Source organism: Methylosinus sp. PW1 (assembly GCF_000745215.1).
GTDB lineage: Bacteria > Pseudomonadota > Alphaproteobacteria > Rhizobiales > Beijerinckiaceae > Methylosinus.
This window is the reverse complement of record NZ_JQNK01000007.1, coordinates 1-57,671: the sequence shown is the minus strand read 5'-3', so window position 1 is coordinate 57,671 and position 57,671 is coordinate 1. Positions and strand designations below refer to the sequence as shown.

Sequence of the window (57,671 nt, the reverse complement as noted above, 5' to 3'; positions counted from 1 at the left end):
TGCCGACGGGCTATATCGTCGACAATGTATTCTGGAAAAATCCCGGCTTCCAATGGATGGACCTGTTCGATGTGGCGTCCTTCGAGGTCGCCTATGGCCCACAGGGCACAGCCGGCGGTAAGAATGCGCCTGTCGGCGCCGTCGTCATCCGCAACCAATTGCCGTCCTTCACCCGGCAAGCGACGGTCGAGACCAGTTTCGCCAATAACAGCCGCGTCATCGAGAAAGCCGCCGTCACCGGCCCGGTCATCGACGACGTGCTCGCCTATCGCGTGAGCTTCTTCATGGACAAGGGCGGCGGCTGGATTCACGATCAGGTGAGTGGCGCCGGCTACGACAACACCGACCGCTGGGGCGTTCGCGGCCAGCTTCTCTATGTCGGCGACGAGATTACCGACCGCCTCATTTTCAACTACAGCACTTCTCACGAGTACAACGGCTACACCAACGCGCCATTCTCCGACTCCTTCTTGACCTACGCCAATGGGAAACGTCCGAGTTCGACCTACGTGCAGAACGTCAGGAGGATCGGCAAACCGATCATATCTTTTGACCCGTACCATCCCGCATTCGCGCGCATGGGTGTCGAACCCGTGAGAATCATAAGCGCCTCCAACGAGCTCAACGTCGGTGTCGGCGAGAACATCTTGACCTCGATTTCCGCCTATGGCTTCTACCGCGACGAGGCAAGGCACTTTACCGACGGCGGTCAGCTACTCGAACTGTGGCGCGGCGGCATGAACACTTATGTCGGTCAAGCTTCGCAGGAATTCCGGCTGACATCGCCCAAGGAGCAGGAGTTCGAATGGACGACCGGCGCCTATTTCTTCTATGATGATTTGTCCTACCAGATGCACCACATTCAATTCGGCGTCGACGCAGCGAAATGGCTGAATCTGCCAGCCGCACTGCCAGGAGACACCGATTGGTGGACCACCAAGTCACGGGAGATTCAATTTGCGGCCTATGGGCAGGCGACTTGGCATTACGACGAGCAGCTGGCGATCACTCTCGGCTTGCGCAACAGCTACGAGATTCGCGGTGGCTCGGTACGACACATCAACAGCTACTACCCCAGTGCGTCGATCGCCGCTCAGGATCAAGCGATCATCGCTGCGGGCGGCTATGGTCTCCAAGACAGGGGAGACGAAACGCAACATCACAACCATCTGACGGCGATACTCAATCCGCAATATCAATCAAACGAGAATCTCCTTCTTTACGGACTACTGGGCCGCGCCGAAAAGGCGAGCCCGGCCAACTACTCCAGCGCGCTCTATCAGACCAATGCAGCTACGGGGCAGCGAGAATTTTTGCGGTTTCCACCGCTCTTCGTGAAGCCAGAGGTTTCGTGGGACTATGAGATCGGCTTCAAGTCGAATTGGCTCGACAATCGTCTATTTTTCAATGCCAATCTGTATTGGAACGATTTTTACAATTTCCAGACAACAATTGTCGACTCTTCTGGTGTCGACGCGCTCGGCGCGCCCGTCGCCGTGTCCTTGATCGGCAACGCCCAACACGCCCGTTTGCGGGGAGCCGAACTCAGCGGACGTTGGAGCCCGATCGACAGACTATGGATCAATTTCAACGCCGCCCTATCGGACGCCCGCTGGGTTTCCTTCTCTAACGCAGCTGCGCCCGCGGATTGGAGTTGGTCCGGGGGCAACATTGCTGCGCCCAAACAACTGTCGCTGTCCAATACGCGCTGGACAGGCGTTCCACTCTGGACATTCAATATCGGGGCGAATTACGAGCAGCCGCTCGGGGCAGTTCTCGCCGATCTCAGTAACTTCTCTAGTCACGGAATTTTTGGCGACTGGGCGTCGAAACCGCTAACCGCCTTCGGCTATTTCAACGTCAACTGGCAAGACAAGTCGCAGCTGACCAATCGCTGGTCTATCTTGCAATATTGGCAAGGTAGTTATGCGATCGTGAATGCGGGCGTCGGCATCCGCACCGACGACAATAGATACAGCCTCACCTTCTGGGCCAAGAATATCGGGGACGAGCGACCCTTTTCCACATGGGATCCGGGAAGCGCCAGCACTCCGGCGACAGTCGGCTTGGCGCGCTGGCCAGCGACCTTCGGCGGCTCGTTACGCGTGAAGCTCTTGTGAGACGCGGTCGCATGCCCGTTCCCGCTCAGCGATCGACGCTTCACGCGCTCCTTCTACGATACGGCCAATCATCTGGCGTAGCCGCTGGTATTCTCCAGGATCCGCTGCTCGCTCGTGGAGACATAAAGAGAAAATCCGCCAAGTCGAGTCAAGCCCGGAAGCGGTCGAGCCAGCGGCTCGCGCCCCGATGGTCTTTGGGCGTCTAAGCCGAACGTGAAACTCTGACCCTGAGCGGCCGCGTCCCGACCGTGGGGCCGACGACCGGTTACGACGAAAGGAGACATTCCGTATCTGGCATCATTCGACGTCTGCCAGTTCCTCGGCGGACGATACGCTTGGCCGAGCTACCCGACCACGATCAAAACGTTTAAGTTCGCCTATCGCGCCGCCACGCATATTCGGGGCCAAAGACAGGCTTTCGGCGACAAACGAAAAGGCTTTTCGCTAGGCCTTCTTTTCCGAAAAAGCAGTTGGCCGAGGTTTCTGCGGGCGCGCTCGAATATGTGCGCTCGGGAAAGAGAAGCCCTACCATCGTTCTCGGAAATCGTTAACGTTCGTCGCAGCCCGGTTAATTTATCGGTTCCCCATTGTCCGCTTGCGTCAGAATTTCACTGTCATCGCGCCTTTGACCCCGCGGCTGTTGGTGCGATTTCCGAATTGTCCGACATAATGCACGCCGAGGCTGGCGTTCGGCATGACCGCGAGATCGACGCCCGGCTCGACGAGGAAGGCGTCTCGGTCGATCGGCGCGCCCGCTACGGAAAAATCTCCTCCTCCGGCGAGCGATGCGAAAGAGAGCGGCGTGACCGCGCCCATGGCGTGGCGCCAAGCCGCAGACCCGCCGATCGCCAGCGGAGCCTCGAACAGCGATAGGCTCTTCGAAAATCTCAGGCCCAGGGTCGTGAAGGCGATGTCCGTGTCGCCCCCCCGCGTCGCGAGCGCTGCGACGCCGCCGAATTCTCTGAAGCCATTCGTGTGAAGCCGCGTCAGCGCCAGACCCGCGAACGGCTCGAGAGCGAGGAAGCCCGCATCGACGCCGTATGCGGCTTCGCCGAAGAGCTGGTACAGGCCGGCTCCAAAGCGGCGCCACGGCTGATCGGACAGGCCCGCGAAACTGATCGAGCGGCGAATGTCGATGTCATGGCCGGAATAGGAGGCGCCGAGCCTCAGGCCGAACGCCCCCCATTGCCCTCCGGCGAAGAGACCGGCGTGGAAAGCGTCGCTCTTGCCGCTCGACGATCGCGCGCTCACGCTCAAATTCGCGTGGTCGTAGCCGCCATAAGCACCGATGCGCCAGTTGTGGAAGGCCGGCGCGTCGAAGCCGAGGAAAAAGCCGGTCGCGGAATGAGAGACCCCTGCGGCGCCGGCGCGCGACCCATTCGACGAGCCGTGCGCGTCGAAACCCTGCCCCCAGAACACGAGCTTGTCGAGATCGATGGGGAGCGCTTCCGTCGCGAGCGCCGCCGTCTTTTCCGGAGAGCGCGCGAGCAACGGCATGTTCGGAGCGGCGACGCCGCCGAAAGCGCCACGAAGCCGGTCGAGCGCCGCAGCGCGCGCGTATCGAGAGTCGTCGAGCAGCACGCCTTTCACCGAGGCGTAGGCCTCGCCAGAGAGCTGATCGAAGGAACGAGCGATCTGATCCTGGCTCGCGTAAGTCAGGGAGTTGGCGAGCAGAGCGGCGGCCCCGGTCGGCGCGCCCTGCGCGAGCGCGTCGAGCGCGCGCGCCACAGATTGCTGATTTCGCGTGATCGCAGAGCCGAGGAAGTAGTTCGGCGCGTGCAGGAGCTGCGCCGTGAGTCCGTCGGCGCCGAAAGTCGGCGAAAACACGACGCCCTGAAACGGCGAAACGATGCTGTCGACCTGGCCGGTCACGCCGCCCGTGGCCTGAATGAAGGAGTAGCGCGTTCCGAGCGTCGGCCGGGCGCCCTGATAGCTCTCGAGCACGATGGAGCCGCCTTGGAAATTGGCCGCGCCCGACACGACGAGACGACTGTAATCATTGGGGCCGACGCTCAGGACGAGCACGCCGCCCGCGAGCTGATTGTAATTGCCGTCGATGGTGATCACGCCCGGCGAATGTCCCGGGTGAAAGAAGCCGAGATCGAGAACGTCGCCGACGACATGGCCGACGCCGTCGAAAAAGCCGTCGTAGCCAATGGCGAGAAAGCCATCGGTCTGGCGAAAGATCAGCGTGGGCGCGCCGAACACATTCGCGATGGCGTCGTTTTCCTTGCCGTAGAGCAATGCCCTCAATGAGGTAGGCGTCGACGCGAGCCCCGCGAAGACCGTGCCGACCGCGGTGACGCCGGTCGAGGTGAATAGCGTGCCGTCCAGCGTCAGACTGTGCGCTACGGGCAACAACGCCTGACCGGCGACAAGCGCGCTGGAGCTCGCGTCGATTTTGAGCGTCGTGAGCCCGTTGATCGACGTGTCGTTCCGTCCATTGAGTGTGAGACGGGCGCCATTGACGAAGGAGAGAGCGGCGGCGCCGCCGAACGCCGGCGAAAAGGACACGTCGCCATGCGCGACGGACAGACTGCCGCCGTCGAAAGTCGTCTGCGCGGCATTTGTGAAGGCTACAGCTCCGCGATCCGTGACGACGAGCGCGCCGCCGAGCGTGCTGGAGCCGTCGACGGTCATTTTCGCGCCAGCGGAAACGTCGAAGGACCCGATCGACGCGGAGATCGGCGGTTGACCAAAGGCGCCGCCGATCGCGAGCGTCGAGCCGTCGCCGCTCAAAGTGACGGCGCCGGAATTCTTCAGCGATTTGAACGTCGCTTTTGCGCCGCTCGTGATATCGAAAGTATCATCGACGCTCAGTGTGACGGCGGCGGCATCGAAGGTCGCTTTGTCCGAAATCGCCACCTGTCCGCCGATTGAGTCGAAATCCTTCATTTTGACGACGCTTCCGTCGCCTTTGGCGGTGATCGTCGCGCCGAACGTCTCCACATTCGAGGTTTCGAAGCGCCCGCCGGAAGACACGATGAGTGCGGCGCCGCTCCCGAGCCGATTGAGGCTGGAGCCGAGGCCGCCGACGCCAGAGTCATAGATGGAAGCGCCGCCGTTCGACACTTCCGCCCTGACGCCGCTGAGATCGATGCTCCCGCTGTAGGAGAGCTGCGACCCCGCGCCGTCGACGGTGAGCGTCGACGACTTGGCCCCATCTGTGAGAAACTGGATTCGCTTCGCTTTGACCTGGGCGCCGAGACGAACTTCGAGATCAGAATTGGCTGCGAGGAAACTGATGTCGCCGTCGACCGTCAATTTGGCGGGACCACTGGGGCCGCTCCCCGAGACGTAGACTGTTGCGGAGGCGGTGTGGCCGCCTGAGATGATATTGGCCGCAGTCGCCTGTCCGCCGGAGACGACGCGGAGCTCTCCCTGCGCGCCGACGCCCGCGGCGAGCCGAATGTCGCCGGCGATCTTCAGCACGCCGCCCGAGCCGACATTGAACATATGCGAGCCACCCGCATCCTGACCGATGGTCAGCTGCTGCGCGGTGACGGCCGAATTCTTGCCGATGTCGAACTCCCCCGAGCCTTGCACGCCGACGACGATGCCGCTGCCGACGATATCCGCGCCGAGATCGAGATGCGCGTTCTCGATCGACAGCACGCCTTTGGACCCGCTCTGAACGCCGAGCGTGATCGTCGCGAAGGCCATATTCAAGCCGGTCTCGCCGGAAGAATCGCCGATGAGGGACAGCACGCCATTGCCTCTTTCGCCGACCGTCACCTTGCCGAGCTTCACCTCGCCGGCGCCGGCGCTGGCGTCGATGACGAGCTTGCCAGAGCCGCCATTGGAGGCGCCGAGAGTGACCGGTGTGTTGGCGAGGTTGAGCGAAGCGCCGTTTTCCAGCGTCAGACGACCGGCGCCGGCGTCGCCGATGACGAAGGAGCCAGCCGCCTGAAGATGCGCCGTCGGACCCGACAGCGTCAGGACTCCGGACGAATCCTTTTCCTTGCCGATGACGATGCTCGCGCCCTTGTCGGTCAGCCCGATCAGGCCGTTCGTGACGGTCGTTCGGCCCGAGCCATTCGCCAAGCCGCCGATCTGAAGCGCCTTCGCGAACAGCTCCGCGCCTTTGTCGATCGTGAGCGTGCCGTCGCCGCCATAACCGACGTAGACCGTCGCATTGGGCGCGCCTATCGCCGAGCCTTTGTCGGTGAGCGTGACGACGCCGACGCTGCCCGCGTCGCGTCCGATGCGCAGAATATCCCCATCCACATTGAACGCGCCGGCGCCGGAAACGGTCAATGTCCCTTTTCCGCCGTAGCCGACGACTGCGGACTGTTTCGCGGTCCAACTGGAGCCCGCGCCGTCGATCGTGAGAAAGCCGGTTGCACCGGCTGCGAAACCGATAGCCAAAGCCGCGGTGTTCGACCCGGAAGGGCTGTCGCTCGTCGCTGTGGCGCCGCGGGAAACCTCTGCAAATCCAGTCGATCCTGGGTTGCTGCCGATGAACGCGACATCGGTGGTGGTGAGCGTCGCCGAATCGGTCAGTTGCAGATGCCCGACGCCGTCGGCGCCGACAGTGATGCGGCCGTTCGACATCCAGCTCGTTCCCGCGCCCGACACCGTCAAGCTGGACCCAGAGGCGGAGGCGGCGAGTCCGATGAAGGCGTTTCCGTTGACGGTAACCTTGCTCCCGCCACTCACCGTCATGAATCCGGGCGCGAAATTCCCGACCTCGAGCTCCTTGGCGGTCAAGGTGCTTCGGGTGACTTCGAGCGAAGCGCCGGTCGCCGAGATCGGCGCGAGGCCGAGGGGATTGGTTCCGACCCAGAGCTTATCCGCCGTCAGCGTCCCCCGGTTGATCACGAGGCGGGTCGGCGAGCTGCCGTTCTCGTAGAAGCTGCCGGTTTGAATCTCGATCGCCCGGCCGCTCAGCACGCCGCCGTCCTCGACCGTGACGACGCCGGTCTCGTTGAGCGTCCCGTTCGCGGGCGTCGGCTTGACGACCACATGATCGCCGTCGACAGAATTCGCCCATATCCTCAGCGCGCCCGGATAAGCCGGATCGGTCGTCGAAGCGAGAAGGTCGAGCTCGGAGGCGTGCAGCTTGCCGCCAGCGATGGTCTGCGTCACCGGCGCGAACTGCGTCCCGAAATTCACGACGGGACGGCCACTGTCGAGCGAATAATAGTCGAGGCGCGCATTGCCGATAGCGGCGAAGGTCGCGGTTCCCGTGACGGTGAGATTGTCGAGAGTCAAGAGCCCGGGGCCGCCGACCGAGAGATTTGCGATCGTGCCCGACACATTGTCGACGGAGAAGCCGTCGCCGGAATAGCCGCCGCTCGAACCGGAAATCTCGCAGCCCGCAGGTGAGACCGGGATCGCCGGCCCCTTGATCGACGCCAGTTGCCCCTTGGGACGACCCGCGATGAAGACGTTGTCTCCTTCGCTCGGCGCGGCCTGACCCGGCCGGAACAGATCGTTGCCACTGCCGATCTGCGGCGGAACGAAGGTCGTGGGGTCCGTGAAGCTTCCCGACTGTTCTAGGATGAACGTATCGGGAGCAAAGACTCCGTCGCCGACTCCCGACGGGCAGTGCAGCGTGTAGGCCGGGACTTTTTGGGCTCTGCCATAAAAAAAGAGGTTGCGCGGCGCGTCGGCCGCAAAAGCGGGCGACGCGAAGGTGATCGCGGCGAGCCCCAGTGTCCAGCGCGCGAGTTCTCGCGTTCTGTCGGCGTCGGGACTGACAGGATAGAAATTCAATGACATTTCAAAGCCCTGCATAACCCGAATACTAGCGGATAGCTAAAGCTTGACGCAGCTTATACGATTCGAGGCCTTACGACACGTCAAAATTCGCGACAGAGCCACGTCAGGTCGCGTCCAAACGACGGGGTCGCGAAAACAACTGTCACGGCGAGCGTCGGGAGACGCCCCAGAGCGCAGGAAAGGCGCGTCGATGCCTCTGTCTCGACTTTGCCCGAATCGGCGGCGCGCGATGGCGGAAAAATGGATGTCACGGCAATTCCTCGAGTTCGGGGGAAGCATCACGCGCCGTCGACGTCATTCACGGCTCGCCGTCGCTGCATATCTTTGCCCGCACGACGCAATCTCGGCCGCCTTGGGCGGCGCATTCGGACAGCGCCGCGGAGACGATCTCGCGGATCGAGGCGCCGCCGCCATTGCTTCTGTTGCCGAGCACTTTTCCACCGTCTCCGCTGGACACGACGACAGCGCATCCATTGACGACCGAAATATCCCATTCGCAGCGCTGTCCGCGGAACTTGCTACAGTTCCAATGGGCCGCTCGTATTGCTTCTACGGCGCTCCCCCAGTCCCAAGCCGTGCCGAAGACCCGCGTCTTCGTGTCATATACAATGGCGCCGTAACGGTCTGCGCCGGTGACTCGATCTCTCGAGTCCGGCTGCAACTGACATCTGGATTGGCACAAGTGCTGAGCCGACGAGCAATTCGCGCCGCCGCCAGCAGGGTCGCATTCGGCGAGATTGTTGCAGCTTTGGAGGCATACGCCCAAGCTGTCGGCGCGCGCGAGCGGCGCGAAGAGCCCGGCCCAGAGAGCGACCGAGCACGCGAGCAGATTTTTGTTCCGAAAGAAGTGCATAGGCCCCTCCACTCATGATGAAATTCGATTTCACCTGTCGGCTCGATCGAGCGACAGATCGGATGTGCGCGCCGCGAGCGCCTGTTCCGAGGCTGCGGAGGCCGCGCTCGAGAGATCACCATAGGCGCCGGCAACGATGCAATTGCCTGTCCTTGCCGTCGACTAACGCAGTCGAGCCGTCTGGCGGCGGCGGCGCGATCACATGACGGCGTGAACGCCGCATCGGCGAAGCGCCCGCGCGCTGATCCACGTCATGGCGTCATCACGGCGAATATGGCGGCCGACACTTCCGCCGCAGGGCCGCGAGCGCTTTGAATGAGCCTTTCGACATCTTCGAGCGTCGCTCGGCCGATCGGCGAGCCGTTGACGATCGCGAACGGTAGCGCCGCAACGCCGAACGCCCCTACGATGAAGTCCCTGTCCTGGCGCAGTCGCGCCTTCGCCGGCGCGTCCTCGATGCAATCGGCCAGCGGACGCGCGCGCGGGACGCCCTCCATCGCGTCGACGATGGCGTCGCCGACGCCCTTGCCTGCGCCGTTCTCGCGCCACGCGCGGAAGGCCCCGCTCACGCGCAGCAAGGCTTCGAAACGTCGCTCCGGAACGGCGCATCGCGCCGCCGTGACGACCAATGATTCGTAATGTTCGTTCCCTTCGCCCCACGCCGAACGCAGGATCAGTCGCATTTGCCCCGAGGCCGCGTAACGATCCGCGAGCGGCTGAATGAGCTTGTCGAAAATGCTGGCGCAAGGCGCGCAGACATACGGCATGTAGACGATGACGGTCGTCGGCGCGTCGACGGAGCCGGTCGCAATTTCACTCGAAGGATCGCCCAGGGCCAGCGCTTTGGACTCGAGGTCGATGCGTCGAATGGCGTCTTCGGCGAGCGACCGCGCCCGTGGGTCGGCGCCAGCGGCTTCATAGAGACGGCGAGCCGCGAGAGGGTCACGATGTCCGTCGAGACCCCGCATGGCGATTTCCGCCAGCACGAAAGAGCCGCGAGAGTCGCCATGCTCGACCATGCGCCTCCCTTGGAACGAAGCTGCGGCGATCGCCTCGGGACGCGGCGGACGTTCCTCGAAGGCCAGCAGAGCCAGTCTCCCCATCGACGTGGTGTCGCCGTCGGCGGCCGCTCGTTCGAACCATTCCGTCGCCTTCACGAGATCGCGCGCGCCGCCTACGCGGCCCGTCATATAGAGGTCTCCCAAAATTCCCGCCGCGTCGAGCACATGGTCCTCGGCCGCAGCGACCAGGTCTGCGATCGTCAGCGACGTCTCGAGAACGTCTTGCTGGTTGGTCCGCAAGAATTCATGGGCGCGCCAGTAGCGGCCGAGCGTCGGTCCTTTGTCGATCAAGATCGCCAGCAGATCTGCGCGTCGGCGGTTGTCGACGAGCGATGGATCTCGCTCGGCCATCGTCAAGATTTGCGAAATCGCGATGGGATTGTCGCGCGCGATGGAGCGCCACAGCCATCGCAACGCGACGGCGTCCGAGGCCGGCAATCCGGTTCGGTTGGTCTGCAGGCGCCTTTGTTCGAATGCCTTGAACTCGATGGAGCCGTCCGCCGTGATCGCGGCCGCCTTTTCGATCCACATGTCGAATTCTTGTTCGTCTCCGGCGCTTGCGGCGAACGCCGCGAGCATCGCCATAGCGGGCGTATAGCCGTGATCGGCCGCCAAGCGCATATTTTGTCTTTCCCGTCTCGTATCGATGGTGAAGAAAGTGTCCGACAGATCGTCCAGCAGTCGATGAATGACGAGCGGCAAGCCGCGTCCCGCCGGCAAGTCCGTCCGGGCGGCGCGTTCGGACAGGTCGTACGCCTCTTTGAACGACGGAGCGGCTCGGTTCGGGACGCCGGCGACCAGCTTCGTGACCTTCAGCACGAAGGCTTTGGGGTCGCCGTCCGCCACGCCCTCGTCGACGAGGCGTTCCGGTCTGCCTCGACGTTCGAATAGGTCGAGGATGCCTTTGGGGCCGAGGGTGCACCAGTCGCGTCGCGACAGGCCGTAGGCGTCGATTTCATCCCAAGGCTCCCGGCAGGCGTAGGTGTCGGCGTCGGACCGCGCGAGACCCACCTGCGCGAGCCATGCGCGCCGCGTTTCGGGATAGGCGGCGACCCAGGCGGAGACCGCTGCCGTGATCGCCGCGGCGGCGCCGAGCATGGCGAGCTTCGCTAATATATCTCGCGCCCAGGAGCCGAACGGGCGCCGGCTCGCCCATGTCTCCAACCGCCGCGCGTCGCCGCGCTCCGGCAGCAAGGGCGCGAGCGCCCCATGCATATAGATCGCCGGCACCTGCCGCCCCTCGGTCGCGCGCGCCACGAGATCGTTGGCGTGCGCGAACACGTCATGGGCCGGGCGTCCGCGAACCAGCAGGCCTGGGAGAGCCGCGACCAGGGCCTCGGCGTAAGGGCCGACGCCGCTTTCGCCGTCGCTGGCGGCCGTCCCCGCCGAGGTCGACCAGATGACCATGACGCCTTCGCGATTGAGGCGCAGATCGGCCATCCCGCCTGTATACGCGTCGCGGCCGGGCGCGTCGCGCGGACGGAGGCGGCAGGCGTCGAGCACGAGCGTCGTGACCCGGCGGCGGCGGCGCGTGAAAGACGCGATGATGTCGTCCAGAGCGAGGGCGCGCAGAGCGAATTCGTTCGGAGCGGACGGGTCCATGTCGACAGGCGCCAGATAATGCGCATCCTCCAGTCGCATCCCGTGTCCAGCGAAATAGAAGATGACCGCCGCATCGGGGCCCGCCGCCTCGACCCGCTCCATGAACGAGGCGACCGCCGCGACGACGGCCGCGCGTGTCGCATCGCGCAGGGTCGTGACCGCAAAGCCGAGGTCGGCGAGCGCTTTGCCGACGAAAGCGGCGTCCCGGCCGGCGTTCGCCAGTGGCGCCGCGGGATAGCGGGAATTGCCGACGACGAGCGCGAAGCGCAGACCGTGCGAAGCCGCGGCGGGTTCGGGCGCGTCGTCTGACGAAGACGCCGCGATCTCGGCGGCGCCCTCGGTCTCGACATCGAAAAAGCGCGTTCGCATTCGCCGATCTCTCTCAGGGGCCTTTCTTCCACCCACCGTGAGACGCGATCTCATGGACCGTCTCCCAATAGGCGACCCGCGCCTCCAGCTCCTTCGCTCGCGCCTCATAAGCAAATTCGAGGCAGTCTTGGACCCCGGTCTCCTCCTTGTTGATCTGTCGCAGCGCCGACAGCCGCATTTTCGATGCAGCCGCGCCCCCCTCGAGCGAGGATCCGAAGCCGTTTTGATAGGCCGCCTCGCATCCGTCCCGGAAGGCGATCCAGACGCTCTGCTCGCCGGCCGCGGCGGTCGCATCCGGCACGGCTTTCAAGACCGCCAGCGCTCTCGTTATGCGGGCGTCCAAACGACCGAGGCCGAGGTCGCGGCACACGATCTTCCCGACCCAGCGGGCGTCGCGCCGCTCGGCGCAGTAGATCGTCTTGTAATGCTCGGGTGAGAAATCCTGTGCGGAGCGTTTGACCTTGGTGATGATATTCCAATCGCGCAGGAGGTCGTCCGGTATCGCCTCGAGACCCGCCGAGCCGACCTCGAAGGCCGCTTCCGCCATCTTGGTCTGGCCTGTCATCTCGCGCGTGTAGGACAGGACCAAGGCCGATACCGTCTGTATGTCGTCGATCGCGATTCTGAGATCGACCGGCTCCGACGCCAGCGACATGGCGTGGATTGTGAAAGTTCCTTCGACGGCGCGGTCGACGCCGCCGAGAAACGCGAAGGTGCAGGCCGAAGCGCAGAAGCGGCTGCGCTCGACCAGTGTGTCGAAGCCCAATTTGTGGATCAGATATCCGATCTTCAGACCGCCGATCACATTGCCGCCGCCAGAATGAAGAACGACCAGCGTGTGCCGGTCCCAGGACAGCGGCGACGTTCCCGCTGAAGCGCTGCGGCCCTTCTTGACGATGGCCTGCAATCTCTCGGCGTCCAGCTCGTCGATCCGACCTGAGGCGATGATGGCTCCGACGCCATCGGATGTGAGACCTGCGCGCCACTCCATGGCTGTGGCGCGCGGCGCACAGCCGCCGAACATCAGGGCAAAGCCGACAACCAATCGGAGCAGACCGGGCGGCTTCGAGAAATTTATCGCGAACGACATGGGGCCCTCGCTTTCCAATGCGTCGCCGATCCCATCGCTGACGCGAGACGATTATAGGTCACGCGGAAATCGAAAAACCATGGAATCGTCTTGCCGAAGCTTGCCGCCGCGCGCGGAGGTTCGGGCCGAAACGTTGGGAAGCAACCCCAGCGTCTCGCAGCGCAATGTGACCAAGAAAGACTTGCGACGCCCAGCGCTACGCCACCAGATAGCTGGCGCTCGACACGCTGACCGTGGCGGCCTCGCGAGCCTGCGACTTGCGGCCGTCCTCCGAGGCGGCGCGGCGCATCCGTCGCAGCCTGGTGAGGAACTGCATCGTCTCGTTCTCATCCAATGCGCCGGGCGGAGGGTTCTTGCCGCGCGGGTCCAGTGTCGCCAGATCGGCCTCGCGCCAGACGAGCGCGGTCGTGACGATGAAACGGCCCGGCGACGGCTTGAGCGGCTGCGGACGCCGCAGAAGCAGCAGACGGCCTTCGACCAGCTCCGGCATGAAGGGCGAGGGCAGCCACAACACGGTTTCGTTCCACGCCATTTCCCAGATGCGGCGGCCGAGCGGCGCGGGATCGCGGGTGAACATAGTGTAGGCCGCGGCCGGAACGCCGGAGACGCCGACGATCGCCAGTTGCCCCTTGTGGACGCCGGCCTTGAATTCTATGGGCCCGGCTCCGCCGGAGGGAATGGCGTCCTCGAACGATCGCTCCGCAGCGAAGCGCTCCACCACCAATTGCGGCGCGCCGCGTCCCACGACGTCGCATGCGGCGATGTCGTCGACTATGGTCCGATGGGCGTGGTCGAGGCGATCGGGGTCGACGCCGGGAAGGCCGTCGACGACGGCCTGGACGAAGGGCAGAAGCGGTCCTTCGAGCTCCGCGAGGCTCAATAGATTTTCCTCGGGAGCGGGCGCGCGGTGTCGAAGCCGCCAGCCGCGGATGGCGCGGTTCATCTGACCGACGAGCTTCTGGGCGACCGAGGCGGGAGGGCCCCGGTCGCCGCGCAGCAACCTGGCAAAAGCCACCGCGCCATTGTCCTCGTCATCGAAAATGGCCTTGCCGATATCCGCGTTGCGGTCGGCGGCCTCGGTCAAATCGCGCAGGACGCCCCATTTCAGATAGAGATTCGGGATGATGTCCATGCGCGGGCTCCGGAAAGCTATTCCCGAAGCTAAGCTCCGCGTCGCGCCTTTTTCAACCATTGCCGTCTTTATTTCCGCCTCGGCGCCTATCGGAGATCGCGCCTATCCCGGCCGTCCCGAGCAGCGGAACGAGAACGAGCGCGTTGAAGAGAAGCAGGAAAATTCCCACGCCGATCAGCATGACAATCATGTTCCAGAGCGCCGCAAGAAACGAAAAGCCGAACTGAAGCACGAGGATGAGCCCCAGATTGGCGTGCGTGCGTCCCGAAACCGAGCCTTGGACGCCTCTTTCGGGCCAGAGTCGCATGTCGAAAAAGTCGATCCGCGGGATCGTCTCGAAGGGAATGAGCCAATGCCGGCCCTCCTCCTGGAGCGCCAGATCGACGCCGACGCCGCCCAGGAGGCCGATCGCCGCGCCGACCAGAAGGGCGAGCCATCCGAGCGCGCGCGACATGTCGCTCAGGGCGGCGAAGGCCGGCGAGAGGCGCATAAGAACGATCCCCAATGGCGCCAGAACCAACCAGAAGACGACCGACAGCGTTTGCGGGACATGGTCGACCATCATGGGAAATTGCGAGAGCAGCGCGAAGGCGGCCAGCGCGTCGATCACCGCGATGGGCGCCTCCTCGGCAGGCCGCAGCAATTGAAACAGGACGCCGGCCGTCGCGGCCAGAGATCCGACAACGAAGAGCGCGCGCGCCCATTCGATGCTCGCTGGCAAAAATAATTGGGCGGCGAAAACGACGAAAGTGGCGATCGTCGCGATGAAGGCTCTGGCCATTTGCAATCCTCCTTCTCGAAAGCAGGCGCAGCTCGAACGTGGGGCCGTCGCCCGGGAATAGCGGAACACTAGACATATCCGCTGGCGATCGGGACCGCCGACGATTGCCGCTTCTTGCCGCGCCGCGCACCCGCCCGGCGCGCAAGCATCGTCAAGAGGCGGCAATGACGCCGCCTCGTCCACGAACCATGATGATCCGGCGCCGACGAGCGGCGCTTCAAATCATGGGGAGCAGACCAATGCCGTCATCGACCGACACGCGCGGCGCAGCCACACGGGCTCTGACGATATTCAGTCTCGCCGCGACATTGCTGTCGACGCCGCTTTCCGAGGCCCGCGCCGAACGAGGCCTCGGTATCGCGGAGGCGGCCGGAGTGATGGGGCCAAAGCCGTCGGACCGCTCCGCCGCGCCGGCGAGCCGTCCGGACAGTGCGAGCGTCTCGGGCGAGTCCGCGGTTCGGATCGTCCCGCTGGCGGGGCGGGGCGGCGAAAAGTGGGGAGAACTCGTCGGCTGGGGCAAGAACCTCCGGGAGACCAACGAGGACGCCATGATGGACGGCAAGCCGGTCGTCGTGTTCTTCGAGCCCGACATTCTCGATTGCCCGAAATGCGGAATATTCAAAATGAATGTCCTCTATTGCTCGCGGTTCAACGCTTTCGCCGGCCGTGCGCATTTCGTGCATGCGGTCCTATCGGAAAATGTCTACAATCGCGTTCTGGCGGAAACGTTCGGCGTGACGCAGTGGCCGGGCATGGTCGTGTATACGATCGATATGGCTGGGCACGTCGGCACGCTGGCGCAGATGAACGGCCTCACGCAGGAGAACCTCGTCATCGCCGCGTTGTCGCGCGCGCTCGGCCCGGCGATAGAATACAATGCAGCCAGAGCGCACCAGACCTATGGAGCCTGCTTGCCGGAGGCGGTGATCCCGGCTGTCCTTCGGGCGCTCGAGGAGCAGTTCGCCAAATATCGCGTGGCCATTCCCGAGCTCAACGCAATGGAGAAGAAATTCGACGAATTCGAAAGGGCGATGCGGTAACGCTGGCGCGACGGTCGCTGTCGAGAAGGCCTGGGTCCAGATCACCCGCAATGAACGGCGACAACGATCCCCTTCTTATCGACGGCCAAATCGAGACGATCGGTGCGGAACTCCATCGTATATGCCATCCCGCGATCCATCCTTCGAACTATCTTCGCGCCGGCTCTGCGTCTTGCTTCGTCGGCGAGATCGCCTCCAAACGGCTTTCCCACGACGAAAAGAGCGTTTTTCGCGTTGCACCCCTCCGCAGCGCGGGAAAGGCCGGGGACGAAGCAGGCTGCGACGAGGACGAAAGCGCAGATGCGCCGAGCCAGCGAGCTCAGTTCGTGGCGACGGGAGCTCATGGCGTGTCCCTCCTTTGCGACTCGATGCGCATCCCACGCCGGAAGCTATATCGGGCGCGCGCTCAAAGATAGATGGGGTATCATGAACGTTACATGAAGCATGGCCCCATGCTTGGAATGCCGTGTTTGCGATCCGGGCCGTCATGCGGCCCATCCCTCTGCTCTGCACCGAGAAATTCGCACGGAAATGCGGCGTGCGCGCCGAACAGAGACACCATGCGGAACCGCGCATGCTCACGCTCGGCTCTCTCACGACGAGCTCCGGAAGAACGAGCAGCGCGCGGAGGTCCGTGGCGCATCGGGCCTTGGAGTTCTGTCGATCATGAATGCGACATCGAGTCGCTGATCTATGACGCGCACAACCGGTTCGCACGGGAAACTCTTGGACAAGATAACGCTTCCGAAAAGAGGTCGACACCCCGATTTCAATCCGACCGATGCGGGGGACGTGACCAAATTGCTGGCCGCGGGGCTCGACAGCCGATTCGAGGAGCTATCTTCATTGTGATGATGACGCCACGCTCAAAGAGCGATTCCGACCTCTGCATCCACCGAGCGCGCCATTCGTCGAGTAATGTTGTGCATTACTCGACGAATGGCTTTTACACCGCCTGGCAGACCGAGAGCCGCCGATCTCGAGAACTTCGGCCGGCCGGCCGACGCCGGTTCGAACGTCTATGTTCGGCTGATACAGTGCCGTGAACGTCCGCAAAATCCAGGGAAAGCGGTCCCTCGGGTCATGCAGATCGAACGGCCGGTTATGGCGCCAGTTCCCCCTTCCCTACGGCGAAGGAGGAACTGAGACCCAAGGCGGACGTGTCTTTCCCGAATAGACGACGTCTGCTGACGCCGAAAGCAGACAATTCAGACGACCGCAGTTCGAAACTCGTCCACCGGGCAACGCGGGACCCGGATGAGAACTTCGTCCGCTATAACCCTAGGCCTCTCTTTCTGCCTGTCACGAGCTATTCGACCTTTCCCCACTCCGCGAGGAAATCGAGCAGCGCCCGGACGCGTGAGGGCAATGGTCCGCCCTGGCCGATATGGATGGCATGGAAGGCTTCGCGATCACCAGGGTTGAGGTGATCGAGCACGGGCACGAGACGGCCGGCGGCGATGTCGTCGCGCACCGTGAAGGCGGCGAGACGGGCAAGTCCGCTGCCGCCGAGGGTCAGACGCCGCAACGCTTCGCCGTCGCTCGCCTGCACACGCCCGACAATCGGAACGACGACCGTTTCATCGCCCTTCTTTAAGGGCCAACCGTCGACGGTGCGGACGTAGCCGAAGCCGAGGCGACTATGGTCAGCGAGATCCTCTATCGTCTTCGGCTCGCCGACACGGGCGAGATAGGACGGCGCAGCGACGATCACCATCGCGGTGTCACCGAGCTTGCGTGCGACGAGGCTCGAACTCTTCAACGGACCCGCACGCACCGCCACATCCGCGCGCACTGCCAGGAGATCGACGATCTGATCGGTTTGCACGAGATCGAGCGTGACGCCCGGGCAGCGCTCCAGGAACTGCGGCAGGATCGGCGCGAGGATATGAGTGGCGTAGGACGCGCTGGTGTTGAGCCGGATGCGGCCGACCGGCTGCTCGCCTGCGCCGGCGTTGCGTTCGGCGTCCTCGATATCCGCTAGAATGCGGGTCGCCCTTTCATAGAAGGCGCAGCCCTCCGGCGTGAGCTGGAAGGCGCGCGTGGAACGGTTGACGAGGCGCGTGCCGAGCCGCGTCTCCAATCGGGTGACGAGCTTGCTTACGGCCGAGGGGGTCATGCGGCAGATTCGGGCGGCGGCGGAAAAGCCACCGTGTTCGACCACGCGGGTGAAGACTTCCATCTCGCCGGAACGATTGATCTCAGGTCGCGCCATTGTCTTTCAATTCACAAATGATATTCCAATCCGCATTCTATATGACCTGAAGCCGAACATCTATCTGTTGTCCCGACACACATCATCGCGGGACAAATCATGCCATTGGCACTTTATGCCCTGACGGCCGGAGCTTTCGGCATCGGCGTCACTGAATTCGTCATTATGGGGCTTCTGCTGGAGGTCAGCGCCGATTTCGGCGTGACGATCGCCGCAGCGGGCCTGCTCATCTCCGGCTATGCGCTCGGCGTCGTCATCGGCGCGCCGATCCTAACGGTCATCACGGCGCGCTGGCCGCGCAAGACCGTGCTCATCGTGCTGATGGCGATCTTCGTCGCCGGCAACACTGCCTGTGCGATCGCGCCGAGTTACGGCGTCCTCATGGCGGCGCGCGTGCTGACCGCCTTCGCGCACGGCACCTTCTTCGGCGTCGGCTCGGTGGTCGCGACCGGTCTCGTGGCTGCGGATCGCAAGGCCTCCGCCATCGCGGTCATGTTCACCGGCCTGACGGTCGCCACGATCCTCGGCGTGCCGCTCGGCACGCTCGTCGGTCAGCATCTGGGCTGGCGCGCCACCTTCTGGGCGGTGGCGGCGGTCGGACTGATCGCGCTCGCCATCATCGCCGCCCTCGTACCCGAGGACGGCCGCCCCGTCGAGGCGAACGACTGGCGGGCGGATCTCGTCTCCATTCTACGGTTGCCCGTCCTTCTCGGCCTTGGGTTCTCGGCTACGCGGGCGTCTTTGCTGTCTTTACCTATATCGCACCGATGCTGACGCGGATCAGCGGCTTCCCGGAAGCCGCTGTGTCGCCGATCCTCCTCGTCTTCGGCGGCGGGCTCGTCGCCGGCAACCTCCTCGGCGGCAGGCTGGCGGACCGCCGGCTCGTTCCGACCGTCTTCGCGACGCTTGTCGCGCTCGCCGTCGTGCTGGGCATGATGGCGCCCGGCCTGCGGTCGCCCATCGCCGCCGTCGTCCTCGTCGGCTTGCTCGGCGCGACCGCTTTCGCAACCGTCGCGCCGCTCCAGATGTGGGTGCTGTCGAAGACGGAAGGCGCCGGCCAGAGTCTCGCCTCCTCGTTCAACATCGCTGCCTTCAACCTCGGCAACGCCATCGGCGCCTGGGCCGGCGGCTTCGTCATCGATCAGGGCGCCGGTCTCGCCGTCGTGCCGTTGTGGGCGGCGCTGTTTCCGCTCGCGGCGATCCTCGTCGCGGGGATCGCGATCAGCGAGGAGCGCGCGGCCAAGCGCCTCACCTGCTGAAAGCCGCTTTTCCAAATCCAAGAAAGGAGATGCCATATGGAAACTCGTTTTCTCGGCCGCTCGGGGCTCGAGGTCCCGGTCCTCAGCTTCGGCGCCGGCACGTTCGGCGGCAGCGGTCCGCTTTTCAGCAATTGGGGCACGAGCGATGCCATCGAGGCGCGTCGCCTCGTCGACATTTGCCTCGAGGCGGGCGTCAACCTGTTCGACACAGCCGACGTCTATTCCAATGGCGCTTCCGAGGAAGTGCTCGGCGCCGCGATCAAGGGCCGACGCGACGCCGTGCTGATCTCCTCCAAAATCGGCCTGCCGATGGGCGACGGGCCGAATGACGCCGGCACGTCGCGGCTTCGCCTGATCCGCTCGGTCGAGTGCGCCTTGAAGCGGCTGGGCACGGACTATCTCGATCTCTTGCAGCTCCATGCCTTCGACGCCGCAACGCCGGTCGAAGAAGTGCTGGCGACGCTCGATGCGCTCGTTCGCTCCGGCAAGGTTCGCTATGTCGGCGTGTCGAATTTCGCGGGTTGGCAGATCATGAAGTCGCTTGCCGTCGCCGACGCCCATGGTTGGCCGCGCTATGTCGCCAATCAGGTCTATTATTCGCTCGTCGGCCGCGACTACGAATGGGACCTGATGCCGCTGGGGGCCGACCAGGGCCTCGGAGCCCTGGTCTGGAGCCCGCTCGGTTGGGGGCGGCTGACCGGCAAGATCCGGCGTGGCGCGCCGCTGCCGGCTGAAAGCCGACTGCATGAAACGGCCCAGTTCGGCCCACCGGTCGACGAGGAACGCCTCTATCGCGTCATCGATGTGCTCGAAGAGCTGGCCAACGAGACCGGCTGGGCCGTGCCGCAGATCGCGCTCAATTGGCTGATCCAGCGTCCGACGGTTTCGTCGATCATTATCGGCGCGCGCAACGAAGTGCAGCTCCGGCAGAATTTGGGGGCCGTCGGCTGGACGCTGGCCCCCGACCAGATCGCGCGGCTCGACGCGGCGAGCGCCGTCATGCCGCCTTACCCGCATTTTCCCTATCGGATCCAGGAGGGCTTCGCCCGACGTAATCCTCCAATTACGGGATAGAGAATGCTCATCCCGGCAACTCAATGGCGCTGTTCGGGCGGAGCGCTTTCAAGAATGCCTCGTCATGGCTGACCACCAGAACCGCTCCGTCATAAGCCGCCAGCGCGGCTTCCAGCGCCGCGATGCCGTCCAGATCAAGGTGATTGGTCGGTTCGTCCAGGATTAGCAGCATGGGTGGTGGCATGGCCCCGAGGGCGCAGGCGAGACCCGCGCGCAGGCGCTCGCCTCCGCTCAGTTCGCCCGTGCGGCGCAAAGCGTCGCCTGCGCGGAAACCAAACCGGGCCAGCGCCACATGGGCGGTATGAGCATCCGCCGGAGGATTCAGATGCAGGAAATTCTCGCGCAGGGTCTGCGTCGGATCGAGTAACCCTACATGCTGATCCAGCAGCGCGAACGGAACCATCAGGTCCACCAGCCCACGCTGCGGCGCGATCCGGCCCGTGATCATGTCGAGAAGCGTGGTCTTTCCGCTGCCGTTCGGCCCGATAATAACGATACGCTCGGGGCCGGTGATAGTCAGCGACAGATCGCGAATAACAGGGTGGCTGGGATCATATCCGCCGCTCACACCGTCCAATCGCAGCACCGCCTTGCCGGGCGGAAGGTCGGTCGAGGGAATGTCCATATGCAGGGGTTGCAGGACCTCGATCTTCTCACGAGCAGCGAACAGGGCCTCGTCTGCCGCCTCGCGCCGGGCATCGCGCAAGCGCGCGCCGGCTCCACCCGAAGCCTCGGCCCGGCCCTTGGCGGCATCCATCAGGATTTTCGGCTGATCGCCCTTCGCCCTCGCCCTGTGCCCGGCGCCGTCCTTGCGGGCCTTGCGCTCCGCGGCCTGTTGCGCGCGGCGTCCACTCCTGACGGCACGCCGCTTTTCACTGACGTCAACCTGACCTTCGGCACTGAATGCACCGGAATCGTCGGACGCAACGGGACCGGCATACACAACGGACGCAGGACCGGCTCGCCGGTCAAAGCTTCCAATGCCGATGCCGCGTCGACAAGGCCGCGATCGAAGAACACCCAGCCCTTTTGCTCTACCGCCGCCACGTGGTCCGCCAACGCTATGTCGATCGCGCGACGCAGAAACATCGCGAGATCGCCCCACGGCAATGCATTGCCACCGCTGGCCGTTTCCTCGGCGATGATGCGGCGACCGGGTTCTTCCACGACAACATGGCCGCGAGCCTTCAACTCGGCCAGGAGGGTCGACTTCCCTGCGCCCGAACAGCCGGAAATCATGACAAGTCGATTCTTCAAGAGGTATCATCCTTTCACCGGAATGGGCACATAAGTATGGAAACCGCACTAGCGCACAAAAGTCCGCGACATCCAGAAAACGGACCTTCCGGTCGTTCGCGACGAATGGCCGCTCCTGGCGCCCCTTGGCCGCTCGGGACCGCGAACGAGGAACTCTGGCGCATCCTCGCCATAGGCGACCGGGAACTTGGGGCATTCAGGTCCCTCCGATCCGTTCGCAGGGATCGCGAACGAAAAACCACAGTGACAAAATGCCCAGCGTGGGCGGCGCTGGTCTCCCTCGTACCTGCGGGGTAGATATTCTCTAGCCGCATTGTGATTCGGTTTCCCGATGCGGACGACGCGGCGTGTTTTCGAGGGAACGGCGAACAGCCGGATGGGGTTTTGGACGCAGCTGTTTCCAGGAGCACGGTTACGCGTGATGACCTCGCGCACGCCATTTACGCACGCATACCCGGCCTCTCTCGCACGGACGCAAAAGCTCTACTCGATTGCGCGCTCGAGGAAATGCTGTCGGCCCTGGCCCGCGGAGAAGACCTAAGTCTCCGCCGTTTCGGCACTTTCCGAATCCGCTCCAAGAACGCTCGCCCTGCCCGCGCGGCGCTGAATCTTTTGACGCCGATCGTTTTCATTCGCGCAGAGTCCGCCGACGCTTCGCTTTCGTCAGCGGAGGCGCAATCATGTCCAAGGAATTGAAAGAAGGGCTCGCCCGGGTCGAGCAGGAAAGCCACCAGATCGTCGAAGCCGTCGGCCTGCAAAACGAGCAGATCCGGATCTCCATCGCTCGCCTCGACGAGATCATCGCGCTGCTCACGCCGAAGGACGACGCCGGCGAGCCGAGCTTGAGCGATTTGCTCGCCCATCTGATCGCGCAGAACCGCGAGCAGCTCATTCTGACGCGCAAGACCGTCGAGCTCCTCGTCGACATGCAGCAAAGCCTCCCGGACAAGAGCGTCGAGGCGCTGGAAAAGCGCTTTTCTTCCCTCGCGAAGGCCTGATCGATGATCACCTTCCGCAAGTTCGCCGCAGCGTCCGACGGCAAGCTCGTCCGCATGTATTTCACGGAAGCGAGGCTCGGCCCGCCGCCGCAAGAGCAGGCAACCGAGGCCCTCGGCCAGCAACAGCTGGAGCCGGGGTCGCGCCTCACCAGCTATTACACCGGCCGCGACGCCGGACCGGCCTGGCGCTCGGACATGCCGCTCTCCGTCGCCCGCGCGCTCGGCATTAACTCTCACCACGCGCCCAAGGACGAGGAGCTCGACCGGCTATTCGAGGGCAAGCGCGCCGACACCGGAGAGGCCTGGTCCAAGCACAAGCGAGAAATCAGCGGTTACGACTTCACCTTCTCACCCCACAAATCCGTGACGCTCGCCGCCGAATTCGCGCAGGATCCAGCGGAGGCCGCCGCCATCCGCAACGCCATCTATCGCGCCAATGACGCGGCGATGCGCTATATCGCTCGGGAGATCGGCTGGGCGCGGCGCGGGCGCGCGGGGGAGAACGGGGCCGATCCCGGCGCTGTCGGCTGGGTCAGCTTCCGACATTACATCGCCCGTCCGACCCTGCCGGTCCAGGACGGCCGCGAGGGCGCGACCTATCTCCTCGAAGCGCCGATCGCCGGCGATCCCCACGACCACATCCACAATGCTCTGTTCAATCTGGTCGTCACCGGCGAAGGCCATATCGGATCGCTCGACACGCAGCGGCTCCACGCCCGCGTCCATGAGTTCGGAGCCTTCGCCCAGGCCGTCCTCGCCGACGAGCTGCGCGCGCTCGGCATTCGCGTCGCCTATGACGAGAAGGAGCAGGCCGCCGTCATCCTCGCCATCCCGCAATTCGCCAATGAGGCCTTCAGCAAGAGCACGCATCAAGTCCTGCGCAACGCCAAGGCCTTCGCCGCTGGCCAAGGCCTCGATTGGGACGACATCTCCGCGGAGCGGAAAGCTGAAATCCTCCGCGACGCGGCGGCGGCCGCCCGCCTCGCAAAGCATGGCGAGAAGACCGACCACAAAATCTGGCGCGACCAGGCGGAGGCGATGGGCTGGGAGCACACCACCGTCATGGGGGACGCGAAGATCGCCGCGCTGCCGGTCGAGGAGCGGATCGAGCGGGCCTACGCCTTCGCGGCGAAACATCTCGCCGAGGAATTCCACACGGCCGCCGTCATCGACCATGATCGTCTTCGCATCCACGCGGCGCGCGGCTTGATCGGCGTGGGCGTCGCCGGCGGCGTCAAGGATATCGACCGCGTCGTCGAGATGATCGAGCGCAAGGGCGTCGAGCTTCACGGCGAGCATGTCGATCTGGTCGCCGCCTGGGCGAAGCGCGAGAATGCCGAGGACGAGCCGCGACAGGTGCTCCGCGTCACCAATTCCGCGCAGATCCGCGTCGAGGAGAGCCTCCGCGACCATGCCGCGCGCGCCGCGCTCGACACGTCCGGCGCGCTGGCGGCCGGCGACATCCGCCGCGCCATAGACGCTTCCGGCCTCGATTTCGACAGCGAACCGGAGCATGGCGCCGCGCAAAGAGCTGCGATCTATGCGCTCGGCCAGGGCGGCGCGCTGTCGCTCCTCACCGGCGTCGCCGGCGCGGGCAAATCCACGCTACTGCGGCCTCTCGTCGCCGCCTGGAAAGCGGACACGCGTTTCGACGCCTCGGGCCGCGAGCTCGTCGGCGTCTCGACTGCATGGCGGCAAGCCGATGCGCTTCAGGACGCTGGCATCGATCGGACCCGGGCGCTCGAGCCATTCCTCAAATCCGTCGAGGCCGGCGAGTTCGTGCCCACTCGCAACACGATCCTCGTCATCGACGAGATCAGCCAGATCGCGCCGCGGCCGATGCTGCGGCTGCTCGAGCTGCAGGCCGAGACCGGCATGACCATCAAGGCGCTGGGCGACCGCGAGCAGGCGCAGGCGATCGAAGCCGGCGACACGATCGAAATCCTGCGTCGCGCCCTGCCGAAATCGGCGCAACCCGAGCTCCTCACCGCCGTCCGTCAGGTCGATCGGCGCGACCGCCAGATCGCCGGCATGTTCCGCGACTCCGAGGCCGAATCCGCTCTTGCGATGAAGCGCGCCGAGGGAACGGCCATGCTGGTCGGCGGCGACTTCGACCAGGTCGCCGCAAAGATTGCAGATTTCTATGTCAGCCGACGCGACGTTCTCGACGCCGCCGGCTCGAAGCGCGGGATCACGATTTCCGCGCCGACCAATGAGGACGCGGCCGCGATCAGCATGGCGATCCGGACGCGGCTCAAAGCGCGCGGAGAGATCGGCGCCGACGAGACAGTTCACAAGGCGATCGCGCCGCGCGGCGCGAAGGAGCCGCACGCCTTCGACCTACCGATCGCCGCCGGCGACCATTTGCGCCTCTATCGCTACACCTGGGCGAAGATCGACGGCAAGGAAGGCCCTATCGGCTATAACGGTCATGTCGTGAAGGTGATGGGCAAGACCGCCGGCGGCCTCCTGCTCCAGAACGCCAAGGGGCAGACCGGCGAGGTCGAATGGCGCCGTCTCACCTATCCCGTCACCAAGCGGCTGATGCTCGGCTTCGGCCATGCGCTGACGATCGACGCGGCGCAAGGCGTCACTTCGGACGAGCATATCGATGCCCTGCCGCGCGGCAGCGCCGGCATCACGGCCTTCAAGGCCTATGTCGCGGAAAGCCGCGCCAGGGGAACGACCTGGACGATGATTTCCGAAGCGGCCGTCCATGAGGCCGAGAGGCGCAGCCGCGCGCTCGGTGACGCCAAGCCGATCGAGGCGGAAGACCTCTGGAAGCGGATCGTGGCCGATATGGCCTCCAAGCCCTATAAATCTCTCGCCCTCGACCTCGTCGAGGCCTGCCGGCGCACGCGAGAGCGGTCGATCGATTCCTTCATCGAGCAGGGTCGCACGTTTTACCGGCGGCCCGCCGACGCCATGGATCCTGGCCGAAAGGCGCGAGAGCGCGTGCGCTCGAAGATCGCCACGGAAGAAGTTGCGCCCCACATCCGCGATCTCTCCGCCGAGGTCGAGCGAAATGCAGCCCTATTGCGCGAGGCGAAAGAGAACATCGAATCCCGCCTCGACAAGCAGCGCCACGAGCCGCCCTCGCCGGCCCCTTCCATCGATCGGCCCTCGCCATCACCGTTTCGATGAAGCCGGAACCATTCGGTCGACGCAGACGCCATTACATATAGAGTGGCCAGTGCGCGGCGCCGACGCCGCGCTTTTGGCGCGATTTTCCCGTTCGGGAGGGCGAAGGAAAAGCGTCATGACAGTGAATCGGAGCGAGAGCGGAACCTACGAAAAAAGGGGCAGGACCTTCACGCCAGGGAGCGAGAACGCTGAACCTCATAGAAGCGGCAAAGTTCATATCTCTCACGGACGGGCGCATATACCATACGCTCGCCAGTCGGCTTCATTCCACAAGCCCTCATCACGGCGATCGACGCAGCGTTTTCCGGTTGCGCCGCGGACTCGATCACGTCGAGATCGAGCAAGCCGAAACCGGCCGCCAATGATGCCGGCGCAAGTTCCCGCATATAGACTTTGCCGTGATGCCTCTCACCTAACCAATAGCCCAGAGAACCGCGCCGACGATTCTCTTCGTCCCGGTAGATCATCACCCATCCGAGCACGTCGCCGCTGGGTTTGTCTGTCACGACGAACGGCAGCGCGTCGCCCCTCCGCGCCCACTCGCGGGCGGCCTCGATGCGCGCAATCGCCATTTCGTAAGTAAAAGGGCTGGGCCAATAAGCCAGCCATCGGCTAACTTCCGGCGTCATCATCACGGCGGTCGCGGCATCATCACGGCGGTCGCGGCGGCATCTTCGGTGGCGACACAGCGCAAGCGGAGGCGGCCCGTCTCCAACGGTTGAAATAGATTGTTCGGCATATCCCGATGATATTACAGGTCGGAGCCGCGGAACAGCGCTGATGATCGCAGAATATTCCTTCGTTCATCCTTTTGGAAAGGGAGGTCGGCTGCGCTCGAGGAAGTGCTGTCCGCCTGACGCGGGTAGAAGACCTGCATCTTCGCCGCTTCGGCACTTTCTGAAGCCGTTCCAAAGACGCTCGCCCTGGGCGCAATCCGAAAACCGGCATGCCCGCTCTCGGCGCGTTGGATCGTGGTGTTCCAATCGCCGATGTGAGGCGCAGCCACGTCTGTTGCGATCTTCGAGCGCACGCGTTCCCGCGCCTCGGTCGGGAAAGTGATAGGACAGAGAGGCGTATTCGAGCCGCCATCACCTTACCGGTTGGGAAGCCCAGCGCATGACGCCGTCATCGAATGGACTCCACAACGCCGTGCGAACGCCGGTGGCGCGCAGCGCTTCGTTCGTCCAAGCGTTGCAGGTCCGAAACGCGCTGTAATGGCCGCGCGCGGCGTAAAAGACGTCGTTCTGGCCATAGCCGTGGATGACCTCGCGCCGGTCTGCGAACGTCGCATCGATGAAGGCGGAGAGGCGGCGGTATTGCTCGGGAGTGAGCCGCAGCGGACGAACCATCTCACCTGGGCGGACGTCCTCGAGGAGGTCCACATGCACCAGCGTCGACCCCTGCCCCGTCACGGCCTTAAATCCTCGGAGGAGCGAAAACTCCGCCCATGTCGGCGTGTTGAGATAAAAGTCCCGATCGCCCCAGCCGAAAGCGAGCCAGCGTGGCGTCGTCGACCAACCGGGCGCATCGCCCGGGTGGATGCGATTGCTCCAATCGACGCCGGCGGCTTTCGCCGGCACGACAAAGCCGGTATGCACGCCATTGGTCTGTACGTAGATGGTTATGCCGCCATCCGGCTCGCGCCAGTCGTCGTTCACCGGCGTGCGGCTCGCGATCGCTGCGACGGCGAGATAGAGCGCAGCCGGAACGATCGGCGCGAGGAGGATGAAGGCGAAGGTCCGTGCAGCGCGGCGCATGGACCGTCTAAACCAGGGTTGCAATCGCGGTATCCTCGAGGATATGGCTCTCGTCTACGCGAATTCTGCCGGCTTCGAAAAGCATTCCGTCTCACGGGATCAATTGACGCGCCCGTGTCTCCAACCCCCGGCGACCGCCTCTTCTTCCGAGCAGAACCAGCGCTCTCCGGTGTTCGGGTCGATTTTGACGCGGGCGTAGAATGGCTCGCCGGGTTTATGGAATATACGTTCGCCACTGCGATTGATGTTTCCTTTGATCTCGCAGTTCGCCGGCGCCGTGGGTCTCGTCGAAGCCGGAACCGCGCCTCGCGAGGCGAAAGCGGGACCAGGAGCAAGGATCGGCTTTGCGGTCGACCAGATTTGCTCGAAACGGGCCTCGAACGTTTGGGCGGCCGCTCGATCGCGGATGACCACGACATCATTATCTTGCTGCTTCATCCCCGACGCGGTGAAATTCGCGGAGCCCGTCCGCAACAGCATGTCGTCGACGGAATAGGATTTCAGATGCATGAAAGGACCGGGCGGGCTCGTGCGTAGCCTCTGCGACAGCTCTCGCAGCCGATCGAAATCGCTCGCCTGACTGGGATCCAGGACGATCCTGACCACGACGCCGCGTCGATGCGCATCGATCAACGCGTCGATGACGGGCCAGTCCGTCAGCACATAGGCGGCGAGGTCGATCTTGACGCGCGCGGCGCGCAGAAGCGCTACATCGAGGCGTTCCAGATTCTCGGTGGGCGCATAATGGATTTCAGGGGGCTCGGCCGCCGAGACGAATAACGGCAGCGAGAAAGCAAATGCGCCGGCGAGAAGCGACAGCCGAAAGGACATCCGATACTGCTCCCGTCAATCCGAAGGTCTCATGCAACGATTTTCATTCTCACCCGATCGTTCGAAGACCGGAGCGAGCTGTTTTAACGACGCCGGCCTCACGCAGCAATGTCTGAAGCGCTGCAACGGTGTAGGCGCGTCGCGCTCTCGCGCGCAGCAGTGGAATTCCGATCTCGCCGAACACGGCGTCGACGAATATGTCGCGCTCCCGGCGATGCGGCAGCGCATGCGTCCTGTCGTCCAGCTCGATGGCCGCGATGGGCTCCAGGCTGGCGGAATCGCAAATTACGAAATCGATGCTCTTGCCGAACACCTTGTTCATCGCGGCGCGTCGCTTCGCGCTGGTTGCGCTCAGATCGACGTCGACGAGCTCCGCGAGCCGCACCTGTGCGAAAACGCGATAGCCTCCTCCGACCGCCTCGTCCAAAACGCAGAGGAAGCGCTTTTCATTGGGCGTCAGAAACCGCCCGCGCCGATAGGCGGGCCGACGCGAGCCGATGAACGCGACGACCGCGAGAATGAGCAAGACAACCAGCGCTGTCGCTAGGACATGCTCGATATCGATAAGCCGCATCGGCGACATTATGGGGAAGCCTCCACGCGCCGCCGGGGCGTCGCCTGTTGCGCAACCGCCGCGTTCGGTGTGATCATCGACGTGATCGCCGCCAAATCGGCTCGCAGCTTCTCCCGATTTTCCCGGCTGGGCAACGTCCCTTCTGTCTCCTTCACCGCCGCCTCGATCTTGCCGACCAGCGTCGCGGCGCGTTCCCGGGCCGCAGTCTCGTCCTCGCCGATCGCCGCCTCGATCTCGACGATCTTCTCGAAGAGCGCTTTGTCGAAAGGCTCATTGGGCCGAACGCCGCCTGGGGCCTCGCCGCCCGTTCCGTGCAGCGCCGATTTGAGCATGACCAGGAGGCGAGCCGCCGCGCCCTGCCTCTCCTCGCCTGGCACGAACGGAACTTCGCCCGCGGCGCGGATCGCCGCGTCCACGCAGGCCTCCCGATCGCCTCCATTCGCTTTCGCGTCGCGAAAGGCTTCGTATATCGCCCTCAGCGTCGGCTCCATGGGCTCGCGGCCGCCGGCGGCGACCATCCCATTCTCGATATTGGCCGCAATTTCGTGGACCGCGTCGAGCTTCGCCTCCAGCTCGGCGCGGGCGGGCGGCGCGAGAGACAGTCGCCTGACGAGCGGCTTCGGCCCGGAATTGTCGACCTTCGCATGAAAGACCTTGGCGTAGATGCGACGGCCGCCGAACAACATGATCGCCTCGCCTTCAATGAGGCTCTGCAGGTCTCGCCAGTTCACCCGCGACACCTGGCGCACATCGGCCTGGCGCGTGTCGTGATAGACGCCGATGTCGCCGCCGCGAAAGCTCGTCGCCTGCGCTACATCCGTCTTGCCCGAGGTCTCCTCGATCCATTCGCGCGTGCGGTTTGCGTCCTGCTGGCGCATGGCCGCGGTCAGATTGGCGTTGCCGAGCAGCGTGTAGGTCTTCTCGCCGAGCCGCGCGAATATACCGGAAACCTCCTGAAAGCCGAGCCAGAAGGCGATATTCAGGCTGCGGCCCTGCGCCATCATCCGGTCGAGATCGCTCGTCGCATAATAGGCGAGCTCGTCCAGCACGATATGATAGGGCGCCTCCATGCCGAGCATTTCTTTCGGCATGCCGAGCATTTGCGCCATCATGCCGCGGAGCGACGTCACCACGATCTTGCCGAGCCCAGCTAACGTGTCGGAGGAGTTCTCCAGCGCCGGCAGCGAGACCACGAGAATGCGGCGGTTCAAGACCACGTCGCGCATGTCGATGTCGCCCTGCTCGACCTTGAATATATGTCCGAGCGAAACGCCGAGCTGCGTGAACATCTCGGTGAAATAAAACCGCGCGTAGCCGTGCTGCTTGGACGGATCGTCCGACTTCTGCTTGTTGTAGTCGAGGTCCGTGTCATAGCCGGGAAGCTCGCCTAGATAGGCGAGCAGCGGATAGACGACATCCTGCGGCAGATCGAGCGGAATGTCCCTTATCTTCCCGGTGGCAGGATCGCGCAATTCATAGTGGCCTTTGACGCCGAGCTTCCAGATCACACGGAGCTCGAGCGCGTCGCGGATCTTCTCGATGTCGATCGGAATGCCGGCGTGATCTCTGATCCAGGTCAGAACCGGGATCACCGCTCCGATCAAGGCGACGGCGCGGCTGCGGAACACGCCGTTCGAGTCATTGGCGGCCTGCTCGCCGAGCTGGCTGACCACCATTTCGCGAATGGCGTCGGCGTTCCCTGTGGCGAAGGGATTGAAGCTGTTGCTCTCTTTGCTTCCGCTGGCGACCAGGAGATTGAGATGCAGCACATCGTCCTCGCGGCCGAACCGGCGCGCGAGAGCCATCACCTCGCCGAACAATGTGTGATCGGCCTTGCCGTCGACGAGCACGAAGCCGCTCGCATGGGTCAGCGCATTGGAGACGAAGCCCAAAATCGCAGTCGTCTTGCCGGCGCCCGTCGTCCCCGGAATGGTCGCATGTTGGCGGCCATCCTCGGCGGCGATCCATAATTCCCGGCCCGCGACGTCGCGGCCGAGATAGATGATCCCGGCCGCCATGCGCGGCGCGCGGTTCCTGGGATCGGGATAGTTCCAATCGGCGACGCCGGCGCTCTTGGGAAGCCGCATCGGCAGCTCGACGCGCCTCGTCAGGACGAGGGCCGCGTATCCGATCGCAGCGGGGACGATCAGGTCGACCGAAGCCGGCTCGAGCAGCATGAGCCCCGCGCCGACGCTGAGCATGGCGCCAGAAAACTCGCTCATCAGCGAGCCCCAGACGCGCGTCGACATCGGCCGCAGATCGCGCAGCGCTTGCGCGCCGGACCGCTCGAACCGCTCCTGCGGCCCGGAAATCTCGCGCGGGATCATGCCGCCCTCCGTGTCGCCGACCTTGGCGTCATTGCTGCAGGCCGAAGGCGGCCGGACCGGATCGGCCCGCGTCCGCCGGCGTCCCCGGAGCGGGCGTGATCTGCGGGGGCCGCTGCAGGTCGCGAGCGAGAGCGTCCGGCAATGGCGCGGCCGACGACGCCCCGGCGTCCGGCGACGCGGCCACTCGGCTCGCGCCGAGCGGCTTTTGCTCGGAGGAGACGCTCCCTGCCCGGAAGCCCAAAAAGGCGACCGCCGACACGCCGAATGCGACGACGAGCGTCGTGAGCAGAGAACGTCTCGTTCCGCCCGTCGGGGCGGCGATCGGCGCTCGCCGGTCCCCCGAGGTCGCGACGCCTACCGGCCCGTCCAGATGCACATGCACGTCGATGTGAATGTGCGGCGTTTCGAAAACGATTCTTTTCTCGTCAGTGGAAATCGCCTCGTCCATCATGACCTCCCTCGGTTCTTCCTGAAACGCATGGTCGAGGCGCTCTGCGCGAATGAGAAGGCGCCTCAGACCTTACGGATGGCCGCGAGCGCATTATCGATCGAGGCGACGCGCAACGGCGCGCCAGCGATCCGCTCCGCGGCCCAATGGTCACGCGCGCCGATCGCTTCGACGAGCGGCGTCGGGTGAAGGAGGGGGTCGAACATATCGGCCGGAAAGCCCAGGGAATGCAGCGCGTACCAGAGTCGCCGATCGACGAGCTTCAAGAATCCGAAGTCCGCAGGCGGGAGAACGCCGCCTTCCCTGCGCGCGGCGAGGAGGGCGCTCATCGTCGCCGTGGTGGTGAAGCCATGCGCCGATATCGTTTCCGCCAAAGGAAAGCGCAAATCTCGGTCGTCCAGCCAATGATCGGCTCGCTCGACCAGGGCGACCGGGAATGCGAGGGCGCGATCGGGGCCGGTCCGGCCTTCCTTGCCCGTCGCCCTCAGCGCCGAGGAGAGATCGCCCAGAAAGCGCCGCCCCTCATCGTGGCGCTGCTCCCGATGCAGGGCGAGTGCCGCCCATAGGCAGCGAACATGCGGCGGCGCCTCTGCCGGGTCGCGCATGGCCGAGCCGAGCTGGCGCGTCAGCTCCGCCCGCGCTCCTGCCGCATTGAAAGCGCCCTTGTCGTCCGTCGCCCAGCGCTCGATCCATTCGGCGCGGGTCAAAGCCCGATCGGCGGGACGCGGCTTGCCCGGGTCGATGTCGACGAGCCCCAAATGTCTGCGCACGTAGGCGGCGGGCGTCCGAAAGGATCGAAGCTGCTCGCGCATCAAGGCTTCGAGATCGAGCGGCCGGGAAAAGCGCTTCGCCCCGGCGCGGCTCGCGCACACCGCGGCGAGGGCCAGAACGACGCCGATCGAGGGCAGCAGAAAGAAGCGCCCGATCTCGCGGGCGAGCCGCAGCAGCTGCGGAAACTTCACCGTCGCGGGATTGGTCGCGAGAAGCTGCGCGTCGGCGACGTCATAGCGATCGGTGAAGAGGTGGATGAACTTCATCTGGCCGTGCAGGCCCTGCATGACGATCGCGCTGATCGCGGCGTGCTGCTCCTCCCAGAGATACCAGCCGCCGAAGCCGGCTCCGACGACGAAGACGGCGACGCTCATCAAGAACGCGGCGCCGTCGCTCACATTGCCCTGTGACGCGTGCGACACGGACATCACCTCCCTCCTCGGGTGACGGCCGCGCCTCTCTCTGTCGAGCCCGTCTCTGCGGCGGCCTCGCGTTGCAGACGTCGGCCTTGCGCCAGGACCAGGCGGCGGTAGGTGGCCTTGTGTCGTTCATTGTGTGAATGATAGAGCCCGATCCCCTCCCAGAGATCGCCGTCCGCCTCGTCGAGCGCCTGTCGCAGGATCCAGGCGCCGCCTTCGACATTGGCGCAGAATTCGTCGCGCAGAGCGCGATAAGTCGCCTCTGGCGACGCGCGCCAATGTGCAGCCAGCTTCGGCACCCAAATCTGGTTCACCTGCATCGGCCCGATGTCGACAGTGTCGTTCGTGTTCTGGCTCACTTTCCCGAGCCGCCCATTCTCGACATTCAGAAGGATCAGCAGGATCTCGGCGGGAATCGAATGCGTCTTCGAGGCGGCGTCGATGCACTCCTTGACGTAGGCGCCTTTCGCCAGATCGTCCGCGGCGCGCGCCGGTCCGCTGCTCGCCATGGTCGAGAAAGCAAGAAGTAAGAAAAACCGTCTCATTGCCGCTGTTCCTTACCTCGCCGATCGGTCTCGAAGCGTTCGTTCGAGGCCGCCCAGACGTCACCGAGCTTCTCCACCACGATCCCGTTCGGCCCGCATGCCTGCGAGATCGCCTCCATCGTCGCCAACATCGCCATTGTGAATGATCCGGCGTCGATCACGGCGAGGCGATAGCCGAGGAGAGCCCCTTCGTCGGGCTGCGTCGTCAGTCCGAAGCCCTCGCCCTTGACCTCGCGCCACAAGGCTTCGCCCGTCAGCAGGAACAGGGGCAGCAATCCATCCGCCGCGGCTGCGCTGTCGAAAGGTACGGTCACGCCTTCGAACAGCACCGGCCGCCCGCCTTTCCGCAGAAGCTTCTCGAGCACAGCCTCCACATCCCCTATATCCAGGATCATGCCGACCTCCTGCGCTTCCAGGTCGGAACGGCGGTTCGGATCGGCCCGATCAGCATGCGCCGCAGCAGCCGCAACACCGACGAAACCGTGAGGCCGGCCCAGCTGACGACAATGAAAAAGGTCATGCCGCCGATCGCTATGTAGAAAGTGAGCCAGCTCCAATAGACGACGAAGACCAGCAGGGGCAGGCAGGCGCGCCCATCCAGAAACAAGATCCGCGTCGGTAGAGCGGTGTTCCGCCACATCAGCCTTCCTCCCTCAATTCGTGCGCCGCCGTCTCCTCGCTGATGCGGCCATCCCGCAAGGCATTATCGATCGCCTGCGCAAAAGACTGTCCCTGCTCTTCGATGGCGCGGCGCGTCAGGCCCGGCCATTGCGTCGGGTCCGTCTCGAGAAAGCGATTGCGCAGCTTTCGATCGAAGGCCAGGAACTCGCGCAGCGCCGTGCGTTTGCCGTCCAGGGACGGCGTCAGCCTCTGAGTGACGACGAGCCGCAGCGACTGCGCGACGGCGCTGATCAAATTCTCGCGCTCGGCCAAGGGGCAGAGGCTCGCGATGCGCTGCATCGTCAGCGCGACGTCATTGGCGTGGATCGTGGTCGTCAGCGTGTGCCCGGAGATCGCCGCCTGAATGGCGGCGCTCATCGTCGCAGTCTCGCGACACTCGCCGACAATGATGTCGGTCGGCTCGCGGCGCATGCAGCCCCGAATGAACTCTTCGAAGGTCGGCAGGTCGCGCGGGATCTCGCTCTGATTGATCGTCGAGCTCGGGCTCTTGACGCGATCGAGCAGAAATTCAACTGGGGCAGCGCCTTCCACGATGTCATAGTGGCCATTCGGGTCGAGGAGCTTGGCGATGGTCATGCCGGCGATCAGCGTGGACTTTCCCGAGCCCGTGCCGCCCGACACGATGACCATGCCGTTTCGGGGGCGGAACTCCTCCATGATCCCCGGCTCGACCAGCTGCTCTTCCAGCGACGGCGGCAATCCCGGAATCGGACGCAGCACGATATTGACGCCGAGCCGGCGGCTGCTGCGCGTCGAGGTGACATTGAGACGGTAGCGAAGCCGTTCGGTGCGGCTCACGGCGATCTCATAGGTCGTGTCGAGCGCGCCGCCGCCCTGCAGCCGCGCCATGCCGTCGGCGCCATAGAGATGATTGACGATAAGCGCGATCTCCGCCTCGTCGAGCGTCGTGTCGCCGATCTTGCGATTGCGGCCATAGATCCTCAGCCAAGGACAGTGCGCGGTCTGAAAGGAAATGCGCGAGGCTCCCGAGCGATAGGCCCAGGTGAGCAGAGAATCCAAGGCCGGCGCGCTCTTTCGTGGATCCGCCACCCAGGAAAGTCCCGCACTGTCCCAAGTTTTGTCGACCACAACGTCCTCCTGCGTCGTTCAAATGCTCACGGAAATCAGTCCGACGTCACTTCGGACACGGCCCGTGGCGCTTGGGCGCCCAGCGACGCGCGTCGGCCTGCAGCCCGGGCTGATCGGTGATGCGGACGATCCGATCGCCGGCGCGAAGCTCGTCGCGGCCGCCATTCACGATGCTGTTCTGGAAGGCGACCTTCGGGTGCTCGACCAATCCGGCGCGCAGCAGCACGCGGAACCGGGCCATGCCGACGATGTCGCGCTGCAGGCGACCTAGGTCGGAGAGAAAAATCTCCACCGCCTGCTTCTCTCCCTGCGCCCATCCTTCGGCCACCCATTTGCTCCAATAGGCGGCCTCTTGCTCGGTGCGCGGCAACACGGCGTCGTGCGGCCGCGTCGGGGCTTTCCAATTGCGGACGAGATAGCCGCGCCAATTCGGCGGGGCGGAGGCGAGCTGCGCTTCGCGCGTGATCTGATAGACGCAGTCCGTCTCGCGGGCGACCTGCGCATTGTCGCCAAGCGCGAAGGCGAGCTGTCCCTGGGTCACGACCGGCGGACGCAGCAGGGTCCGGCCGCCGCCGAGCGGCAGCACCACCGAGCTGAAATCATAACTCTTGTCGAGCGTCGCCTCATAGCGACGCAACATGTCATTGATCGCGAAAGACCGCGCCGCGAGGCCGCCCTGCGCTCCGAAGCTCAGCGCGGCCGAATAAAGCGTGTCCTCTCGCCCCGGCTCCAGCCCGAGCCCGAGATCGCCGCGCCCGGCGCGCACCGCCTGCAGCGCCTCGAGCGACGGCGGCCGTTCGCCTCCGACGACCGCCGGCTCCTGCGCCGCTCCGGTGATCGGCTTGTTCAACGGATTGCCGAGAACATGCGCCGCCGCGTCGATCTCCGCGGGCGAAGGAGCCGGAGGGACAGGATAGACCTTGATCGCGCCGTCGGCGAAAGCCGCGGAGGCGAGAAGGGTCGTGGCCAGGATTGTCGAGACGAGCTTATGGAAGGGCTTAGACATGATAGATCACCTGTATGCGATGATGTTGCGCGTCGACCTGCACGGTCGCGCGGTCGCCGGCGGCGCGGCCGATGGCCTGGAAAATCTCGTAGACGCGGCGAGGCCCGGATTTGACGCCGATCGACACCGTTTGGACATTGAAGGCGGAGTCGACGACGACCTCGTATCCGACCTCGCCGGCGAGCTTTTCCACCGCCCCCTCGATTGGTCCTTCCCATTCGAAGGCGACGATTTTCTGCAGCTCGGCGGGCACGACGGCCGGACCCTGACGCGGAGCTGGGTGCATGCGACCGAGCTCGCCCATCTCGCTATCGACGTGGTCGACGCTTCGTCGGAGCGCTATCTCCGCATTCGGCATCCCAGAGACATCGACCGTGGTCGGAACATCATGCGCGCAGCCGCCAAGAGAGCATGTTGCCAATAGAACGACGAGACCGCGACATAGATAGTTGGCGCTCATGTGATCAGCTCCATATTTTTTGCGCGATCACGCTATTCGGCGTCGGCGCGAATGACGATGAAGTCTCGACCGCTTGAACCGGCCTATGATGAGACGCCGCAGTTCGGCCTCGTCGGCGATCGCGATCGATTCGGCGTTATCGAGATCGAGAGCGCCGCGATGTTCGATTCGAGCGACGTCGCGCGTCCCCGAGCCGAACATGACGACGCCATTGGGACGAAGCGGGGTGCGCAGGCTGGGCATGGCGACCCTCCTCGACCATCAAATCGATCCACATAGATTTTCCGCGTGCGTTGCGCGAATTTCAAATGATCTCACGTTCGAGTCATGCCCCAGCTCGAATCCCCGCTTCCGACGTCGGAACGGACTCTTCACGCCCTCAATAGCTCAGTCAGCATCGACTTTTCGGCGCCAACTGATAGGCCTCCGGAAGGTAACGAGAAGACGAAAAAAGGAATGCGGATGGTTGGGGATACCTTCCCCGATTCGACGAACGAGCGGCTTCGGCTGGGATCAAGGCTTGCTTACCGCCTCGACCATCTCCAGGATATTGACTGCAATTTCGTGGGCGAAGGCTTCGCTCGTCACGAGAGAAACATGGTCAGAACCGTCGACTATTCGAAATGAACAGGTCGATGATATTCGGAGCCACGCTTTCTGTTGTTTGTGATGCCAATCGACGAAGGCCGCCTCTGTTGCTTTATCCAAGCCAGGAAAGCGGGCGGCTGACACGATAGCGACAGGAAGAGACGGATGCGGTTGGAGCGCTCGAATTTGCTTGAGAGTCTCCGACAGGGCGGCGTACTCTGCGATTGTCATTCTAATGTGCTCAGGGGTCGACAGAAACGCATTCGCGATCACCTCAGCATCTGCCGGAAGTCCCTTCGCAAGATCGAAAATTCCGAGCGCGACCAACAGGCGCATTCCGCCGACATAGGCGAGATATGGAAATACCCTCAAGCTCCAAGGTGTCCAGTCTTCGACCTTCGGCAGTCCGACTTCCGCGTAGGTATCCAGAACGGCAGGACTGGTGGCGTCGATCAGAAATAACCCTGCGACTTCGTCGGTGTAGTTTGCAGTGAACATTCGTGCATAGGCGCCACCTATGGAATGACCCACGAGAATGTATGGAGAAGGAATATTTGCAGCTCTGAGCAAATCGTGAAGCTTTCGGCTCGTGTTCAAGGCGTCCATAGGCTGCTCGGATGGGGTGCTCCAACCGTAACCCGCACGATCGTACGAACAGACACGAGTCCGTTTTGATATTTCGGGCTGTATCCAAGCCCAAGCTTGCGTGGTCGTACCTGCGCCACCTTCGAGAATGACGGCGATGGAGCCTTCGCCGCTGCAGTGGATATGAAAGGTTTGCTTGCCGACAGAAATGAGCTGCCCTGGAGCGTTCATTTTGTTGAAATCGGCCTTTGTCGCGCGGTGCTGATATACGCTTCCTACAAGTGCTAACGTTGCAAGCACTCCGATTGTGCCGGCGGCTCCACGCAGAACCCAGCGTTTAATTGCTCTAGACAAATTCGGATTCCTCATTCTACGAAACTAGAAGGCAAAACGCTGAAGCTCGAACACCGCTCGGTTCTTGCTCGCTCAAGGACCAACCAACTAAGCCATGGGGAGTGGCAAATTTTTGTCAATCTCTGTTGCATCGCCCTTTGACGCGTAGCGCTCGACGCGGCGGAGAGCTATTGAGCCGCCGCTGCGATGAACGTCGAGCCGCTATCTTCATATCGAAGCTTTGCGCCGATTCCGCGCGCATCGGCCAGCTCGTCCGCCAATTCGTCGATGACGCCGGTCTCTGCGCGCGCGTCGAGCTCGCCCCGCCGCATACGCTTGGCCTTGCGCTCCTCGATCTCCTTTTCCGCCGAACCGCCCGGAAATATTCTCGCGAGGCGCCGCAGCGCCTCGCGAAACCCGATGCGGTCGTAAAGACGATTGCGCAGCGCTCTATCGCCAGGGGTCGTCGACAGCGCCCACAGCTCGATCGGACCGAGCGTGTTGACGAGCATCTGCTCATATTTGGCGTTATCCGCTTGCAGCACTGCCAGGAACGGCGCGCCGGCGGGACCGGGTCCATGAAGGCGGTGGCGGACGATGTCGGCGCTCGCTTCGGAGAGATTGAAGCGCTGAACGATCTCCTCGGCTTCCGCGTCGTCGCCGGCCCGCAGCACGAAACGCCCTGTCGATTGACTGACGATCGCGTCGCCCATGTCGCTCAGACGCTGACTGGCGAAGCCGAGCTGAACATTGTGCTTGGGGCCTTCGCGCACATCGAGCTCGGCTTGCGCGCGGACCTGCGGACTGCCTTGCGTGCGATGCCATTCGTCATAGTCGAGCCGCTTCACCGATTCGTAGATTTCCTGAAAGCGCGGCTGGTGAAAGCCGCGCGCCTCTGCCGGCACGAATGGGAGGTAGTCGGGCTTCAGGAAGAAATTGCGCGCGATGATGTGGCGGGCGAGCATATACATCATCTCGGTCTGGCGATTGGCTGCCGCCGAGCCGGTCGGCGCGACTTCCGCGAGATCCATGACGATGATCCGCGCCGCCCCGAAATCCAGCCGCGTCGGGCTGTTCAAGGTCGGAAACTTGCGAATGACATCGTAGATATAGCGTTCGAACAGGTCCGAGGCCTGCTCCGCCGTCATCGCGATGGTGAGCTTGCCGAACATGTCCTTGACCTGGTCGGTTCGCGCCGCGCCGACCAGATCCTCCAACACAGGGACAGCGTGCCGTTGCGCCACTTCCGCGAGACGATAATCTCCGACCGCGTATAGGGCCTGCACCACGTCTCGCCAATGCGGCTCGTCATGATGCAATTCGACGCCGTGTCGTTCGATCGCCGCGTCGATGAGAGGCTCGACGCCACGCCGATAGCGCTTGGGAGACGCCCCCGGAACATCGGTGCAGAGCCGATAGGCTTCGTCGATCACAATGCCGATCATCTGATTCATGCCTTCGAAGGGCGTGCTCTGATCCGGCGGCAGCGTGATCAGCGCCAGAAAATTCTGCAAGAACGCCTTTTCGAGCGGCAGCGGATAAGCGCAGCCGACCTGCAGATCGAAGACGTTGAACTCGAAGCCCTGCGCGAATTGCATGCGCGTGTAGATCGCCTCGTGCCGGCGCTGTGGTCCCAGGGCTTCTTGAACGAGAAGCACGAAGCCTTCCGCCGAATCGCCGATATCGACCTTGCCGATCAGAGGCAGCTTCGCCCCGACCGCCCCGAGCGCGACGGAGCTGAGGCAGAGGCCGAGGTTGATCGTATTCGCCAGCACCGATTTTCCCGAACGGGGCGGCGCGACGAATGTGTCGAGCACCTGCGGCCGCTTCGAGCCGCCAGAGGGGTCATAGGGCCACATGGCGCCGTTCGGCTGGCGGAACAGCACGCTGCCTCGGTCCCAGGGTGAGGCGGTTCGTCCCCAGGGCAGCATCGCCAGCACGTCGCCGATCAGCGCCACCGACGGCGGCGCCGTGGACGCGAGCGCCAATCCCGGCACGCTGCCCATGACGCCTTCGAGTGGATCGCCGATGACGGTCGTGCCCCGGCAATTTCCCCAGGCCTCGAGGCGTTGCTTCAGTGTCGACAGTCGTAGCCGCAGCTTGCCCACTTCTCCGAACGGAGCCCAGGTCGCAAAGGACGCCCGCAGGCGAACGGCGATATGGTTGTTGTTTTCGCGCTCGCGCTTCAAATGCTCGAAGGCGCGGGTGATGTCCCGGTTGCTGGGAAACATCCACAAGAACTGCGCGCCGGCGCTCTTCAGGAGCATGTCCGAATTGCCGCCGCCCTCGATCACGAAGGAGACGCGCCAAGGGACGCGATCCTGCCCAAGCCGCGACGACAGCTCGACGAATGGCCGAGGGTCCTCCGGTCCCATCGTCATATCGACGCAGCCATAATCATAGAGGCCGATCTCCACGCGTTGCCCGTCATGGACGATTGCATCGGAGTCGAAGAAGAGATCACGGATCGCCGGCCACATCAGCGTCTCCAGGATCGGACGCTCATCCTTCTCATCCGGCCAGCGCGGACGAAAGGCGTCGCCGACCAGGGTCGGACGCCAGCCGGAACCGACCGTCTCGCGATACATGGCCTCGCGCGCGACCACCAGAGCATCATGGGCCGAGATTTCCGTCGCAGCGACGTCCAGCCCTTTCAATGAAGACACGACGCGCGAGACGAAGCCGGTGTGACGCGCCGCCATGACGTCGCTGCGCAGATGGAATTTCTGGGCGTCGCCGATGTTCGGGCATTTTTTGGCGCTGGCGGCCTGCTCCTCCTTCATCTGCTTGCGCTCTTCCTTCGTGAGCGTCGTGGCGCGCGTCCACAAGATGAAATACGCCGCCTCCCAGCGCATCATGCCGGTCCAGAGCTTTTTGCGTTCCTCGAAAATATCGCCCAGCTCCAGCCCGATCTCCTTGGCGATCTCCCGGCAGGCCGACATGTTGACGCGCTCGATCTCGACCGCCGCGAGATCGGGATCGGAGGCGTACCATCCGACGATGGCATGTCCCCTGTTCTCCAGCGTCCCGGAGATGTCGATGCGCATGGCGTTGGCCAGGCGATCGATATCGGCCCGCGTCGACATGCGGCGCATGCCGCCGAGACGCAGGAAGCTCACATAGTCGCCGTGCTTGGTGACGAGCGCGTCGCCATGCGAGGCTTCGATATCGCAAAAGCTCGCGAGGGGCTGCTTGGCCATCAACGACATCGCGGCGAGCCCGCGGGAAATCCATTGGAGCATGTTCTATCTCCTCAAAATCGAAGCGAGCCTCTCCCTGACGAGCAAGCGCGGATAAATGTCGCGGCCGTCGACGAAGTATCGTCCGAGCGACAGCAGGCGTGCGCCGCCGAGCAGCTCGTGACGACGGGCGTAAGAGCCCGGCGAGATCATCGACAGCGCTTCCGCGAGATCGCGCGGCGACGATGTTCCGATCCGCGCTTTCGCGATTACGCTGCGTTCGGCGAGCGCGGCATAGGCGGACGCCGCCGCGAGCAGCTGCTCGGAACAGTTCGGGGGAAGCGGATCGAGAGGCCAGGACACGGATTTTCCATGCGCAGCGAAAGTCGAATGCACGCGATGGACGAGGGCGTTGAGAGCGCCTTGGGTAAATTCCGGCGCCCAGATCAGGACCGCCTCGTGGTCGATCTCGGAGCAGTCGAGATTTTGCGCGAGGTGGCACAATGCGCAGCTCGAAGGATCGTCGGAGGCGTCCTGCAACGTCGCGGTCGAGCTTTCGATTTCGCAACCGCAATGCGCGCAGCGTGTCGGGAATGTTCGCGCTCGCGACTTCGCCATTGGCCGTGCGCCATGGTTCAGAGCCGATAGTGAAAGAGTGAGCATATCGACGCGCCGATCCTCGATATCGATGCGCCCTCGCCGGTCTTCGGCTGTGAAACCGAACGACCGGCGAGGGCCATCATTCTCTTGCGTCCCCGCCGCATTGCGCCAGCGAGGAACGCGAGAGCGTTGGACATCACTGGAAGGTGATGACGCCGGCCTGGTCGGACACTTTCGCGCCGGCGCCCGTGGTCGTGTAGGAGGCCTTCTGGATCCAGTTGCCTCCCGCCACGAACAGGCCGGTCAGCACGAGGCCCGTGAGACCGGCCGCGACCTTCCCGCTCTCGCGGTTTTCCGGCTGTCGGCTCTGCCACAGGAACCAGACGCCCGCGATGAAGGTCACCAGTGCGGCGACATACATAGCGGTCGAGCCGGCGAAGCCGCCGGCGGTCGAGAACTCCTTCGAAATGCTCTGCACCTGCGAGCCGAGCGTCTGGCCAGCCGCCTGAGCAAAGGCGCTCGTCGCTCCGAGAGAGACGGAGAGCGCCGCGCCGGCGAGCAAGGACGACACATGGGATTTGATTTTGGCGATGGTCTGCAAGTTCATCTCCTTCGATTGAGAGAGCGCCTCACGCCCTCGAAAAAAAGATTCGGACGAAGCTGTGCGGATATCGAGCGTCGCGTTCGCGCGCCGAAAATATTTTTTTCGCCTATCGCTGCCGAGCGAAGAGATGGGCGATCGCGAACAGCCACACGCCGGGGTTCATCGCGATCCCCCAAAACAAACCCTTCGCGACCTTCTCGCAGATGGTTGTTCCGGGCGCCGCGAGGCGATGGAGGAACCGCCTCAATGCGGGACTCCGAGGAGAAGCGCGCTCATTCCAGCGAGGCCGACAGCCGGAACTATTGCGATGTCGGCGAGCCGGTATTTACGTGCATGGGAGAGAAAGTGGCGCGCCAAACTTACGAACGCCAACAGATAGACAGCGCAGCTCACGAACGTCGCTAGCACGAGATAGAAGCTCATCGTCATGGCGAAGCGCTCCACCAGCTCCTGCCGCTCAGCGAGATCGAGCAGGTTGTGACCGACAGTCCGAGCCCCGCCATCGAAAACAACCACGAATAGAACAACGCCCAACCGACCAAGGTGATCACGATTGGAAGCTGCATCAGCTTCTCGACAATCTGCATGATGTTTTCTCCACCGCGTCGCGAATTCGAGTCGACGGACGCCCTCGACGGTTCACGTTCGAAATACGGAAACCAGCCATGTCGCGACGGTCACGACGTTGATGAGCATGATCCCGAACACGAACTGCACGCCGCAGCCGCCGGGACTGCGATTGCTGCGGCCCGCGATTACCGCATTCCAGGTCAGCATCGCGAAAAAGCAGGACATCGCGCCGACCGCCTGAAAGAACCCCTGGAACAACGTCACGATATTGACGACGGCGTCGCCAGGAGTTTGTCCCAGGATATTTCCGTTGACGGTCGGCGCCGTGTAGCTCGTCAACGCCCCGATCGACACTTGCAGATTGGTTCCGGCCGTATTGTTCGCCATCGTCAGGATCGACGGAAACGAGGCGAAGGCGCCCGAGAGGACGAGCGCCACGAACGGAACCCAAGGACGGCCGCGATAGGGATTGTGGCTCTGCGCCTGCGTCCAAAATCCCCATCCGGCCGACATGAACAGCGCGAGCGCCGTCAGATAACAAAAGGTCGGCAACAAAATCGCGATTGCGTTGCCGATCTCTCCCGCGAAATTGACCAATCCTTGCACGTCAGCCCCCTCCTACCGAATGCCGGAAAGCCGACCCGCTCAGCGGATCGGCCCCTTCTCCGTCTGCACGACCCATTCGGTTCCGCGCTGGCTGATCTTGGTGACGCGCCCATAGCCCGGCACATGCGCTCCGATCCCGATTTGCAGCGGGGCGATCTCGTCTCCACTGCGATCGAGCTCGGCCAGCATGGCGAGGCCCGGCGACGCGGCCTGCACGCGATATCGGGCGGGCGGCGTGGCGGCGTCGGGCTCGCTCTTCGTGGACGAGGACGCCGGGACGACGCCCTTCATCGCGGCCGGCCGCGCGGCCGGGGGCGGGACGGGTGGGCTCGCTTGTTCCGGTGGGGATGTCGGAGTGGCTTTCGCCGCGTCGAGCGAGCGTTGGGCCTCGCCGAGGTTCAAGCGCCGTTCGAAATCGTTCAGCTTCGCCTCGATCGCGCGCGCCGATCTCTTGTCGCTGTCCTGCAGAGTGGCGATCTCCTCTCTGGTGTGGCGCACCAATGTCGAGAGCTCGGTGATCATGCCGAACAGTCTCGTTTCCATCTCCAGCTGCTTCTCTTCCGCCTTGACGGGCGCGTCCGGCGGCAATGACGCGACGCGCTTGACTCCCTCCTCCCTCGCCTTCGCGGGAGCTTCGCTCACCGTAAAGGGCGTCGCGGTAGCGACCGGGGCGGCGACCGAAGCGGGCAGCGCCGGCGGCGGCGCGGCCATCGACTTTGCGGCGACGACAGGCGCGGCTTTCGGGCCAGCGGTCGGCGGTCGTACGCCGACTTCTCCTACGACAACTGGCGCCGCGGCAGCGGGGGCGGCGACCGCGAACGTCCCGCTCGGCGTCTTGCGGTTCTCCTGGTCTTTTTCTTTCTCGGGGCTCCAGAACGCTTGGACCTCCTCCGCGATCTTCTGAGGAGGCGACGTCGCCGGCATTTCCAAGGTGCGCTCGACGCGCTCGTTCAGCGGCACAGCAGCGAGTTTCGACGCCGGAGCCATGAGCCCGGCGTCGACGCCTTTCTCCGTCACCCCGCCCTCGAAGGCTCCGCCATTCGGCAAAAGAGCGACTGCGGCGATGGCCGCGACGCCGAGAGCCGCGAGAGAAACCGAAGTCGCGAGCTTGTAGCGTTCGAACGGATCGAAGAAATTCGTCCGCGCCTTCTTTTCGTCGGCGCGCAGAGCCGGATCAGACTCGGCGACATGCGGAGCGTTCGGATCGGCGTCCGTGTCGGACAATGTCTCCTTTGCCTCCGTGTCGTCGGGCTTCCCTTGGCGACCGAGGAATTCCGTGCGGATGCGCGCGAAGCCGGTCGCGATCGACGCGGCCAGCGTTTGCTTGTCAGAACCCTTGTCCTCCTGGGACGAGGGCTTGGTTGGCGCCGTCTCGGCGTCGGACTCCGGTAGGCCCAGCGCGAGCCCTCGGGCTTCGTCGCTTTCGACGAAATGTAGATTGGCGGCGACATCGCTCATTGGTGTTCTCCTACTTCGTGTTGAGACTCGCGGGATCGACGCTCGCCATCTCCGGCGCCGCGGCGACATTGGACAAGAAAATGACGCCGACGCCCGCATTGGCGGCGAGGAAGACGGTCGCGCCCTTCGGCGTTTGCTGGTGCAGCGTCTGGCCGATTTGTGCAGCCGCCGCGCCGCCGGCGATGCCCGCCTGCTGTCGGAAATCCAGCTTGCCGTAGCTCTGGATCATGCCGCCGAACGGCGTGTAGCCGATCGTCGAGTTCGACAGCGCGATCGCCTGGCCGAGACCGGCGACGAAAGCGGCCGCCGTCGGCAAAGCGAAGCGCTCGATGTAGTGCTGATCGACGCTGGTCGCGACGGCGGTCTCCATGCTGTCCGGCGCGATCACCAGGCCTTGCACGTTTATCGTCTGCCCGTGGTGCTCGACCGAATTGATCCGCACAATGAGTCGCTCGGTGTCGCCGAACAACGCGCCGACCGCCTGGTTCTTGGAGAAGGTCCCGATCATTCGGTCGCCCGCCAGCGGTCCCGTGTCCGCCTGCAGGACGATCGGTCCCCCCGTGTCGGAATTGACCGAGAGCACCGTATGGGCGTAGACGCCGCGCCCTGCCGGGACCAAGACGTTTTCCGCCGCGCGTTGCTGTTGTTGCGCCGGCGGCGCCGAGCGCGTGCTCGCGGCGCGTTGTTCGATGCGGTTGCCCTGCCCCGGCGCGAGATCGTCTCGGACTTCCGTGGCCGGCGCCAGCACCAGATCCGTGCGCGGCGGCCGTCCTTCCCACTGCTTGAACAGATCGCCCACCGCCTGCCGGAATTGCTCGTCGTTCGCTCCAGCGCTCGCGTTCGTGCTCGGGGGCTCGCTGGCGGCGATTTGTTCGACGCGCGCTTCCTCTCGAGGTCTTTCGGGCGGGACGTAGATCGGCGCCGGCTCTGGCATCGGGACCACTGCCGGCTCGGGTGGAGGCTCGGACTCGGCGACCTCCTCGGGCTCGCGCCGATCGACGAGCCGCAGGGGCGCCGCGGCAGGCAGGGGCGGCGTATAGGACGCCCCAGACGCGAGCGCTTTGTCCGCTTGGCTCTGCGCATGTCGCTTCAGCAGCGCATCCTGCGCCGGATTGCTGTGCATTCCGCCCGGCAGCGGGTCGACCTCCGGCATTTTGGCGACCGACGATTCCGGCGGCGTCGGATGCGTGATCGACGAAACGCCGACGAGCAGCGCGGTCATCGACACGCCGACCACCGCGATGGTGACAATCCGAGCCGGGCCGCCCCGGCCGCCTCGATTGAACTCACGGAGCTGCGACAGCAGCGGGATTTTCGAAAAGAGATTGGACACTCAATCCTCCGTCAAAGAGGCCGAGACGGTGCGTCCCTGATGGGAGAGCAGCACGACCGGCGTAGCGGGAAGCTGGTAGACAGTGAGGCCCCCTTCGGCGGCCTCGGACGCCGTCCATTCCGGGGAGATCAAGGTGAGACGCGTGCGCAGATAGACGCGATCGCCGAGCCGCCAGGCGCGCAGCTCGTCTGGAGAGACGCCTCTGACCGACATTGGCGTCGCCTCGGCCGGCGGAACGCCGTCGAGCATAGCGGTGAGGAACGGGGCCGCCGTATCCGGCGCGTTCGCGCGAACGGTCCCCGCCTTCGCATTTGGCCCTCGTTCCGCCACCTGGATCGAGATATCGGCGTCGTAGCGGGCGCCCCCGCCGATCAGCAAGAAGCTGATCGGCTTCGGAGCGCCCTGCAGCGTCACCACGAGGCCGCCGCGCGGCTGCAGCGACATCGGCGTGATCTCCAGGACATTCGATCCCTTCGCGGGCGTGCAGACATAAAACCCCGTGGCGGCGACCGCCGGGCCGCTGGCGTTCGGCCCGGTGTTACAGTTGCCCCCTTCCGTGACGGCCGCCGGATTGCTGTTCGTGTCCCATTGGATCGGCCACGGCTCGCCGGTGCGGTCGAAGAAGGAGAGCGCGGTCGGATAGCCCTTGACGGTCTGAATGATGTTGACCGCCTGCCCCGGCGTGAACGAGACATTGACGCGCCGGCTCGCCGGCGCCGCGAACTCCGTCGTCGCCTGCTCCTGCGCGCGCTTGTTGTCTCCGAAGCGCTTGCCCAGATCCCGGATCATTCCGGGCGTCAGAGGAATGAAGTTCGCGGCTCGATCGGCCGATCCCGACGCCTGCGCGCCGCCGCCGTCCGCAGCTCCAGGAATGCTCGCCGATTGCTGCGCGAGACCTGGCGAAACAGGCGCCAACAGCACGACTGCCGCGCCGAATAATATGCGTTTGTTCAGCATCTTTTCGTCCTCGTTGCTATTGGCGAACCGCCACGAGCTCGTCGATCTCCAACCCGTCCGGTCGATCCTCGTCGTTCGTTCTCGTGACGAGCGCTTTGATCACGAGATTCTGCGTGATGTTCTGCTGACTGTTCTGGCAGGTCTGAACGATTGGAACCTGGATGCGGTAAGCGAGCGCTCCCGCGATCGTGGCGACTTCGCTGATGACGGCGGCGCGCTGCGCCTGCGCGTAGCAGAGCAGCATCGACCGTTTCATCGTGTCGAAATTCTTGGTGTCCATCACGCTGGTGGCGAAACTGTTCCAGCCGCGCTTGGAGAATTTTCGGCTCGCAGCGGAAAGTTGCTGCGGATAATCATTGTAGTTGATGTTGTAGGGCGCGAGCGCGGCGCGCGTCGACCAATCGAGCAGCTGCGCGTCGTCGACGATCGGCGTGTCGAGCGCCGTGACCTCGCGCGTCTTCCGTCCGTCGATCACAAAATATTTCGGGGTCGGCGGATGCGTCCACAGATAGGCGTCGTGGACGACGAAGACCGTCGCCAGCAGCGACGATCCGATAGCGAGGCCGATGGCTTTGGATAGAAGAGACGCCTGAAAATCCGGATCGGACAATCGGCGATTGATTGCGGCGTGTTCGTTTTGCATGAGGCCATCCCTCTCGAAAAGATTCGACGTCGACGATCATCGAGAGGGTGTGTGCGAATATGAAGCGACAAATTATCGATGCACGACGCACGCCCTCTTTCGCGAAACACAGTGTCACGACGACGCGTCGCGATGCGACGCCGCGTGATCGTCGCGATTGAACGATATTCGTTCGTTCTGCGAATCGCCTGACGCGCGCACCCGCGCACAACGGCTCACGCGAAGCGCTTGCCATTCGCGCAAAAGCCTGCGCGCGAGAGCGCGGCGATCTATCGGTCGGCTAGGGGCAAAATCGCCTATATGTTCATGTCGAACGGTTTCAGCAGGCATTTTACGGCGCGCAGGCTCACGCCCCTGCGAATCTCGATGCCGGCCGCCAACGCATCGTCGTTCCGCTTTTGCTCGGCGGCCGCCGCGTCGGCCGCACGCTTGCCGATCCCCGCATTTCGTCTTCTCTCATTGCTCATATGAGCGCGGGAGGGGCGATGATCTCCGGGCGCACGGAATATCAGGCACCCCGTCACGCTGCACGCAATCGGGATCCACACCTTCAAGGCCTCCTCATATCGCTGCCGATCGAAGGTGGAGTTGATTGCGGTCTTCGAGCTGAGATGCGTCCGATCGACGTAGCTGCCTATGCAAGTACGGCTGAACCCCGTCGCTTCTATTATCGCGGCCTTGCTCATTCCGCCCAGTATCGCGATAGCCGTGGTGATGACATTCTTCAGGGCGGGATGGCCCTCCACGTCCAAACCGGCCGGTAGTCGGTTCGCGATAAAGTCGTCGATCGCCGCAGACCACTCCGGTTGCGCCTCCGGCGACAAGATCGAAGGCGTTACTTTCCGGTCCGTTGCCTGCTTTTTCTTTTTGGCGGCGACGAACCGGCTCTTTTCTTTCGGCTCAGAGGGGCGATCGGTCGGAGGCGTCGTGAGCGACGGATTCGCCGGTTCCTCTTGCGGCGCCGGCATTTCCTGCGTCGCCGCCGCTTCCATCACCAGGCAATCCATAGGCGTCGATGAAACGTCCGGCGGCGTCTGCAAGATTTCCGATGTCTCTCGGGGCGCCGGCGTCGCGAATGCTTCGGGGGATTGTTGGCGTCGTGTTCGCTTCAGGTTTCCCGTAGCAGGCGCCGCGCGTCGCGTCGGCAAGCCGATCCGGCGGCGCTTTCCATAGAGCGAACCCGCGGATCGTCCGAGCAATTCGGCCAGCGCCGGGACATGGACGCCACAAGTCCATCCGACGATGAACAGCGTGTGATCCATCAGCGACCACGCATTTTTTCGTGGTCGGAATGGCTTTTCGAGTTGATCCAGGCCGATGGGAATCCCGCGGCTGGAGATTTCGTCGAGGATGGTCGTCCGCGCAGAGCCCAAATAGGCTGCGATGGCGTCGACGCCGAGTCCTGCGCTCAACATGCCTTCGATGAGGCCCTCGGCGCCAGCCAATTCTCGGCCCAACAGCGCCAAAAGCAATCCCGCCTCATTGGGCGTGGCTTTGAAAAGGTGTGTTTCGAATGAACGGTCGCAATCGAGCATGGCGTCTGCTCCGGCGGTATCCGGGGCAGACTATGCATATTCTCGAGAGTGTCAACTCCCGATAATGATATTTCTCTTCCGCCGCCGTTCAGCGGGAGGGTCCGCCTCCCTTTTTTTGCGCCTTCAGATGTTCGGTAATCCTCTCTTTCACCGCGGACATGTTCTCCAACTCCTTGAATATCGCGTCGTCCTGTTCGCGACGGAGATTCAGGATCTGCCCCAATTTTTCAAGTTGATACACAAACCTCGTCAATGACCTATCCGACAGCTGACCGTCGCGATCGGTGTCCGAGAGCAAGTCTTCGATCGGCACACCGAGTGCCTCGGCCACCCGCCTAAAAACCGTCAACGTCATGTTCTGACGCCCACGTTCGACGAGATAAATGTAGGAAGAACTGAGACTGCCTGCCGCCTCTCCGAGGTCTTTCTGGGTCATCCCAGCGTCCGTCCTTATCTGTTTGACCCGCCGACCGATTTCGACAAGGAACGGATCATCTCCGAGAGAATCGTCATTCCCGCCTGCGACTCCTTTGCTTTTTGCCATACTCGCCTTCCCCAGCTGTCCAGACTAGCGCGCCACGACTGATCATATTCGGCCGATGGCCGTTTTTCCCTGGCAACACCCCAATTCGATTCGATTGAATTCTACATTTCGATTTCCGTCGTCATTCGCACACACCGATAACATGCTTCGCGGCTCACAAAGGAGTCGTACCCTATGCGAGCCCCGATTATCCTCCCAATCCTGCTTATTGTGACCATGTCGACGCCGGCCGACGCCGATTTCGCAATGCTGCCGTCCGAAAAAGGCGAGGCCTCACCGGCGCCGCCGGCCGGCGACACCCCCAGACCGACCGAGAAAAGGGCGAAGCTCCGCAGGGAGCCGAAGCCGACCCCAGCCCCAGCCCGTGGCTTCGGAAAGCAAATCCCCCTCTCCTTCGCAATACGCCAAATCGTCCCATCCACGGTCACGGTCAGGTTCGCCCACGAGGCCGATCGAAACGCCCTCGTCGATTGGCGCGGCGGACGAGCATGGCCGAGCGTGCTCGGCGACGCGATCCGTTCTCTCGGTCTCCGCGCGATCGTTCGTGAGCGCGTGGTTTCCATCACCCATCGATAAATCGGCTCGTCATTCGCGCACAACGCTTCGATCCTGCCGTCAAGCGGAAAAGGAGACCGAATGCCAGATCTCGTCACCACGCAAACTGGTAGCTGGCTCGATCCGAGCCAGCTCGATCTGCTTAGCGAGCTGCCCGAGGCGGCTCGTCGAGCCGAGTTGGATCCGAGCGTCGAGTCGGCGGTCGTCGCGCTCGGCGTCGCCCTGGACGACGTCGCGGCGTTCGACCCGCCACGCTTCGCGCGATGCATTCGAACAGATCCGGCTCGAACCTTGTTCCAGTCCGTGCTCGCGCAGCTCGGGAGTGAACGCCTCGTGCGCATGCTCGATTGGTTGACGGAACCCGACAAGCCGAACCGGCAAGCGATACTCGCCGCCCTCTTCGCGCCCGAGGCGGGAGACGCTTCCGACGCGATCCGTAGAGCGACGCGATTCGCGAGCAGAAACGCGCTGCTTCGTCGCATCACCGCCCAACTTCGCATTCGCTCTCTCGCCCTCTGCGCGATGGAGCGCCATCGAGACAAATACAATCAAAGGGAATTCTACCGATGAGACGAACGATCATCTCGGCAACCGTTTCGATTGCCCTTTCCACCACCGCTCTGGCGCAAACCGCGCGGCCGTCCGGTTCTGCCGGCGCGTGCGGCACGCTCTATCAACAGGCCGCCAGCGCCGCATCGGCGCGGATCGCGGCCGACGACAAGGACATTGCACCGCCCCAAACCGTCAAGTCGCTCACCTGTCTCGACAACATTCTGAAGGGCGTCGGCCTCAACGTCGTGGTCAATCTCCTCGACCCTACGAATCTATTCAACGCCATCGAAGGCCAGCTCTGCAACGCAGTCACCAACGCGTGGAAAAAGGCGCTCGGCAGCGCGCAATGCGGCATCACGCTGAGCGGCTTCAATCTCGGCGCCTTCAACTTCGGCGGAAGTCTCGGAGGCGGGCTCTCCTGCCCCAAGCTGAGCTTCGGCGGCGGAGGGCCGCCCATGGGCTACATCGGCATCGGCGGGGCCGGCGGCAGCGGCAGTCTCTACGTCAATGGCTCCGGGCGTGCGCCGACCGGGTACGCGCTTCCCAACTCGATCGGCCTCTGGTGAGGAACAAATCCTATGAACAAGACATCTCATCTTCTTTCCGCGACGACGGGCGTCGTCATCGGCGCCATCGTCTTCGGCGCCGCCCCCGCAAATGCGCAATTGGCTGTCGTCGACGCGACGTCGATCGCCGTTCAGCAGGCGCTGCAAAAGCTTCAGGACCAAGCCAATAGTTTCTTGAACACGATCACGAGCCAGCTCGGCCTGAGTGGTCCGCTCGCGAGCCTCCTCGGCTCCAGCACCTATGGTGACGTCACCACCCTGCTCCGTCAGGGATTTACCCAAAACGCCAATTACGCGAAAGCGCAGGTCTCCGCCCAACGACAGATCGCCGACGCGTCGAATATCGCGATGGCGCGATTCGAACGCGACAAGCGAAACGCCCTGATCCGTGACGAGCATGTCGTCAGCCCATTGCATTGCGCTCATCTCGACAATGGCCAGACGATCACGGTCGGCGCGGGGCAATCGTGGAAAGTCGCCGCGGCTATCCAGACCGTCGCCGACCAACGCGGGGAAGCGGCGAAGGGAACGCCCTCCTATTATGGAGCCTCGCAGGCCGTCGAAGCGATCAATATGCTGCACTATTCGCGATACTGTTCTGCGGACGAAGCCGCCGCGGGCCTCTGCAGCGCTTCGCAACGGGAAAACGCCGACCAGCGCGCCTCGTCGCTGTTCGGCACAGGCACCTATGATGGCCAGGACGGCGTCAATTCCGCCAATGATTTCGTCACCCATCTGATCCAGCCCATCGTGCCGACGGCGCAGCGCGGCGGGCAAATGACGTCGCTCGTCGCGAAGGAAGCGTCGGTCCGTCGCCGTCAATACGAGTCGCGCATTTCGCTGGCGCGCAGCGTGCTCAATGAGGTCCTCGCCGCGCAGTCGCCGTCGATTCCGCTCAACGCCGCGCAGAAGCAGCAGATGCAGAACGAAGGCCTGACCGCCGTCGACACCGGCTCCTGGGTGCAAGCCCTCCAGCTCGACGTGCATCGCCGCTACAGCGACGTCAATTGGGCGGCGCAGTTGCAGAGCATGACGCCCGCCGCGGTCGAACGCGAAATCGCCAACGAGCTCGCCGTCACCAATTACCTGCTCCTGGAAAACTACCGGATGGCGATGAAGAACGCGAGCGTCAACGCAACGACGCTGGCCGCCGTCGCCGAACGCGACCTTCAGACCCTCAAGCCCGCCGTCGAGCTGCCGACTCCGAACCTCTCCAACTGATCGACCCATGCTCTCCATCACACGAATTCCTTCTCCATTTCTCTGCTCCACGAGGCTAGAATTCCATGCCGACCGAACCCGAGAATTCCTCCCACAAGCCCGATCCGACCTCTGCTTCTGAAGACCGGCGCGTCGACGCGCCCAACGCGCAACATGTCGAGGAGCTCCGCGCCGAGCTGAACGGCGCCATGAACCCACGCGAACGCAAAGCCATCAGCGAAGAGTTGACGCGCGCTCGCGACTATCTGTCGACGGTCGATCTGCTCGCTCGGCTCGAGGAACATCGGCCCCAGATCGAAGCGCGCGATCCGCAGCTCGCCGGCCGGATCGACCGCGTCGCCGACACGTTTCTGGATAATCCGCACGAGCGGCTCCGTGATCCCAACTTCAAGACGGATCTCGCCTACGCGCTTCAGGATGCGGAAAAGCTCGTCGAACCGCTCCGCGTCGACAGGAATCTGCGCGATGAGCTCACGCAACTCGCCGCGTCGAGCCCCGGGCTCAAGAACGAGCAGATGCGCAGTCTTCTTCAAAAAACCGAGACGCTCGACGACCCTGATCTCGTCGCGCGCCTTCGCGAGAAGGCGGCGGAAATCGCCGCCAAATCGAATCAGGCGACGAAGGCCGTCCAGGGCGAAATATTCGCCCTGTCCTTCGAGGTGCTGGAGGCCAAGCGCCGAGAGCCCGCCGTAGCGCCGTCCGCCAGCAGTCCGATCGGCTCCGAGTCCGCTACGGCGAAGGCCTCTCTCGGGGACGTCGAACCGCCGTCGTCTGCTTCCGAAGCCGCAGCGGACACGGGGATCATTGCCGCGAGGCAGGCGGAGATCGCGGCCTTCGACGATCCCGCCGCTCCCTCGTGGTCCGTGACGTCCAGCCGTCCTTCGCCGGATCCCGAGGGGCCATCCGAGGCCGAGAGTTCGCGAACCTCTCCCGCGGCCGCCGACGATCTTCGCCACACTGCGCCCGTTGCCTCTACCGCGGCGCCGTCGGAGGCGAACGAAGCATCGGCCGCCGAGCCGGCCGAACAAGCCGCAGACATGCAGTCGACTCCTGCGGACAAAGCCAAAATCGAGATCGCGGCCTTCGACGCTTCGTCTCCATCGGCGGCGCGCCCTTCGACCACGTCCGAGCCGGTCCGGGACGTAGCGAACCCGCAGCCGAAATCTCCCCAGGCTGCCTCTCTCCAAACGCCTGCTTCGGCTGCTGGAGGCGCGGCGGCGGCTTCGACGCCGGCCAATGACGACCGCAATCTCGCCGCCTCGGCCGCACGGCCGGCCTCTCCGGCGACGTCACCGAAGGCTCCTGAGCCGCCGGAGAGGCCGGAGGAGACCGATCCCACCACGAAACATGAAGTGCAAATCGTTCAGGAAAAGCTCGTCGTCGGCGGCGTGTTCGGAAAGGCGCTCGGAGTGGTCGGACGTTCCGCCAGCGCCATCGGCCGAATTCTCGAGGCCGCCACGCCGTCTGCCCAAGCAGCGTTGCAGCAAGGCCCCCAACAGCCGCGCGAACCGTCGGCGCGTGAGAAGCAGGCAAACACCGAAGACGTCCAACGGCGCCTGCAGAACTTCGAGAACACGCGCATGCAATCCAAACGCAACGACTCGATGCTCTATGCCGCCGATGCGTCCGGGCGTGCGGCCCTCGACGCGATGGGCGCTCTTCGAGACGCGCCGGGAGCCGCGATCCTCAATCGCATTCAGGACGCCGCCGCCAACAATAGGGGCGGCATGAATGCTGTGATCGAGGGGATGAAGGCTGGCGGCCCGTTCGAAGGATTGCGCAAGCAGCTCGATGTCGCCCTCAACGATAATAGCGCGTTCGGCGCTGCTTACGATCGAGCCGCTGATGCGCTCGTTCGCTATGGGAGTGATCGTGAACGAATTGTTTCGGCTCTAGGCTCCCATCCAAACTCCTCGAACTGGAACGAGCATTTCAAAAAGCTCGATACCGCCGTCGGTGAGGCTGCTTCCGTTCTGCCAAAGAAAGAGGGCGACGGCAGCATGCTGGAGCATCTCGGCGAAAAGGCCCGTGAGATCGTCGAAAAAGTGCTCGAAAAAATCAAAGCCGTCTTCCACCGCGATCCCGAAGCGCGGCCCTCTCCGAGCCCGGGACCCTGACGCCTTTTTGCTTCCCGAAATCGCTTTGCCCGATCGACACGCGAGGACATCATGTCACGCCGAATCTTTCCCACCCTCTCGATCGCCCTCATCGCCATCGCTTGCGCCGCGCCGGCGATCGCTCAATCCGCCACCCCGGCGGCGCCGAACTACGACGTCAGCTGGACCGCCCTCGATCCCGGTCAGGACTGGGCGGCCGAAGTGATCAAGGCGGTTTTCCCGATCAACGGCAGCAGCTGCAACGGCGGCGCGCAATCCGCGACATGCACGGGCTCCGCCGCCACCGTGATCGGTGAGCTGCTCGGGCGCTTCACCGGCTTCTCCATGGCTCTCGGCATGTTCTACGTGTGCTATTTGACCATCTGGAATATCTATCGCACCGCCGAGACCAGCAATCTCCTCACCAATGCGATGACCTCGATGTTCGTGGTGCGGATCGGCTTCGCGGCCATCATGATGTTTCCGATCACGTCCGGCTTCTCGATCGGCCAGGCCGCCGTGGTCCAAACCTCCATGTGGGGCATCGGCATGGCGGGATCGCTCTTCAAAGTCGCGATCAAGGCCATCGGGCCGGATGCGATGGTCATCGCCACTCCGATCATCCCCGGCACGAAGAACATCGTCCTCGGCGTCCTGGAGAATGAGCTCTGCCGGGCCTTCGTCAATGAAGCGACCGCCAATCCGCAAATCGCGCCGGCGCCGACCCCGACGCTCGTCTCCGGCGCGACCACATGGGCCTATTCACTGTCCCCCGGCAATCAGACGGGTTCGCCGAGCTGCGGCACGATCACAGTCAACCAGCCCACCGGCGCGCAGCAGCCGATCGCTGGCGTCAACACCGACATGACCGCCAAGCAGAAGGAAATTCTCCAGAAGGTCATCACATCGGACATTCGTCCCGTCGCCGAGAGCGTCGCAAAGAACTATTGGCAGACGAAGCAGACCTCGGCGCTCACCCCATTGCTGGCCGCCTATCAGAAGGCGACCCGCGATTACACGCAGCAGCTCACCGCCGCCGCCAGCGACATTCAGAAGCAGCTGCAGAACGCCATCAAGCCCCAGGATGCGCGCGCGGGAAAGCTCGGCCTCATCAACAATACGACGACAGACCTATCGACGCTCGGGTGGGCGTCGGCCGGGTCCTATTATCTGACCTTCGCTCAGTTGAACGGCCGCACGCTGTCCCTGCTCAACGACCTGCCCATCGTCAACGGCCCGAGCTACAGCGGCTGGAGCAATGCGCTCAAGACCGATCTCGCCCCGCTCATCCAGGCTAGCGACAATTTCCTCGCGCAGCTTCGCACCTATGTGAACACCGCCGATGGCGCCAACCCTCCGACCGGCAACGCCGACACTTTCGGCAACGCCGCGGCTCGTGAAGGCGGCTCCTGGGTCGAACGGGTGTTTCGTTCGATCAATCTCAACGAGCCGCTGTTGAATTTTATCGCCAACAGCATCGGCCCGACATCGAACCAATGGTCCGATCCTTTCGGCTCGCTCATCACCCTCGGCCAATACCTCATGACTGCCTCGCTGACCGCCTTCGGCCTGGCGATCGCGGCCTCGTCCGGGACGGTTCAGACGGGAGCAGCCGCCTTCTCGCTCCTGACCGGAAATTTTGCCGGGCCGCGGCCGCGGCAGGACTGGCCACGGTCTCGGACGTGTTCAAGGCGCTGTTGACGCCTTGTTCTTCGGTCTTCTGGCGCTCCTCATTCCCGGCATCATGATCGCCTATGTGCTCCCGCTCATTCCCTGGGTCATGTGGATCGCCGGCGTGACCGGCTATCTGATACTCGTGCTCGAGGCGGTGATCGCGGTTCCACTCATGATGGTCGCGCATATGACCTTCGACGCGAGGGCCTGCACGGCCGCGCCATTCAGGTCTATGAACTGCTGTTCAATGTGCTCTTCCGGCCGGTCCTGATGCTTCTCGGTCTCTTCGCCGGATATTTCGTGTTCTCGTCGGTCTCATGGCTCATCCGCATAAGCTTCGGTGTCGCCGTGCATTTAGTTCTCGAAAAGGGCTGGTTCGTCACCAATCTGATCGGGAGGTCGTGCTCCTTGCGATTTTTGTTTTGCTGCATATCGTGGTCGCGATCAAAGCCTTCGGATTTGATCTCGCTCATCCCACATCATGTGCCGAAGGATGCTCGGCTTCTCGCCGGCCAACCGCGTCGATATGGACGAGTTCAGCAAGGCGGCCGCATGGACCGGCACGCGAGGAACGCTGCGCACGATCGATCACTATGCGAGAAGTCGGCTGTCCGACTCGGCAGGACAAAATGTCGCGAATGATGTAGGATCGTCGTCAATCCCTGCGCTTTCCGCTCCGCGAAAGGGTATTACCGGCCCGCCAATAGCTCGACGAAAAGTGGGGGCGTGGACTCGACCTTGAGCGCACAAACTGACGTTGGAGATCATAATAAGGAGGCCTGAGATGAGTGACGATGACGAGCCCGGCTCTGGAGGCGGCCTTCTCTGGTATGAGGTCGGGCACT

51 protein-coding genes and 1 pseudogene (1 of these 52 running past the window's edge) are annotated in these 57,671 nt (G+C 63.8%); 13 read left to right on the top strand and 39 right to left on the bottom strand.

The genetic code is table 11. The annotated features are described in order from the left end of the window. Positions 1 to 2,120: the 3' portion of a TonB-dependent receptor gene (locus K369_RS04930; protein ID WP_245278101.1), read on the top strand. The gene continues 406 nt to the left of window position 1, outside the view; 2,120 of the gene's 2,526 nt are visible here — the last part of the coding sequence; the start codon falls outside the window, past its left edge; it ends in the stop codon at positions 2,118 to 2,120. 600 nt (positions 2,121 to 2,720) lie between these two features. Here K369_RS04930 and K369_RS04925 read toward each other — a convergent pair. From K369_RS04925 to K369_RS04900, 6 genes are all read right to left on the bottom strand, one after another. Further along, positions 2,721 to 7,844: an autotransporter domain-containing protein gene (locus K369_RS04925; RefSeq protein WP_198033039.1), complete on the bottom strand. Its 5,124-nt coding sequence runs from the start codon at positions 7,842 to 7,844 to the stop codon at positions 2,721 to 2,723. 298 nt (positions 7,845 to 8,142) lie between these two features. Beyond that, entirely contained in the window at positions 8,143 to 8,697 is a 555-nt protein-coding gene (locus K369_RS04920) for a DUF4189 domain-containing protein (protein ID WP_036288611.1), read from the bottom strand. A gap of 251 nt (positions 8,698 to 8,948) precedes the next feature. Beyond that, the gene (locus K369_RS04915; RefSeq protein ID WP_036288608.1) at positions 8,949 to 11,729 is read right to left on the bottom strand and encodes a caspase family protein; all 2,781 of its coding nucleotides are present in this window, start codon (positions 11,727 to 11,729) and stop codon (positions 8,949 to 8,951) included. Positions 11,730 to 11,742: 13 nt separating this feature from the next. Continuing rightward, a complete protein-coding gene (locus tag K369_RS27000; RefSeq protein ID WP_198033037.1) occupies positions 11,743 to 12,819 on the bottom strand; it encodes a hypothetical protein in 1,077 nt (358 codons plus the stop codon). A gap of 196 nt (positions 12,820 to 13,015) precedes the next feature. Then, the gene (locus K369_RS04905; RefSeq protein WP_036288603.1) at positions 13,016 to 13,951 is read right to left on the bottom strand and encodes a hypothetical protein; all 936 of its coding nucleotides are present in this window, start codon (positions 13,949 to 13,951) and stop codon (positions 13,016 to 13,018) included. Positions 13,952 to 14,003: 52 nt separating this feature from the next. Beyond that, positions 14,004 to 14,732 carry a hypothetical protein gene (locus K369_RS04900; RefSeq protein WP_036288600.1) on the bottom strand — a complete coding sequence of 243 codons (729 nt, stop codon included), beginning with the start codon at positions 14,730 to 14,732 and terminating at the stop codon, positions 14,004 to 14,006. A gap of 239 nt (positions 14,733 to 14,971) precedes the next feature. Between K369_RS04900 and K369_RS04895 the strand changes: the two genes are divergently transcribed. Then, on the top strand, positions 14,972 to 15,772 hold the full coding sequence (locus K369_RS04895) for a hypothetical protein (RefSeq protein ID WP_036288597.1): 801 nt from the start codon (positions 14,972 to 14,974) through the stop codon (positions 15,770 to 15,772). A gap of 41 nt (positions 15,773 to 15,813) precedes the next feature. On the opposite strand, the gene K369_RS28155 is transcribed toward K369_RS04895, so the two are convergent. After that, complete coding sequence (locus tag K369_RS28155) at positions 15,814 to 16,116, bottom strand: I78 family peptidase inhibitor (protein WP_051949064.1); 303 nt, start codon at positions 16,114 to 16,116, stop codon at positions 15,814 to 15,816. Positions 16,117 to 17,081: 965 nt separating this feature from the next. Beyond that, positions 17,082 to 17,987 (bottom strand): LysR family transcriptional regulator, encoded by a 906-nt coding sequence (locus K369_RS04885; protein ID WP_036288594.1) that lies wholly within the window; start codon positions 17,985 to 17,987, stop codon positions 17,082 to 17,084. A gap of 99 nt (positions 17,988 to 18,086) precedes the next feature. Here K369_RS04885 and K369_RS04880 point away from each other — a divergent pair. Both K369_RS04880 and K369_RS04875 read left to right on the top strand, forming a co-directional pair. Then, positions 18,087 to 19,246, top strand: a pseudogene (locus tag K369_RS04880) (MFS transporter). 36 nt (positions 19,247 to 19,282) lie between these two features. Then, complete coding sequence (locus K369_RS04875) at positions 19,283 to 20,320, top strand: aldo/keto reductase (RefSeq protein ID WP_036288592.1); 1,038 nt, start codon at positions 19,283 to 19,285, stop codon at positions 20,318 to 20,320. 7 nt (positions 20,321 to 20,327) lie between these two features. Here the strand turns inward: K369_RS04875 and K369_RS25270 are convergent, their stop codons facing one another. Both K369_RS25270 and K369_RS27540 read right to left on the bottom strand, forming a co-directional pair. Then, positions 20,328 to 21,077, bottom strand: coding sequence for an ATP-binding cassette domain-containing protein (locus K369_RS25270; RefSeq protein WP_245278099.1), 750 nt, complete (start codon positions 21,075 to 21,077; stop codon positions 20,328 to 20,330). Beyond that, positions 21,077 to 21,559, bottom strand: coding sequence for an AAA family ATPase (locus tag K369_RS27540; RefSeq protein ID WP_245278109.1), 483 nt, complete (start codon positions 21,557 to 21,559; stop codon positions 21,077 to 21,079). Before K369_RS27540 ends, K369_RS25270 begins: the two co-directional genes overlap by 1 nt. Positions 21,560 to 21,892: 333 nt before the next feature. Here K369_RS27540 and K369_RS28150 point away from each other — a divergent pair, with 333 nt between their 5' ends. The 3 genes from K369_RS28150 to mobF are packed head-to-tail and all read left to right on the top strand — an operon-like array spanning position 21,893 to position 25,719. Continuing rightward, positions 21,893 to 22,273, top strand: a complete 381-nt coding sequence (locus tag K369_RS28150) for an HU family DNA-binding protein (RefSeq protein ID WP_371033295.1) — start codon at positions 21,893 to 21,895, stop codon at positions 22,271 to 22,273. Beyond that, positions 22,258 to 22,575: a hypothetical protein gene (locus K369_RS04865; protein WP_036288590.1), complete on the top strand. Its 318-nt coding sequence runs from the start codon at positions 22,258 to 22,260 to the stop codon at positions 22,573 to 22,575. The genes K369_RS28150 and K369_RS04865 overlap by 16 nt, the downstream gene beginning before the upstream one ends. A gap of 3 nt (positions 22,576 to 22,578) precedes the next feature. Next, positions 22,579 to 25,719 carry a MobF family relaxase gene (gene mobF / locus K369_RS04860; protein ID WP_084570493.1) on the top strand — a complete coding sequence of 1,047 codons (3,141 nt, stop codon included), beginning with the start codon at positions 22,579 to 22,581 and terminating at the stop codon, positions 25,717 to 25,719. 167 nt (positions 25,720 to 25,886) lie between these two features. On the opposite strand, the gene K369_RS24485 is transcribed toward mobF, so the two are convergent. The 27 genes from K369_RS24485 to K369_RS04730 all read right to left on the bottom strand — a co-directional run bounded on the left by K369_RS24485 (position 25,887) and on the right by K369_RS04730 (position 50,162). Continuing rightward, positions 25,887 to 26,408, bottom strand: a complete 522-nt coding sequence (locus K369_RS24485) for a GNAT family N-acetyltransferase (RefSeq protein WP_256380975.1) — start codon at positions 26,406 to 26,408, stop codon at positions 25,887 to 25,889. A 62-nt stretch (positions 26,409 to 26,470) separates the two neighbouring features. Beyond that, a complete protein-coding gene (locus K369_RS26130; RefSeq protein WP_156967717.1) occupies positions 26,471 to 26,749 on the bottom strand; it encodes a hypothetical protein in 279 nt (92 codons plus the stop codon). Positions 26,750 to 26,807: 58 nt separating this feature from the next. Next, positions 26,808 to 27,476: a TIGR02117 family protein gene (locus tag K369_RS04850; protein WP_051949058.1), complete on the bottom strand. Its 669-nt coding sequence runs from the start codon at positions 27,474 to 27,476 to the stop codon at positions 26,808 to 26,810. A gap of 99 nt (positions 27,477 to 27,575) precedes the next feature. Further along, positions 27,576 to 28,307 carry a phospholipase D-like domain-containing protein gene (locus K369_RS04845; RefSeq protein WP_084570491.1) on the bottom strand — a complete coding sequence of 244 codons (732 nt, stop codon included), beginning with the start codon at positions 28,305 to 28,307 and terminating at the stop codon, positions 27,576 to 27,578. Between the two features lie 49 nt (positions 28,308 to 28,356). Further along, positions 28,357 to 28,881, bottom strand: a complete 525-nt coding sequence (locus tag K369_RS04840; protein ID WP_198033035.1) for a DUF2726 domain-containing protein — start codon at positions 28,879 to 28,881, stop codon at positions 28,357 to 28,359. Between the two features lie 8 nt (positions 28,882 to 28,889). Continuing rightward, positions 28,890 to 31,208, bottom strand: coding sequence for a type IV secretory system conjugative DNA transfer family protein (locus K369_RS04835; protein WP_084570490.1), 2,319 nt, complete (start codon positions 31,206 to 31,208; stop codon positions 28,890 to 28,892). A gap of 28 nt (positions 31,209 to 31,236) precedes the next feature. Then, positions 31,237 to 31,656 (bottom strand): hypothetical protein, encoded by a 420-nt coding sequence (locus K369_RS04830; protein ID WP_198033034.1) that lies wholly within the window; start codon positions 31,654 to 31,656, stop codon positions 31,237 to 31,239. Positions 31,657 to 31,721: 65 nt separating this feature from the next. Further along, positions 31,722 to 32,855 carry a hypothetical protein gene (locus K369_RS04825; protein WP_051949054.1) on the bottom strand — a complete coding sequence of 378 codons (1,134 nt, stop codon included), beginning with the start codon at positions 32,853 to 32,855 and terminating at the stop codon, positions 31,722 to 31,724. Further along, positions 32,855 to 33,391, bottom strand: coding sequence for a lytic transglycosylase domain-containing protein (locus K369_RS04820; RefSeq protein WP_051949052.1), 537 nt, complete (start codon positions 33,389 to 33,391; stop codon positions 32,855 to 32,857). The genes K369_RS04825 and K369_RS04820 overlap by 1 nt, the downstream gene beginning before the upstream one ends. Continuing rightward, entirely contained in the window at positions 33,388 to 33,786 is a 399-nt protein-coding gene (locus K369_RS04815; RefSeq protein ID WP_036288584.1) for a hypothetical protein, read from the bottom strand. The genes K369_RS04820 and K369_RS04815 overlap by 4 nt, the downstream gene beginning before the upstream one ends. Beyond that, positions 33,783 to 34,031 carry an IcmT/TraK family protein gene (gene icmT / locus K369_RS04810; protein ID WP_036288581.1) on the bottom strand — a complete coding sequence of 83 codons (249 nt, stop codon included), beginning with the start codon at positions 34,029 to 34,031 and terminating at the stop codon, positions 33,783 to 33,785. Before icmT ends, K369_RS04815 begins: the two co-directional genes overlap by 4 nt. Next, positions 34,031 to 35,161, bottom strand: coding sequence for a type IV pilus twitching motility protein PilT (locus K369_RS04805; protein ID WP_036288578.1), 1,131 nt, complete (start codon positions 35,159 to 35,161; stop codon positions 34,031 to 34,033). Before K369_RS04805 ends, icmT begins: the two co-directional genes overlap by 1 nt. Positions 35,162 to 35,207: 46 nt before the next feature. Next, positions 35,208 to 36,167, bottom strand: a complete 960-nt coding sequence (locus tag K369_RS04800; protein WP_036288575.1) for a type IV secretion system DotC family protein — start codon at positions 36,165 to 36,167, stop codon at positions 35,208 to 35,210. After that, the gene (locus tag K369_RS04795; protein ID WP_036288572.1) at positions 36,160 to 36,525 is read right to left on the bottom strand and encodes a DotD/TraH family lipoprotein; all 366 of its coding nucleotides are present in this window, start codon (positions 36,523 to 36,525) and stop codon (positions 36,160 to 36,162) included. The genes K369_RS04800 and K369_RS04795 overlap by 8 nt, the downstream gene beginning before the upstream one ends. Positions 36,526 to 36,654: 129 nt before the next feature. Beyond that, complete coding sequence (locus K369_RS26995) at positions 36,655 to 36,870, bottom strand: hypothetical protein (protein WP_036288569.1); 216 nt, start codon at positions 36,868 to 36,870, stop codon at positions 36,655 to 36,657. A 270-nt stretch (positions 36,871 to 37,140) separates the two neighbouring features. Further along, positions 37,141 to 38,154: an alpha/beta hydrolase gene (locus K369_RS25260; RefSeq protein ID WP_198033033.1), complete on the bottom strand. Its 1,014-nt coding sequence runs from the start codon at positions 38,152 to 38,154 to the stop codon at positions 37,141 to 37,143. Positions 38,155 to 38,321: 167 nt separating this feature from the next. Beyond that, entirely contained in the window at positions 38,322 to 41,375 is a 3,054-nt protein-coding gene (locus K369_RS04780) for a secretion protein (RefSeq protein WP_036288563.1), read from the bottom strand. Between the two features lie 3 nt (positions 41,376 to 41,378). Then, entirely contained in the window at positions 41,379 to 41,930 is a 552-nt protein-coding gene (locus tag K369_RS04775; RefSeq protein ID WP_036288561.1) for a hypothetical protein, read from the bottom strand. Positions 41,931 to 42,108: 178 nt separating this feature from the next. Beyond that, a complete protein-coding gene (locus tag K369_RS04770; protein ID WP_371033294.1) occupies positions 42,109 to 42,513 on the bottom strand; it encodes a hypothetical protein in 405 nt (134 codons plus the stop codon). A gap of 428 nt (positions 42,514 to 42,941) precedes the next feature. After that, the gene (locus tag K369_RS26125; RefSeq protein ID WP_156967716.1) at positions 42,942 to 43,103 is read right to left on the bottom strand and encodes a hypothetical protein; all 162 of its coding nucleotides are present in this window, start codon (positions 43,101 to 43,103) and stop codon (positions 42,942 to 42,944) included. Positions 43,104 to 43,155: 52 nt separating this feature from the next. After that, positions 43,156 to 43,692 carry a hypothetical protein gene (locus K369_RS04760; RefSeq protein ID WP_036288556.1) on the bottom strand — a complete coding sequence of 179 codons (537 nt, stop codon included), beginning with the start codon at positions 43,690 to 43,692 and terminating at the stop codon, positions 43,156 to 43,158. A gap of 39 nt (positions 43,693 to 43,731) precedes the next feature. After that, on the bottom strand, positions 43,732 to 45,150 hold the full coding sequence (locus K369_RS04755; RefSeq protein WP_036288553.1) for a hypothetical protein: 1,419 nt from the start codon (positions 45,148 to 45,150) through the stop codon (positions 43,732 to 43,734). Between the two features lie 10 nt (positions 45,151 to 45,160). Next, a complete protein-coding gene (locus tag K369_RS04750; RefSeq protein ID WP_036288550.1) occupies positions 45,161 to 46,483 on the bottom strand; it encodes a DotG/IcmE/VirB10 family protein in 1,323 nt (440 codons plus the stop codon). After that, a complete protein-coding gene (locus tag K369_RS04745; RefSeq protein WP_084570485.1) occupies positions 46,484 to 47,440 on the bottom strand; it encodes a DotH/IcmK family type IV secretion protein in 957 nt (318 codons plus the stop codon). It lies immediately after the preceding gene. A 16-nt stretch (positions 47,441 to 47,456) separates the two neighbouring features. Then, on the bottom strand, positions 47,457 to 48,083 hold the full coding sequence (locus K369_RS04740; RefSeq protein ID WP_036288545.1) for a DotI/IcmL/TraM family protein: 627 nt from the start codon (positions 48,081 to 48,083) through the stop codon (positions 47,457 to 47,459). 296 nt (positions 48,084 to 48,379) lie between these two features. Next, positions 48,380 to 49,618 (bottom strand): hypothetical protein, encoded by a 1,239-nt coding sequence (locus K369_RS04735; RefSeq protein ID WP_036288542.1) that lies wholly within the window; start codon positions 49,616 to 49,618, stop codon positions 48,380 to 48,382. 88 nt (positions 49,619 to 49,706) lie between these two features. Continuing rightward, entirely contained in the window at positions 49,707 to 50,162 is a 456-nt protein-coding gene (locus K369_RS04730; RefSeq protein WP_036288539.1) for a helix-turn-helix domain-containing protein, read from the bottom strand. A gap of 174 nt (positions 50,163 to 50,336) precedes the next feature. Between K369_RS04730 and K369_RS26990 the strand changes: the two genes are divergently transcribed. Next, positions 50,337 to 50,738 carry a hypothetical protein gene (locus K369_RS26990; protein ID WP_036288535.1) on the top strand — a complete coding sequence of 134 codons (402 nt, stop codon included), beginning with the start codon at positions 50,337 to 50,339 and terminating at the stop codon, positions 50,736 to 50,738. Between the two features lie 39 nt (positions 50,739 to 50,777). Here the strand turns inward: K369_RS26990 and K369_RS26120 are convergent, their stop codons facing one another. After that, positions 50,778 to 51,269 carry a hypothetical protein gene (locus K369_RS26120; protein WP_156967715.1) on the bottom strand — a complete coding sequence of 164 codons (492 nt, stop codon included), beginning with the start codon at positions 51,267 to 51,269 and terminating at the stop codon, positions 50,778 to 50,780. Positions 51,270 to 51,283: 14 nt separating this feature from the next. On the opposite strand from K369_RS26120, the gene K369_RS04715 reads away from it, so the two are divergent. Both K369_RS04715 and K369_RS04710 read left to right on the top strand, forming a co-directional pair. Beyond that, complete coding sequence (locus K369_RS04715) at positions 51,284 to 51,835, top strand: hypothetical protein (protein ID WP_051949049.1); 552 nt, start codon at positions 51,284 to 51,286, stop codon at positions 51,833 to 51,835. Between the two features lie 12 nt (positions 51,836 to 51,847). After that, positions 51,848 to 53,056 (top strand): hypothetical protein, encoded by a 1,209-nt coding sequence (locus K369_RS04710; RefSeq protein WP_051949048.1) that lies wholly within the window; start codon positions 51,848 to 51,850, stop codon positions 53,054 to 53,056. Positions 53,057 to 53,073: 17 nt separating this feature from the next. Here the strand turns inward: K369_RS04710 and K369_RS26115 are convergent, their stop codons facing one another. Continuing rightward, positions 53,074 to 53,589, bottom strand: coding sequence for a hypothetical protein (locus K369_RS26115; protein ID WP_156967714.1), 516 nt, complete (start codon positions 53,587 to 53,589; stop codon positions 53,074 to 53,076). 126 nt (positions 53,590 to 53,715) lie between these two features. Here K369_RS26115 and K369_RS26110 point away from each other — a divergent pair, with 126 nt between their 5' ends. The 3 genes from K369_RS26110 to K369_RS24475 are packed head-to-tail and all read left to right on the top strand — an operon-like array spanning position 53,716 to position 57,097. Then, the gene (locus K369_RS26110; protein ID WP_198033030.1) at positions 53,716 to 55,173 is read left to right on the top strand and encodes a hypothetical protein; all 1,458 of its coding nucleotides are present in this window, start codon (positions 53,716 to 53,718) and stop codon (positions 55,171 to 55,173) included. A gap of 51 nt (positions 55,174 to 55,224) precedes the next feature. Beyond that, positions 55,225 to 56,853 carry a DotA/TraY family protein gene (locus K369_RS04700; RefSeq protein ID WP_051949044.1) on the top strand — a complete coding sequence of 543 codons (1,629 nt, stop codon included), beginning with the start codon at positions 55,225 to 55,227 and terminating at the stop codon, positions 56,851 to 56,853. Positions 56,854 to 56,857: 4 nt separating this feature from the next. Continuing rightward, positions 56,858 to 57,097: a hypothetical protein gene (locus K369_RS24475; protein WP_051949043.1), complete on the top strand. Its 240-nt coding sequence runs from the start codon at positions 56,858 to 56,860 to the stop codon at positions 57,095 to 57,097. Positions 57,098 to 57,671 lie beyond the last annotated feature (574 nt).

Coding starts and splice junctions, on each gene's coding strand:
- K369_RS04925 (WP_198033039.1), bottom strand. CDS start 7,844: ATGTCATTGAATTTCTATCCTGTCAGTCCCGACGCCGACAGAACGCGA.
- K369_RS04920 (WP_036288611.1), bottom strand. CDS start 8,697: ATGCACTTCTTTCGGAACAAAAATCTGCTCGCGTGCTCGGTCGCTCTC.
- K369_RS04915 (WP_036288608.1), bottom strand. CDS start 11,729: ATGCGAACGCGCTTTTTCGATGTCGAGACCGAGGGCGCCGCCGAGATC.
- K369_RS27000 (WP_198033037.1), bottom strand. CDS start 12,819: ATGTCGTTCGCGATAAATTTCTCGAAGCCGCCCGGTCTGCTCCGATTG.
- K369_RS04905 (WP_036288603.1), bottom strand. CDS start 13,951: ATGGACATCATCCCGAATCTCTATCTGAAATGGGGCGTCCTGCGCGAT.
- K369_RS04900 (WP_036288600.1), bottom strand. CDS start 14,732: ATGGCCAGAGCCTTCATCGCGACGATCGCCACTTTCGTCGTTTTCGCC.
- K369_RS04895 (WP_036288597.1), top strand. CDS start 14,972: ATGCCGTCATCGACCGACACGCGCGGCGCAGCCACACGGGCTCTGACG.
- K369_RS28155 (WP_051949064.1), bottom strand. CDS start 16,116: ATGAGCTCCCGTCGCCACGAACTGAGCTCGCTGGCTCGGCGCATCTGC.
- K369_RS04885 (WP_036288594.1), bottom strand. CDS start 17,987: ATGGCGCGACCTGAGATCAATCGTTCCGGCGAGATGGAAGTCTTCACC.
- K369_RS04875 (WP_036288592.1), top strand. CDS start 19,283: ATGGAAACTCGTTTTCTCGGCCGCTCGGGGCTCGAGGTCCCGGTCCTC.
- K369_RS25270 (WP_245278099.1), bottom strand. CDS start 21,077: ATGGATGCCGCCAAGGGCCGGGCCGAGGCTTCGGGTGGAGCCGGCGCG.
- K369_RS27540 (WP_245278109.1), bottom strand. CDS start 21,559: ATGATTTCCGGCTGTTCGGGCGCAGGGAAGTCGACCCTCCTGGCCGAG.
- K369_RS04865 (WP_036288590.1), top strand. CDS start 22,258: ATGTCCAAGGAATTGAAAGAAGGGCTCGCCCGGGTCGAGCAGGAAAGC.
- mobF (WP_084570493.1), top strand. CDS start 22,579: ATGATCACCTTCCGCAAGTTCGCCGCAGCGTCCGACGGCAAGCTCGTC.
- K369_RS04850 (WP_051949058.1), bottom strand. CDS start 27,476: ATGCGCCGCGCTGCACGGACCTTCGCCTTCATCCTCCTCGCGCCGATC.
- K369_RS04845 (WP_084570491.1), bottom strand. CDS start 28,307: ATGTCCTTTCGGCTGTCGCTTCTCGCCGGCGCATTTGCTTTCTCGCTG.
- K369_RS04840 (WP_198033035.1), bottom strand. CDS start 28,881: ATGCGGCTTATCGATATCGAGCATGTCCTAGCGACAGCGCTGGTTGTC.
- K369_RS04835 (WP_084570490.1), bottom strand. CDS start 31,208: ATGATCCCGCGCGAGATTTCCGGGCCGCAGGAGCGGTTCGAGCGGTCC.
- K369_RS04830 (WP_198033034.1), bottom strand. CDS start 31,656: ATGGACGAGGCGATTTCCACTGACGAGAAAAGAATCGTTTTCGAAACG.
- K369_RS04825 (WP_051949054.1), bottom strand. CDS start 32,855: ATGTCCGTGTCGCACGCGTCACAGGGCAATGTGAGCGACGGCGCCGCG.
- K369_RS04820 (WP_051949052.1), bottom strand. CDS start 33,391: ATGAGACGGTTTTTCTTACTTCTTGCTTTCTCGACCATGGCGAGCAGC.
- K369_RS04815 (WP_036288584.1), bottom strand. CDS start 33,786: ATGATCCTGGATATAGGGGATGTGGAGGCTGTGCTCGAGAAGCTTCTG.
- icmT (WP_036288581.1), bottom strand. CDS start 34,031: ATGTGGCGGAACACCGCTCTACCGACGCGGATCTTGTTTCTGGATGGG.
- K369_RS04800 (WP_036288575.1), bottom strand. CDS start 36,167: ATGTCTAAGCCCTTCCATAAGCTCGTCTCGACAATCCTGGCCACGACC.
- K369_RS04795 (WP_036288572.1), bottom strand. CDS start 36,525: ATGCCGAATGCGGAGATAGCGCTCCGACGAAGCGTCGACCACGTCGAT.
- K369_RS26995 (WP_036288569.1), bottom strand. CDS start 36,870: ATGCCCAGCCTGCGCACCCCGCTTCGTCCCAATGGCGTCGTCATGTTC.
- K369_RS04780 (WP_036288563.1), bottom strand. CDS start 41,375: ATGCTCCAATGGATTTCCCGCGGGCTCGCCGCGATGTCGTTGATGGCC.
- K369_RS04775 (WP_036288561.1), bottom strand. CDS start 41,930: ATGGCGAAGTCGCGAGCGCGAACATTCCCGACACGCTGCGCGCATTGC.
- K369_RS26125 (WP_156967716.1), bottom strand. CDS start 43,103: ATGCAGATTGTCGAGAAGCTGATGCAGCTTCCAATCGTGATCACCTTG.
- K369_RS04755 (WP_036288553.1), bottom strand. CDS start 45,150: ATGAGCGATGTCGCCGCCAATCTACATTTCGTCGAAAGCGACGAAGCC.
- K369_RS04745 (WP_084570485.1), bottom strand. CDS start 47,440: ATGCTGAACAAACGCATATTATTCGGCGCGGCAGTCGTGCTGTTGGCG.
- K369_RS04740 (WP_036288545.1), bottom strand. CDS start 48,083: ATGCAAAACGAACACGCCGCAATCAATCGCCGATTGTCCGATCCGGAT.
- K369_RS04735 (WP_036288542.1), bottom strand. CDS start 49,618: ATGCTCGATTGCGACCGTTCATTCGAAACACACCTTTTCAAAGCCACG.
- K369_RS04730 (WP_036288539.1), bottom strand. CDS start 50,162: ATGGCAAAAAGCAAAGGAGTCGCAGGCGGGAATGACGATTCTCTCGGA.
- K369_RS26990 (WP_036288535.1), top strand. CDS start 50,337: ATGCGAGCCCCGATTATCCTCCCAATCCTGCTTATTGTGACCATGTCG.
- K369_RS04715 (WP_051949049.1), top strand. CDS start 51,284: ATGAGACGAACGATCATCTCGGCAACCGTTTCGATTGCCCTTTCCACC.
- K369_RS04710 (WP_051949048.1), top strand. CDS start 51,848: ATGAACAAGACATCTCATCTTCTTTCCGCGACGACGGGCGTCGTCATC.
- K369_RS04700 (WP_051949044.1), top strand. CDS start 55,225: ATGTCACGCCGAATCTTTCCCACCCTCTCGATCGCCCTCATCGCCATC.